General features: G+C 73.7%; 46 protein-coding genes, 1 pseudogene and 1 riboswitch. Of the genes and pseudogenes, 18 read left to right on the forward strand and 29 right to left on the reverse strand.

What is annotated here, in order from left to right:
- Both PV342_RS36300 and PV342_RS36305 read left to right on the forward strand, forming a co-directional pair.
- A pseudogene (locus tag PV342_RS36300) lies at window positions 1-117 on the forward strand (ABC transporter ATP-binding protein); the annotation flags it as partial.
- A gap of 203 nt (window positions 118-320) precedes the next feature.
- Window positions 321-848 (forward strand): hypothetical protein, encoded by a 528-nt coding sequence (locus PV342_RS36305; RefSeq protein WP_400806397.1) that lies wholly within the window; start codon window positions 321-323, stop codon window positions 846-848.
- Window positions 849-1,046: 198 nt separating this feature from the next.
- Here the strand turns inward: PV342_RS36305 and PV342_RS36310 are convergent, their stop codons facing one another.
- Both PV342_RS36310 and PV342_RS36315 read right to left on the reverse strand, forming a co-directional pair.
- Window positions 1,047-4,013: an FAD-binding and (Fe-S)-binding domain-containing protein gene (locus PV342_RS36310; protein ID WP_500320430.1), complete on the reverse strand. Its 2,967-nt coding sequence runs from the start codon at window positions 4,011-4,013 to the stop codon at window positions 1,047-1,049.
- 479 nt (window positions 4,014-4,492) lie between these two features.
- On the reverse strand, window positions 4,493-6,076 hold the full coding sequence (locus PV342_RS36315; RefSeq protein ID WP_500320432.1) for an alkaline phosphatase D family protein: 1,584 nt from the start codon (window positions 6,074-6,076) through the stop codon (window positions 4,493-4,495).
- A gap of 307 nt (window positions 6,077-6,383) precedes the next feature.
- Here PV342_RS36315 and PV342_RS36320 point away from each other — a divergent pair, with 307 nt between their 5' ends.
- The 3 genes from PV342_RS36320 (at window position 6,384) to PV342_RS36330 (ending at window position 13,121) form a co-directional block, all read left to right on the forward strand.
- The gene (locus tag PV342_RS36320) at window positions 6,384-8,222 is read left to right on the forward strand and encodes an HSP90 family protein (RefSeq protein ID WP_500320433.1); all 1,839 of its coding nucleotides are present in this window, start codon (window positions 6,384-6,386) and stop codon (window positions 8,220-8,222) included.
- Window positions 8,219-11,182, forward strand: a complete 2,964-nt coding sequence (locus tag PV342_RS36325) for a tetratricopeptide repeat protein (protein ID WP_500320435.1) — start codon at window positions 8,219-8,221, stop codon at window positions 11,180-11,182. The genes PV342_RS36320 and PV342_RS36325 overlap by 4 nt, the downstream gene beginning before the upstream one ends.
- A gap of 97 nt (window positions 11,183-11,279) precedes the next feature.
- Entirely contained in the window at window positions 11,280-13,121 is a 1,842-nt protein-coding gene (locus PV342_RS36330; protein WP_400806407.1) for a glycoside hydrolase family 15 protein, read from the forward strand.
- Here the strand turns inward: PV342_RS36330 and PV342_RS36335 are convergent.
- The 3 genes from PV342_RS36335 to PV342_RS36345 all read right to left on the reverse strand — a co-directional run bounded on the left by PV342_RS36335 (window position 13,118) and on the right by PV342_RS36345 (window position 15,813).
- Window positions 13,118-13,879 carry an N-acetyltransferase gene (locus PV342_RS36335; RefSeq protein ID WP_400806409.1) on the reverse strand — a complete coding sequence of 254 codons (762 nt, stop codon included), beginning with the start codon at window positions 13,877-13,879 and terminating at the stop codon, window positions 13,118-13,120. The two genes, PV342_RS36330 and PV342_RS36335, sit on opposite strands and share 4 nt — an antisense overlap.
- A gap of 50 nt (window positions 13,880-13,929) precedes the next feature.
- Window positions 13,930-14,181, reverse strand: coding sequence for a hypothetical protein (locus PV342_RS36340; protein ID WP_500320436.1), 252 nt, complete (start codon window positions 14,179-14,181; stop codon window positions 13,930-13,932).
- A gap of 180 nt (window positions 14,182-14,361) precedes the next feature.
- The gene (locus tag PV342_RS36345) at window positions 14,362-15,813 is read right to left on the reverse strand and encodes an NCS2 family permease (RefSeq protein ID WP_500320438.1); all 1,452 of its coding nucleotides are present in this window, start codon (window positions 15,811-15,813) and stop codon (window positions 14,362-14,364) included.
- Window positions 15,814-16,341: 528 nt separating this feature from the next.
- Here PV342_RS36345 and PV342_RS36350 point away from each other — a divergent pair.
- On the forward strand, window positions 16,342-18,165 hold the full coding sequence (locus PV342_RS36350; RefSeq protein WP_500320440.1) for a tetratricopeptide repeat protein: 1,824 nt from the start codon (window positions 16,342-16,344) through the stop codon (window positions 18,163-18,165).
- 210 nt (window positions 18,166-18,375) lie between these two features.
- On the opposite strand, the gene PV342_RS36355 is transcribed toward PV342_RS36350, so the two are convergent.
- A complete protein-coding gene (locus tag PV342_RS36355; protein WP_500320442.1) occupies window positions 18,376-19,122 on the reverse strand; it encodes an SDR family oxidoreductase in 747 nt (248 codons plus the stop codon).
- Between the two features lie 250 nt (window positions 19,123-19,372).
- On the opposite strand from PV342_RS36355, the gene PV342_RS36360 reads away from it, so the two are divergent.
- Window positions 19,373-20,137 (forward strand): GntR family transcriptional regulator, encoded by a 765-nt coding sequence (locus PV342_RS36360; RefSeq protein ID WP_018561657.1) that lies wholly within the window; start codon window positions 19,373-19,375, stop codon window positions 20,135-20,137.
- 28 nt (window positions 20,138-20,165) lie between these two features.
- Here PV342_RS36360 and PV342_RS36365 read toward each other — a convergent pair whose 3' ends face one another.
- Complete coding sequence (locus PV342_RS36365; RefSeq protein ID WP_400806417.1) at window positions 20,166-21,788, reverse strand: alpha/beta hydrolase; 1,623 nt, start codon at window positions 21,786-21,788, stop codon at window positions 20,166-20,168.
- A 196-nt stretch (window positions 21,789-21,984) separates the two neighbouring features.
- On the reverse strand, window positions 21,985-23,142 hold the full coding sequence (locus tag PV342_RS36370) for an ROK family transcriptional regulator (RefSeq protein ID WP_400806419.1): 1,158 nt from the start codon (window positions 23,140-23,142) through the stop codon (window positions 21,985-21,987).
- A gap of 128 nt (window positions 23,143-23,270) precedes the next feature.
- Here PV342_RS36370 and PV342_RS36375 point away from each other — a divergent pair, with 128 nt between their 5' ends.
- Window positions 23,271-23,717, forward strand: coding sequence for a hypothetical protein (locus PV342_RS36375; RefSeq protein WP_400806420.1), 447 nt, complete (start codon window positions 23,271-23,273; stop codon window positions 23,715-23,717).
- 146 nt (window positions 23,718-23,863) lie between these two features.
- On the opposite strand, the gene mug is transcribed toward PV342_RS36375, so the two are convergent.
- From mug to PV342_RS36420, 9 genes are all read right to left on the reverse strand, one after another.
- Entirely contained in the window at window positions 23,864-24,352 is a 489-nt protein-coding gene (gene mug / locus PV342_RS36380; RefSeq protein WP_400806423.1) for a G/U mismatch-specific DNA glycosylase, read from the reverse strand.
- 68 nt (window positions 24,353-24,420) lie between these two features.
- The gene (gene purB, locus PV342_RS36385; protein WP_386991927.1) at window positions 24,421-25,854 is read right to left on the reverse strand and encodes an adenylosuccinate lyase; all 1,434 of its coding nucleotides are present in this window, start codon (window positions 25,852-25,854) and stop codon (window positions 24,421-24,423) included.
- A gap of 209 nt (window positions 25,855-26,063) precedes the next feature.
- Window positions 26,064-26,834 carry an SGNH/GDSL hydrolase family protein gene (locus PV342_RS36390; RefSeq protein ID WP_361007504.1) on the reverse strand — a complete coding sequence of 257 codons (771 nt, stop codon included), beginning with the start codon at window positions 26,832-26,834 and terminating at the stop codon, window positions 26,064-26,066.
- Between the two features lie 37 nt (window positions 26,835-26,871).
- The gene (locus tag PV342_RS36395) at window positions 26,872-27,897 is read right to left on the reverse strand and encodes a hemolysin family protein (protein ID WP_400806427.1); all 1,026 of its coding nucleotides are present in this window, start codon (window positions 27,895-27,897) and stop codon (window positions 26,872-26,874) included.
- Entirely contained in the window at window positions 27,894-29,261 is a 1,368-nt protein-coding gene (locus tag PV342_RS36400) for a hemolysin family protein (RefSeq protein ID WP_400806429.1), read from the reverse strand. The genes PV342_RS36395 and PV342_RS36400 overlap by 4 nt, the downstream gene beginning before the upstream one ends.
- Before the next feature lie 179 nt (window positions 29,262-29,440).
- The gene (locus tag PV342_RS36405) at window positions 29,441-29,872 is read right to left on the reverse strand and encodes a GNAT family N-acetyltransferase (protein WP_386991932.1); all 432 of its coding nucleotides are present in this window, start codon (window positions 29,870-29,872) and stop codon (window positions 29,441-29,443) included.
- Between the two features lie 42 nt (window positions 29,873-29,914).
- Window positions 29,915-30,865 (reverse strand): TIGR03621 family F420-dependent LLM class oxidoreductase, encoded by a 951-nt coding sequence (locus PV342_RS36410; protein WP_500320446.1) that lies wholly within the window; start codon window positions 30,863-30,865, stop codon window positions 29,915-29,917.
- Window positions 30,866-30,923: 58 nt separating this feature from the next.
- Window positions 30,924-33,491 carry an ABC transporter permease gene (locus tag PV342_RS36415; RefSeq protein WP_500320448.1) on the reverse strand — a complete coding sequence of 856 codons (2,568 nt, stop codon included), beginning with the start codon at window positions 33,489-33,491 and terminating at the stop codon, window positions 30,924-30,926.
- Between the two features lie 9 nt (window positions 33,492-33,500).
- On the reverse strand, window positions 33,501-34,286 hold the full coding sequence (locus tag PV342_RS36420) for an ABC transporter ATP-binding protein (protein ID WP_386991937.1): 786 nt from the start codon (window positions 34,284-34,286) through the stop codon (window positions 33,501-33,503).
- A gap of 241 nt (window positions 34,287-34,527) precedes the next feature.
- Here PV342_RS36420 and PV342_RS36425 point away from each other — a divergent pair, with 241 nt between their 5' ends.
- The 3 genes from PV342_RS36425 (at window position 34,528) to PV342_RS36435 (ending at window position 35,873) form a co-directional block, all read left to right on the forward strand.
- A complete protein-coding gene (locus tag PV342_RS36425) occupies window positions 34,528-35,139 on the forward strand; it encodes a hypothetical protein (protein WP_500320449.1) in 612 nt (203 codons plus the stop codon).
- 138 nt (window positions 35,140-35,277) lie between these two features.
- On the forward strand, window positions 35,278-35,505 hold the full coding sequence (locus PV342_RS36430) for a toxin-antitoxin system HicB family antitoxin (RefSeq protein ID WP_089224654.1): 228 nt from the start codon (window positions 35,278-35,280) through the stop codon (window positions 35,503-35,505).
- Window positions 35,502-35,873, forward strand: coding sequence for a fic family toxin-antitoxin system, toxin component (locus tag PV342_RS36435; RefSeq protein ID WP_400806442.1), 372 nt, complete (start codon window positions 35,502-35,504; stop codon window positions 35,871-35,873). Before PV342_RS36430 ends, PV342_RS36435 begins: the two co-directional genes overlap by 4 nt.
- 3 nt (window positions 35,874-35,876) lie before the next feature.
- On the opposite strand, the gene PV342_RS36440 is transcribed toward PV342_RS36435, so the two are convergent.
- The 6 genes from PV342_RS36440 to bioB form a co-directional block, all read right to left on the reverse strand.
- Complete coding sequence (locus PV342_RS36440) at window positions 35,877-36,473, reverse strand: DUF4865 family protein (RefSeq protein WP_400806445.1); 597 nt, start codon at window positions 36,471-36,473, stop codon at window positions 35,877-35,879.
- 40 nt (window positions 36,474-36,513) lie between these two features.
- The gene (locus PV342_RS36445) at window positions 36,514-37,077 is read right to left on the reverse strand and encodes a TetR/AcrR family transcriptional regulator (protein ID WP_500320450.1); all 564 of its coding nucleotides are present in this window, start codon (window positions 37,075-37,077) and stop codon (window positions 36,514-36,516) included.
- A 61-nt stretch (window positions 37,078-37,138) separates the two neighbouring features.
- A complete protein-coding gene (locus PV342_RS36450) occupies window positions 37,139-37,816 on the reverse strand; it encodes a class I SAM-dependent methyltransferase (protein ID WP_500320451.1) in 678 nt (225 codons plus the stop codon).
- A 210-nt stretch (window positions 37,817-38,026) separates the two neighbouring features.
- Entirely contained in the window at window positions 38,027-38,758 is a 732-nt protein-coding gene (gene bioD / locus PV342_RS36455; protein WP_329189361.1) for a dethiobiotin synthase, read from the reverse strand.
- Entirely contained in the window at window positions 38,755-40,047 is a 1,293-nt protein-coding gene (locus tag PV342_RS36460; protein WP_500320454.1) for an adenosylmethionine--8-amino-7-oxononanoate transaminase, read from the reverse strand. The genes bioD and PV342_RS36460 overlap by 4 nt, the downstream gene beginning before the upstream one ends.
- Window positions 40,040-41,293 (reverse strand): biotin synthase BioB, encoded by a 1,254-nt coding sequence (gene bioB / locus PV342_RS36465; RefSeq protein WP_500320455.1) that lies wholly within the window; start codon window positions 41,291-41,293, stop codon window positions 40,040-40,042. The genes PV342_RS36460 and bioB overlap by 8 nt, the downstream gene beginning before the upstream one ends.
- 149 nt (window positions 41,294-41,442) lie before the next feature.
- Here bioB and PV342_RS36470 point away from each other — a divergent pair, with 149 nt between their 5' ends.
- On the forward strand, window positions 41,443-42,591 hold the full coding sequence (locus PV342_RS36470; protein WP_500320457.1) for an 8-amino-7-oxononanoate synthase: 1,149 nt from the start codon (window positions 41,443-41,445) through the stop codon (window positions 42,589-42,591).
- A 2-nt stretch (window positions 42,592-42,593) separates the two neighbouring features.
- On the opposite strand, the gene PV342_RS36475 is transcribed toward PV342_RS36470, so the two are convergent.
- The gene (locus tag PV342_RS36475) at window positions 42,594-42,845 is read right to left on the reverse strand and encodes a DUF397 domain-containing protein (protein ID WP_375816636.1); all 252 of its coding nucleotides are present in this window, start codon (window positions 42,843-42,845) and stop codon (window positions 42,594-42,596) included.
- Between the two features lie 14 nt (window positions 42,846-42,859).
- Complete coding sequence (locus PV342_RS36480; protein WP_400806460.1) at window positions 42,860-43,711, reverse strand: helix-turn-helix domain-containing protein; 852 nt, start codon at window positions 43,709-43,711, stop codon at window positions 42,860-42,862.
- Between the two features lie 287 nt (window positions 43,712-43,998).
- Between PV342_RS36480 and PV342_RS36485 the strand changes: the two genes are divergently transcribed.
- Window positions 43,999-44,433: an ATP-binding protein gene (locus tag PV342_RS36485; RefSeq protein ID WP_329189366.1), complete on the forward strand. Its 435-nt coding sequence runs from the start codon at window positions 43,999-44,001 to the stop codon at window positions 44,431-44,433.
- Window positions 44,434-44,445: 12 nt separating this feature from the next.
- Here PV342_RS36485 and PV342_RS36490 read toward each other — a convergent pair whose 3' ends face one another.
- The 4 genes from PV342_RS36490 to PV342_RS36505 form a co-directional block, all read right to left on the reverse strand.
- Entirely contained in the window at window positions 44,446-45,090 is a 645-nt protein-coding gene (locus PV342_RS36490; RefSeq protein ID WP_400806463.1) for a GNAT family N-acetyltransferase, read from the reverse strand.
- Between the two features lie 77 nt (window positions 45,091-45,167).
- Window positions 45,168-45,641, reverse strand: a complete 474-nt coding sequence (locus tag PV342_RS36495) for a C40 family peptidase (RefSeq protein ID WP_386991958.1) — start codon at window positions 45,639-45,641, stop codon at window positions 45,168-45,170.
- A 3-nt stretch (window positions 45,642-45,644) separates the two neighbouring features.
- Window positions 45,645-45,801: riboswitch (cyclic di-AMP (ydaO/yuaA leader) on the reverse strand.
- A 351-nt stretch (window positions 45,802-46,152) separates the two neighbouring features.
- Window positions 46,153-46,458 (reverse strand): hypothetical protein, encoded by a 306-nt coding sequence (locus PV342_RS36500; protein ID WP_386991959.1) that lies wholly within the window; start codon window positions 46,456-46,458, stop codon window positions 46,153-46,155.
- A gap of 6 nt (window positions 46,459-46,464) precedes the next feature.
- Window positions 46,465-47,106 (reverse strand): ATP-dependent Clp protease proteolytic subunit, encoded by a 642-nt coding sequence (locus PV342_RS36505; protein ID WP_018561629.1) that lies wholly within the window; start codon window positions 47,104-47,106, stop codon window positions 46,465-46,467.
- Window positions 47,107-47,191: 85 nt separating this feature from the next.
- Here PV342_RS36505 and PV342_RS36510 point away from each other — a divergent pair, with 85 nt between their 5' ends.
- The 5 genes from PV342_RS36510 to PV342_RS36530 all read left to right on the forward strand — a co-directional run.
- A complete protein-coding gene (locus tag PV342_RS36510) occupies window positions 47,192-47,485 on the forward strand; it encodes a type II toxin-antitoxin system Phd/YefM family antitoxin (RefSeq protein WP_329189373.1) in 294 nt (97 codons plus the stop codon).
- Window positions 47,486-48,041: 556 nt separating this feature from the next.
- A complete protein-coding gene (locus PV342_RS36515) occupies window positions 48,042-48,344 on the forward strand; it encodes an urease subunit gamma (protein ID WP_354799516.1) in 303 nt (100 codons plus the stop codon).
- A 10-nt stretch (window positions 48,345-48,354) separates the two neighbouring features.
- Window positions 48,355-48,666 (forward strand): urease subunit beta, encoded by a 312-nt coding sequence (locus tag PV342_RS36520; protein ID WP_018561626.1) that lies wholly within the window; start codon window positions 48,355-48,357, stop codon window positions 48,664-48,666.
- A complete protein-coding gene (locus PV342_RS36525) occupies window positions 48,659-50,380 on the forward strand; it encodes an urease subunit alpha (RefSeq protein WP_400806472.1) in 1,722 nt (573 codons plus the stop codon). The genes PV342_RS36520 and PV342_RS36525 overlap by 8 nt, the downstream gene beginning before the upstream one ends.
- Before the next feature lie 16 nt (window positions 50,381-50,396).
- On the forward strand, window positions 50,397-50,691 hold a 295-nt coding region (locus tag PV342_RS36530; RefSeq protein ID WP_500320461.1), incomplete at its 3' end, for an urease accessory UreF family protein.

A 50,691-nucleotide genomic window follows, 5' to 3' on the forward strand; every position in this document is an offset into this window, starting at 1 on the left:
GGCCGCCTCCAACTCCCCCGCGACTACACCCACGCCCTCGACATCCGCAACCGCGTCATGCTCGAACTCGAACCCGACCACATCGCCATCCGCCCCGACCAACCCGAACAGGACTGACCGGAGAACGAGTGACCCGAAGGGCACGCCAACTCCTCGGGCCGGGGGCCGCATCGCGAGGGCGACCGGACATCCGGGGGAGTTGGCGTCTCACACCCGGTTCACACGGGGTTTGGTCGGATGGGATCAAGCGGGAAGGGCGTCTGCCGCTACCGGGTCGGCTCCCGGCCCGTCCGGATCCCATGGAAAGAGAGACGTATTTGATGCGTACCTTGGTCAAGCGCACGCTCGGCACCTCCGCGGTGCTGGCCGCCGCCGCGGCGGCGGCCCTGGTCGGGAGCGTCGAGATCGGCAACGCCGCCGAAGCGGCGGAACACGAGTACACCTCCGTGTACAGCGGACCCTTCGACGTGGCCGGGTGGACGGACTACGCGCGGTGTCTGCGCGAGCACGGCGTCGACGCGAAGGACCCTGACCCGAAGCCGGAAGCGAACACCATGTTCGCCCGCATGGCCGACGGCAGCACACTGCCGGTGACCGACCCCGCTTTCAAGACGTGCGAGCCGCGTGCGGGCAAGGGGAACACCGTGTCGTTGTACGTGAGCCCGCAGGACATGAAGAAGCACAGGGAGTTCTCGGCCTGCGTGCGTGAGAACGGACTGTCCGGCTACCCCGATCCCGACCCGCGGACCGCCCAGCTGCCGGACGGCACGTCCTTCACGAAGCAGCGGTTCTACGCGGCGGCGGAGGCCTGCCGGGGCCTCGCACCGCAAGGCCCGGTCGGAGGGTGAGACTCCCCTCGCCACCGAGCGCAGGTGTCGCGCTCCGGTCGGTGCGCCCGCCGGAGCTCGTCACGCGCCTGCGCACAGGTGACGCGTAGCCGCCCACGGCAGGCGAGCCGAGGACCGTCGACGACCGTGTCCCGCTGCCGGACGGCAGCGGGACGCGGAGGCGCCGGAAGCCGCGGCACTGTCCTCGATACGCAGCTCCTACACCTCCGGAGTGAGGAACCCGGTGCCCGGCGTGACGGACAGGGGGCGGGTCAGCTCTTCCAGAAGGAAAACGAAGGACTCGTACGGGCGACCGGTGGCCTGGCGCAGTCCCATCTCGCATGTGCGGTTCGCCGACAGATAGGCGTCGGCGGGGGTCTGGTCCAAGGCGGCCTTCTCGTCCCGAGTCGCGGACCGGACGAGCTCCGGGTGGAGGAGTCCCCGGTCGCCGGCCGTGCCGCAGCAGGTGGTGCCGACCGGCACGAGTACCTCGTCGGCCAGCTGTCCGGCGATGGCCTCCAGGGTCCTGCTCAGGCCCAGATGCGCGGTCGAGCAGGTGGGGTGCACCGCCACGCGGCCCACCTGCCTGGTGACGGTCAGGTACGGGAGCAGGTCCGCGCACCAGGTGATCGCATCGAGAAGGGTGATCTGCTCCAGTCGGGCCCGGTGTTCGTCGTCGAGGTGGTTCCTGACATCGTCGAGCAGGCCGTTGGTGCACGAAGCGGCGTCGATGACCACGGGGAGCGAGCCGTGCTCGCTCCAGGACCACAAGGCGTCGCACGTGGTCGCGGCCATCCATGCGTGGCCGCGGGTGTAGCCCTTGCTGCTCCAGGGCGTGGAGCAGCACTTGCCGGCCACGTCGCCGGGGATCCACAGCGGTTTGGCGGCCCGGGCCGATACCTCGACCAGCGCGGTCTGCAGGGATGGGTGCCGCGGCATTCCGGGGTCGCGGCCGAAGATGCGGTTGACGCAGGCCGGGAAGTAGACGGCCGCCGCTCCGTGACGGGATGTCCGAGGTGGCCTGCTCGACGCGCCGTGTGGCATCGCTCCCGGGATCGCCGGCATGAGGTCGTTGCTGATCACGAGCCGTGCGCCGGCCGCCAGTCGCGTGAGCGCCTTCGAGCCGACGGCTCGCTGGACGATGTCGGCGGCGCTTATGGCGGTCCGGGCGAGTTCCTCCACGGTCGCCCACCGCTGGGCGATCTTCAGCGCGACCCTCTCCCGCTGCTCTGTGGATTCGTCCCGCCGGAATCCCTTGACCAGCGCGCCGGTGTCGATGTGCACGGGGCAGGGGATGGCACAGGTCCCGTCCGCAGCGCAGGTCTCGATGCCGTCGTACTCGTACTCCGCCTGCAACTGCGCCAGCAGCGGAGACCCTTCTTCCTGCCGCGCCATCTCCCGGCGCAGCACGATGCGCTGGCGGGGGGTCGTCGTGACGTTGCGGCTGGGGCAGACAGCCTCGCAGTACCCGCACTCGATGCAGTGGGTCGCGACGTCCTCGATGTCGGGTGTCGACTTGAAGGACTTCAGATGGATGTCGTTGTCGCGGGTGAGCACGACGTCCGGGGCGAGGACGCCGTGCGGGTCGGCGAGCTCCTTGATGCGCCACATCATCTCGGTGGCTTTGTCACCCCATTCGTGTCGGACGAAAGGCGCCATGTTGATCCCGGTGCCGTGCTCCGCCTTGAGCGACCCGTCGTACTTGTCGACGACGAGCGCCACCAGGTCGGACATGAATGCGGCGTACCTCTCGCGGTCGGCGGGGTCGGCCAGCTTGGGCGTCAGTGTGAAGTGCAGATTGCCGTACGCGGCGTGGCCCGCGACACCGGGCAGGAAGCCGTGTTCGGTCAGGAGGGCGTGCAGGTCGGCCGCACCCTCGGCGATCCGGGCGGGAGGGAAGCAGACGTCCTCGTTGACCACGGCGGCACCTGGCGGGCGTAGTCGGCCGACGATGCCGAGCAGGCCCTCGCGGATGCGCCAGTCCAGTTCGATGAGCTCCTGGTCACGGGTGAAGTCGAGCCGGTGCAGCAGGTCGGCATCCGCGACCAGCTCCGCGACACGGGCCTCGGCCTGGTCAAGATCGGCCGGGTCGGCGGCGCCGAACTCGACGAGAAGCGCTGCCGCGCCCGGATCGAGGGTCTTCCAGTACTCGGGGGTGTTCGGGAACGCCTGTGCGGCGGCCGTGAGAGCGGGCGCGACCATGAGTTCGACGGCTTCGGCCCCCAGGCTGACCAGACCTGGCACGAGAGCGACCGCCTCTGCGGCCGACGGGAGAGCGATCCAGGTGACCGTGGTTACCGAGGGGGCCGGCAGGGTGTCGATCACGGCCTCGGCGATGAAGGCGAGCGTGCCTTCGGAACCGACGATGAGGCGCCGGAAGATCTCGAGCGGGGTGTCGGCGTCGAGCAGCGCCGCAAGGGTGTATCCCGTGGTGTTGCGGATCGAGAACTTGTGACGCACACGCGCGGTGAGCTCGCTGTCGGCGAGCAGCTGCTCCCTCAACTCGGCAAGTCCGGACGCCAACTCGGGTTCCGCTGCGACAAATTGTGCCTCGGCGTCCGACGCGGCAGTGTCGATCACCGTGCCGGACGGCAGCACGAAGGTCATCGACGCCACGGTGTGGTAGGCGTCGCGCTCCAAGGTGCAGCGCATTCCGCCCGCGTTGTTGGCGAGGACTCCGCCGATCGTGGCGACGTCCGAGGAGGCCGGATCCGGTCCGAGGCGCCGACCGTGCCGGCGCAGCAGCGCCGCGGCGTGGCCGAGGATGCTACCCGGTCGCGCCCGCAGGCGTGCGCCGTCGTCCTCGACGCTCATCCCGCTCCAGTGCCGGCGTACGTCGATGAGGATGCCATCGGACTGCGACTGGCCGTTGAGGCTGGTTCCGGCGGCACGAAATGTGGCGTGCCGGCCGCTGCGACGGCAGTACCCGAGCAGTTCCTGGACGTCGTGCACATCACGGGGCAGGACGACGACCTGCGGCAGGTAGCGGTAGGGGCTGGCGTCGGAGGCGTACCGTACGAGGTCCGAGACGCGATGCAGCACGTGGTCCTCACCGAGCAGCGCGACGAGGTCGTCCTTGAGGCCGCGAGGCGTCCCGCCCGTGTGAGCGCTGTCGATCGCATCCGCCTGAGGGAGACCCGGCGGGCGGCCGATGGCGGGAACGCTCGGGCTGAGCAGCTTCTTCACGTTGACAGCCTCTCCGCCACCGCACCGCTCTCAGGGGTACTCGGCTTCCTGCCGCACGGTGTGGTCGGCCAGGTGGACGCCGTATGGGGACCCGACGGGCCGGGCCACCGGCATGGCCGACACGGCGTGGGGCGGTTCACCCGACCCGCGCTCGCGGGCACCCTTCCGACCGGAAGCGACGTAACCGCACCCGATGCGGTGTCGTGGTCGACGCGACTACGGCATCGAGTCTAGCGGGGCCGACCGGTACGCGCCCGGCGGCCGTTGCCCTGCGTCCCTTGCGGACGCCGCCAGGTCGGTGCGAGCGGTGATGTCTCGCCGGCGACATGTCTCGCCGGCGACATGTCTTTCCGCACGGTCTCCCGGCTGCGGGCCGTGGTGGAGGGGATCGCGGTCGCGGCCCGCTGGACCACCGGACCGCCCGGCGGCGCGAGCGCGCCGCCGGGCGCCACGGCCCGTGGAACCCGCGCCGGCCGGCGCTACTGCCCGACCAGCCCCGCCCGCAGCACCTTCGTGAACAGCACCGTGCCGTCCTGCTCGCGCAGCCGCACCGTCATGTCGCCGGAGTGGCCGTCGATGTCGACCTGCCCGAAGAACTGGTAGCCCTCGGCGGGCGAGACGTTCGATGCCGTCGGCGCCTTCACGAAGACCCGCTCCGGACCGAAGGTCCCGTCCAGTGCGCTCGCCGGGAAGGCACCCGCGTTCAGCGGGCCCGACACGAACTCCCAGAACGGCGCGAAGTCCGTGAACGCCGCGCGCGAGGGCTGGTAGTGCTGCGCCGAGGTGTGGTGGACGTCGGCGGTCAGCCACACCGTGCCCGTGATGCCGCGGTGCTTGACGAACCGCAGCAGCTCGGCGATCTGCAGCTCTCGGCCGAGCGGGGCGCCCGGGTCGCCCTGCGCGACGGCCTCGATGTTCGGCTCCCCCTCCGTGGTGTCGGGAACCACCAGCCCGAGCGGCATGTCCGCGGCGATCACCTTCCACACCGCGCGCGAGCGCGACAGCTCCCGCTTCAGCCATTCCAGCTGCTCCCGGCCGAGGATGCCCTGCGCGTCGTGGGCCTGGTCGTCGGGGGAGTTGGCGTTGCGGTACGTGCGCATGTCGAGGACGAACACGTCCAGCAGCGGGCCCTGCCGCAGCACCCGGTAGACCCGGCCGGCGCCGTCCGGGCGAAGCGAGGAGATGGGGAAGTACTCGGCGAACGCCCGCCGCGCCCGGGTCGCGAGGACGTCCACGCTCTTCTCGGTGTAGCGCGGGTCCGAGGCGGCGATCACCTCGCCCGGGTACCAGTTGTTGCGGACCTCGTGGTCGTCCCACTGGATGACCGACGGCACCCGGGCGTTGAAGCGCCTCAGGTTCTCGTCGAGCAGGTTGTAGCGGAAGTTGCCGCGGAACTCGGCCAGGGTCTCGGCGACCTTGGACTTCTCCGCCGTGGTGATGTTGCGGTAGGTGCTGCCGTCGGGGAGCGCCTGGGTCGCCGCGATCGGGCCGTCGGCGTAGATGTTGTCGCCGCTGCACAGGAAGAAGTCCGGGTCCACCGCGCCCATGGCGTCGAAGATGCGGTAGCCGCCGATGTCGGGGTTGATGCCCCAGCCCTGCCCGGCCAGGTCGCCCGACCACACGAAGCGCACCCCGCCGCGCCGCGCGTCGGGCGCCGTACGGAAGGTGCCCGTGACCGGCTCGCCGGTGCGGCGCGGGTCGTCGGGGTCGGCCAGCAGCACCCGGTAGTGGACCTGCTCGCCCGCCGGCAGGCCGTGCAGCCGGGTGACCCCGGTGAAGTCGGTGCCGGGGCCGACCGCCGGGCCGTGGAAGCGCCGGGTGTGGCGGAACGACTCGGTGGCCGAGGTCTCCACCACCATCCGCGCCGGCCGGTCCGCGCGCACCCACACCAGACCGCCCGACGCCGTCACGTCGCCGGTCTGCACACCCGACGTCGCCGCGGGCCTGCCCGACAGGGCGAGCGCGGGCGCGGCGACCGCCGGCACCAGCAGCGCCCCGGAGGCCGCGAGCCCGCCCCTCAGCACCGAGCGCCGCCCGACCGCGCTCCCGGATCCGTCCGTCATCCTGACCTCCCAAGTACCGTGCCGGTACGCCGATATGCGTCCGCCGAAATGCGTCCGCCAATGCGTCCGCCCCCGTTCCTACTCGCGCCGTGTGCCGTCGATCCGAACGCCCAGTGAACAACCGCACCGCGCCGCACGGCGGCGCCCACCCGCCCCGCACTCCCCAACGGCCGCCCCGCACGACGAAACCCCCTGGTCACCGCGGGCTCCGCCGCCATACGATGTTCCGCAATCAGGCGGCCGCGATCACCCGATCGCCCTACCCGCGCCCCGTTCGCCCTCCCCGGAACGCACCGGCGCCCCCACGATGACTGCAGATCAGACACCGCACGCCTTCCAGGTCGACCTGCGTGGCCTGGTGGACCTCCTGTCCCACCACCTCTACTCCAGCCCCAAGGTCTACCTGCGGGAGCTGCTGCAGAACGGCGTCGACGCGATCACCGCCCGCCGGGCCGAACAGCCCGACGCCCCCGCCCGCGTGCGGCTGCACGCCGAGGGCGGAGGGCTGCGCGTCGAGGACACCGGCGTCGGCCTCACCGAGTCCGACGTGCACGACCTGCTGGCCACCATCGGCCGCAGCTCCAAGCGCGACAGCCTGGAGAGCGCCCGCTCGGAGTTCCTCGGCCAGTTCGGCATCGGGCTGCTCGCCTGCTTCGTCGTCGCCGCGGAGATCCGCGTCGTCAGCCGCTCCGCCCGCACCCCGGACGCCCCGCCCGTCGAGTGGACCGCCCGGGACGACGGCTCGTACACCGTCCGCACGCTGCCCGCGCGGGACCACCCCGAGCCCGGTACGACCGTGCACCTGACCGCCCGGCCGGGCGCCGCGGAGTGGCTCGCCGAGGAGCGCGTGCTCGCCCTCGCCAAGGACTTCGGCTCCCTGCTGCCGTACGACGTGCGGGTCGGCGACACGCCCGTCACCGAACGCCCGCCGGTCTGGGAGCGCCCGCACCCCGGGCAGGCCGCCCGCCGGGTCGCGCTCGCCCGGGACTGCCACGAGCAGTTCGGCTTCACCCCGCTCGACGTCATCGACCTCGACGTCCCCCTCGCGGGCGTGCGCGGCGTCGGCTACGTCCTGCCGGCCGCGGTCAGCCCCGCCCAGCGCGCCGGGCACCGCGTCCATCTCAAGGGCATGCTGCTGACCGAACGGGCCGACGAACTCCTCCCGGAATGGGCCTTCTTCGTCCGCTGTGTGATCGACACCGACAGCCTGCGCCCCACCGCGTCCCGGGAGAGCCTGTACGCCGACGAGACGCTCGCCGCCGTCCGCGAGGCGCTCGGCGAACGCATCCGCGGCTGGCTGACCGAACTCGCCGCGGGCGACCGGGAACGGCTCGCCCAGTTCCTCGCCGTCCACCACCTCGGCGTCAAGTCGCTCGCCCGGCACGACGCCGGGATGCTCCGGACGATGCTGCCGTGGCTGCCGTTCGAGACCACCGACGGGCAGCTCTCGCTCGAGGAGTTCGCCCGCCGCCACCCCGTCGTCCACTTCACCCGCACCGTCGAGGAGTACCGCCAGGTCGCGGCCATCGCCTCCGCGCAGGGCATCGGGGTCGTCAACGGCGGCTACACCTACGACGCCGACCTGGTCGAGCTGCTGCCCACCGTGCGCCCGGGCACCGCCGTCGCCGAACTCGACGCGGACACCGTCACCGCGCACCTCGACGCCGTCGACCCCGCCGAGGAACTCGCCCTGTCCGGCTTCCTCGCCGCGGCCCGCGCCCGGCTCGACCCGCTCGGCTGCGACGTGTCGCTGCGCACCTTCCACCCGGTCACCGTCCCCGCGCTCCACCTGGACGACCGGGCCGCCCGCCACGAGCGCGCCCGCGCCGAGGAGGAGGAGCAGGCCGACGAGCTGTGGGCGGGCATCCTCGGCTCACTGCGCGGCGGCACCCCGCGCGCCCGGCTCGTGCTGAACCACCTCAACCCGCTGGTCCGGCGGATCAGCGGCTTCACCGACCCCGAACTCGTCGGCACCGCCGCCGAGGCGCTGTACGGCCAGGCCCTGCTGATGGCCCAGCGCCCGCTGCGCCCGGCCGACTCCGCGCTCCTCAACCGCGCCTTCCTCGGTCTGCTGCAGTGGGCGGCGCAGACCCCGGACGGCCCCGCGGGCAGGCCTGGCGACGCCGATCAGGAGGACGGTCGATGAGCACCCGGGATCCGGCGGTCGAGACCGTACGCCGCGCCCTCCACCACAACCGCGAGGAGCCCGAGGGCCGCGCCCGCAACGCCGGCGCGGAGCGGCTCGTCGCCGAGGCCGAGGCCACCGGGGACACCCCGCTGCTCGTCGACGCCCTGTTCAACCTCGCCGGCGCCTACGCGTACAGCAGCGAGAGGGACAAGTTCTTCGTGCCCTTCGCCCGGCTGCTGCGCATGTGGGACGAGCGGCCCGGGGAGTTCGACGGCGCGAACACCCACCACCTGCACTGGATCTTCAAGTGGGTGGCCAGCGGCATGCTCGACCAGCCCGACGTGCCGCTCGCCTCCATCGAGAAGTGGCAGCGTGAGATGGAGCATCGCTACCGCCTCGCCGGCCACTCCGAACGCGCCGTTCACCAGGGCGAGTTCCGTATCGCCCGGCACCTCGGCGACACCGCCCGCGCCGAGGCCGCCCACGCCGCGTGGCTGGCCGCCGACCGCGACGCCATGGCCGACTGCCACGCCTGCGAGCTCCACGGCCAGGGCAGCTGGCAGGTCGACCGCGGCCGCGACGAGGAGGCGCTGCGCACCTGGGAGCCCGTCCTCGCCGGGCAGTACACCTGCGCCCACGAACCGCACAATGTGCTGGCGTCCTCGCTGCTGCCGCTGGTCCGGCTCGGCCGGCTCGACGAGGCACGCGCCCACCACCTGCGCGGCTACCGCCTGGTGCGGCCGATGGAGAGCATGCGCGGCGCCGTCTCCCGCCACGTCGAGTTCTGCGCCCTGACCGGCAACGAGGCACGCGCCCTGGAGATCCTCGCCGAACACCCCGCGTACTTCACCGACACCGGCGACCCCGACACGCTCATGGACCACCTCGCCGTCAGCGGTCTGCTGATGCGCCGCCTCGTCGCCCTCGGCCATGGCGACCGGAGCGTTCCCGGACCCGCCGGCACCGACTGGACCGCCGGCGCACTGCTCGCCCACGCCGAACGCGAGGCCGCGGCCGTCTCCGCGCGCTTCGACGCCCGCAACGGCAACGACGCCGTCAGCCGCCGCCTGCGCGAGCGCCTCGCCGCCGGGCCCCTCGTGGAGCGGCTCCCGCTGGGCGTCCGGGCCCGGCAGCGCCTGATCGCGCCCGCCGCCGCGCAGCCCGCGCCCGCGGCAGCCGCCGTGCCCCCGGACCGCGAGGACGTCGGCGCGCTGCTGGCCGAGGCCCGCGCGCTGAGCGACGCCCAGCACCCCGACGCGGGCGCCGCCTGGGCCGCCGCGGGCCGGGCCGCGGAACGCACCGGGACCGCCCTGGGCGACCTGGACCGCGCCGAGATCGCCGACCACGCCGGCATCGCCGCCTTCACCGACCCCGGCACCGCCGTACCGCTCTTCGACACCGCCGCGGGACTGTACGAGACGGCCGGGAAGCCGGGCGAGGCCGCCGCCTGCCGCGTCCGCGCCGCCTACGCGGAGGCCCTCGCGGAGCGGACCGGCCGGGCCTCCGCCGCGCTCGACGCCGCCGTCGACGCACTGCGGGAACTGCACGACGCGGGCCGGGCCACCGCCCGCCAGCTGACCGGCGCCTGGCTGGCCAGGCTCGAGGTCAGCCCGCCCGGCGCCGGGGACGAGGCGGAGCTGCTGCGGATCATCGCCTTCGCCGAGGAGCACCGCGACGAGGAGAGGATGGCGGGCCGGCTCGCCGACGCGATCACTCTGCACGCCCGCCACACCGCCGCCCGCGGCGACGTCGCGGCCTCCGCCGGGCTCTTCGCACGGGCCGCCCGCCTCCACCACGAGGCCGGGACCCCCTGGTACGCCGCCGAACCCGAGGCGCTGCTCGCCGACCTTTCCCTCCAGCGGGACGACCACGCGACCGCGGAGGAGTCCGCCCGGGCCGCGCTGGGGCACGGCGCCACCGCCCTGGGCCCGGTGCACCGCGGCCACCTGCACACCGTGCTGGCCGCCGCACTCGCCGCCCGCGGCGCCGACGCCGAGGCCGCCGACCACGCCCTGGAGGGCGCCCACTGGGCCGACGAGGGCGACATGTCGCAGGAGCTCGGCGCCTGGGCGCGACTCGTCCTCGGCGGGGCGCTGCTGCGCGAGGGCAGGGCCGCGGAGTCCGCCACCGTCCTGGAGACGGCCCTGCCCGACCTGGTGCGCGCCCACCACGACGGGCGGGTCGTCCAGGCCCGCTGGTGGCTGGGCGAGGCACTGCGCGACCTGGACGAGCCGCGCGCCGCGGCCGAGCAGTTCCTGCTCGCCGCCGAGATCGCACAGGACTGGGAGGAGCAGCAGGACCACGCCGTCCTGGCGAACCTCGCCGCCGACTCCCTGGAACGGGCCGGCCTGGCCGGTGAGGCCGCACAGGCGTACAGCCGCGCCGGTGAGCTCTGGCGCGCCATGGAGCGTCCCGTCCCGCTCGTGCGCACCCTGCGCGCCCGGGCCTGGCTCACCCTCCACGACGGCCAGGGCGGCCTCGCCGAGGGCCGTGCCGCGATGGCCGAGGCCGCCGCGGTCGCCGAGGAGGCACTGGCCGCGGCGACGGCGGCCGGAGACGGGGCGGCAGCCGCCCATCTGCGCGCCGAACTGGCGGGAACCCACCGGCAGACCGGTGAACTGATCGTCCGCTCGTGCCCGGGCGAGCCCGGCGAGGACGACACGGACGGCTCGGCCCGCGCCGCGTACGAGGAGGGCCTGGCCTGCGCCGAACGCGCGATCACAATCTTCGGCCCGGGTCCCGCGCGCAGTGCGGCCCAGCTCATGGCCGCCTGGCTCGAGGCCGACCTGGGACGGCACGCCGCGGCCGTGGAGCGGGCCCGGGCGGTGATCGCCCAGTACCAAGGACAGGACGAGGGCGGCGACGAGGGCGGGGACGCCGGGGTCGCCGCGCAGCGGCTTGCCGAGGCCCGTTCCGTCCTCGAATACGCCGGTGAGCGGCCCGCCGGACCGGAGAGGGCAGAGGCCGGGGAGGCGTAGGCCCGGCGGGCGGCACGGTCCCGACCGAAGGAGCAGGCCGCGGAGGGTTAGTCTGAATGGTGGCTTTTGCCGTTTCCCGGCACGTGAGGAGGCCACCGTGACAGCCGAAGCCCCCCGGTCCGACTTCCCGCCGAGCGACGGCCGGTACCTGCCGATCGCCGCCCACGGGCTCATCGGCGACCTGCGCAGCGCCGCGCTCGTCGGCACGAACGGCACCATCGACTGGTACTGCTCCGGGCGCTTCGACGCCCCCAGCATCTTCGCCTCCATCCTCGACGCCGACCGGGGAGGCAGCTTCGAGCTGGCCGCGGACGTGCCCGCGCGCACCAAGCAGTTCTACTTCCCCGACACCAATGTGCTGATCACCCGGTTCTTCGCCGAGGACGGCATGGGCGAGGTGCAGGACTTCATGCCGGTCGTCGACGACGGCCACGAGGCCGACCGCCACCGGCTGATCCGCCGCGTGATCTGCGTGCGGGGCGTGCTGCCGTTCCGGGTGCGGGTGGCACCGCGCTTCGACTACGGCACCGTGCCGCACACCGTGCACATGAACGGCATGCAGGCGCTGTTCGCCACCCCCGCCCAGACCCTCGCCCTGACCTGCTCGGTGCCGCTGGAGAACGACGGCCGGGACGTGTGGGCCGAGTTCAAGCTCTCCGAGGGCGAGACCGCCGTGTTCGCTCTGGACAACGTCGGTGACGGTGTCGGCCCCCGCGGCTGCCCGCTGACCGAGGCGGAGGACCAGTTCGAGAAGACCGTGCGCTACTGGCGGCACTGGCTCTCCCAGTCGAAGTACAGGGGCCGCTGGCGCGAGATGGTGCACCGGTCCGCGCTGACCCTGAAACTGCTCACCTACGCGCCCACCGGCGCCATCATCGCCGCCCCCACCACCAGCCTCCCCGAGAGCATCGGCGGCGAACGCAACTGGGACTACCGCTACGTCTGGATCCGCGACGCCGCCTTCTGCGTCTACGCGCTGCTCCGGCTGGGTTTCACCGACGAGGCCGAGGCCTTCATGAACTTCCTGTCGGACCGGGTCTGCACGGGCGGAACCAACTGCACCACCGGCCCCCTGCAGATCATGTACGGCATCGACGGCCGCTCCGAACTGCCGGAACGGGAGCTGGCCCACCTCGAGGGCTACGCGGGATCCGCGCCGGTCCGGGTGGGCAACAACGCTGTCCACCAGCTCCAGCTGGACATCTACGGGGAGCTCATCGACTCGCTCTACCTGTACGACAAGTGGGGCAAGCCGGTCTCCAGCGCGCACTGGGACACCGTCTGCGAACTCGTGGACTGGGTCTGCGACAACTGGGACCAGCCCGACGAGGGCATCTGGGAGACCCGCGGCGGCCGCAAGAACTTCCTGTACTCCCGCGTGATGTGCTGGGTGGCGATCGAGCGCGGCATCCGCATGGCGAACCACCGCGGCCTGCCCGCCAACCGCGAGCGCTGGTACGGGGCCCGCGACGACCTCTACCGGCGGATCATGCGGAACGGCTGGTCGCAGGAACGGGGCGCGTTCACCCAGAGCGAGGGGGAGGACGTGCTGGACGCGTCGGTGCTGATGATGCCGCTGTCCAAGTTCATCTCGCCGACCGACCCCCGGTGGCTGTCGACGCTCGACGCCCTCGGCAAGGACCTGGTCTCCGACTCCCTGGTGTACCGCTACGACCCCGCGGCGAGCCCCGACGGCGTCCCCGGCGACGAGGGCACCTTCTCCATCTGCTCCTTCTGGTACGTCGAGGCCCTCACCCGCGCCGGGCGCGAGGACGAGGCACGCCTGGCCTTCGAGAAGATGCTCACCTACGGCAACCACCTCGGCCTGTACGCCGAGGAGATCGACCGCGCCGGGGAGCAGCGCGGCAACTTCCCGCAGGCCTTCACGCACCTGGCCCTGATCAGCGCCGCCTTCAACCTGGACCGGGCGCTCGGCTAACGGCCGCCCGTGGCGTGGCGGATCCAGACGTTGGGCTCGACGTACACGGCGTGGTCGTGCGCGGTGTCGCAGTGCACCGGAACCAGCGCCCCGGGTACCTCGACGGCGCCGTCCCGGTCGAAGGGGAGCCCCGTCCAGCGCCGCCACTGGGCCAGCGTCCCGCTGACCGTCATCGAGGCCGGCGCCACCTTCACGACGACACCGCCCGCTCTGACGTGCACGCGCAACCACGGGTCCTCGGGAAACCCGTCCTCGCGCAGCAGTCCGGCGTAGTCCGTCATGGGGAGCCGCGGCCTCAGGTGCTTGGCCGTGGGACGGACCGGGGCGAGCAGCGCCTCGTGGCCCAGGTCCCGCGCTGCGTCGCGCAGCGCGGCCACCATGCGGTGCGACAGGCCCCGCCCCAGGTACCCGGTGTCGATGGTGATCTCCAGTGCGCTGGCGGCCGTCGCCGGACGCCCGTCGCGCAGGTCGGTGTACGCCCACACCAGCACGCGGTCCCAGCCCTGGTCCGGAGTCTCCTCGCGCCCCTCGGCGGTGGCGTCGAACGGGACGGCGAAGCCGCGCGCCACGACCCGGTCGCCGTCGGTCGCGACGACGCAGTACCGCGGGAAGTCCTCGGCCACCCGGTGCAACAGGGCGCCGGCGACCGGGTCCTGGGGGACGAAGGCCGGCCAGTTCTCGGATATCTCCCAGAGCCGCGGGATGAGCGCGGGGCGCTCGGCGAGCGGGGTGATGAGGATGGTCCCGGTGTCGTTCACGAGGTGGCACCCTGCCAGACGCGCCCCCGCCGCCGCATCCGGAATTCCGCTCAGGCCGCCCGGCCGACGTCCGCGCGGGCCACGACCGCGGCGGCGGCGCGGCGGCCGACCGCCACGGCGCCCCGGCCCCAGCCGCCGGAACCCGCGCCGCGGGCCACCGCGGTGAGCGGTACGGCGGCGAGCAGGAGCAGGCAGGCCAGGACCGCGCCCATCGCCGGGAAGCCCAGCCGCGCGCAGAACAGCGCGCCGGTCAGCGGTCCGCACGCCCCGCCGGGGCGCCGCCCGGCGTGGCCGTGCGCCACATCACACCGGGGGGTCCGGAACGGGCGGGAACTCCCTCCCCGCGCCGGTAGTTCGACAGGTACGGGCCGGGGGCGGAACGCCGGCTCGGCCAGCGGCCCCGACCGGGGGCCCCCGTCCCGGTCGGGGTCTTCATCGTGAGGCCGCGGGAGGCCGTAGCGGCCCCCGCGGCCCGCCGATGCCTATTTGACCCCGAGCAGCTGCTCGATCGGGTCGATCGCGAAATAGACGACGAAGAGCGCCGACACCGCCCACAGCAGCCAGTGCACCTGGCGGGCCTTGCCCAGTACGGCCTTGAGCAGCACGAAAGCGATGAAGCCGGCGCCGATGCCGTTGGTGATCGAGTACGTGAAGGGCATCACGGCGATCGTCAGGAACGCGGGGACGGCGATCTCGAAGTCGTCCCAGCCGATGTTCTTGACCTGGGTCATCATCAGGAAGCCGACCGCGACCAGTGCCGGGGCCGCCGCCTGCAGCGGCACGATCGTCAGCAGCGGGCTCAGGAAGAGGGCCACCGCGAACAGGCCGCCGGTGACCAGGTTGGCGAAGCCCGTACGGGCACCTTCGCCGACGCCGGCCGCCGACTCGATGTAGGCGGTGTTCGACGACGAGGAGGCGGCGCCGCCCGCGACCGCCGCGGCACCGTCGATGAGCAGCACCCTGCCCAGGTTCGGGACCTTGCCCTCCTCGTCCAGCAGACCCGCCTCGGCCGTGATGCCGACGACCGTGCCCATGGTGTCGAAGAAGTCCGACAGGATCAGGGTGAAGACCAGCATCACGACCGTGATGAAGCTGACCTCGGCGAAGGCGCCGAAGAGGCTGAAGTGCCCCAGCAGCCCGAAGTCCGGTGCGGCGAAAACGTCGGCGGGCACCTTGGGCGTGGTCAGGCCCCAGCTCTTCACGTCCGCGACGGCGTCGACCACGATCGCCAGCACCGTCATGGCGACGATGCTGATCAGGATCGCGCCCTTCACCTTCCGGGCCAGCAGGGCGATGGTGAGCAGCACGCCCAGGCAGAAGACCAGCACCGGCCAGCCCGACAATGCCCCGCTCCCGCCCAGTTGCACGGGGACCGTGGTGTTCGCGGCGTCCGGGATGCGGCTGACGAAGCCGGCGTCCACGAAGCCGATGAAGGCGATGAACAGGCCGATGCCCACGCTGATCGCCTGTTTCAGCGGCTGCGGTATCGCGTGCATCACCGCTTCGCGGAGCCCGGTGACCACCAGGACGCAGATGACCAGGCCCTCGATGACGATCAGGCCCATCGCGTCGTCCCAGCTCATCATGGGCGCGATCTGGAAGGCGACGACCGCGTTGAGGCCCAGGCCCGCGGCGATGGCCAGCGGCAGGTTGCCGCCGACGCCCATGATGACGGTCATGACGGCCGCCACCAGCGCGGTGGCGGTGACCAGTTGACCGGTCGACAGGGCGTGTCCGAACTTGTCCTTCGCGCTTCCCAGGATGATCGGGTTCAGCACGAGGATGTACGCCATCGTAAAGAAGGTGGCGAAGCCGCCGCGGACTTCGCGGGCGAAGGTCGACCCGCGCTCCCCGATGCGGAAGTAGCGGTCCAGTGCGTTCTGCGGTGGTGGTGGCGGAGAGCCCTTCGCCACGTCGGTGGCCTGAGCGGACATGGTGCTCCTCGGGGTTGGTGCAGCAACCGGCAACCTGCTGAAGGCTGGAGGGATTGTGTACGCCGGAGAGCCCGCTCGGGTTTTGAATCCGTTTCCTTGTGTTAACGAATCGGCAGCGCACGGGGCGGGCCGGCGGTGGTGCCGGTGCGAGGTCCGGCTGTCCCGCCGTCTCGCGCCCCTTCGGGCGCAAGGATGCGGGCTGCGGACAGGAGGGTGGGCGCGGCCCTCGTCGGCGGTGTGCGGGCTGCTTCAGGGCCGGGCTTCAGGCTCCGGAGCGGTGTTCGCCCTTTCGGTGGTGCCGGTCTCGTCGCCGTCCGCGCGTACAGCCGGCCGATGACCACGCCCACCCTCCGTGGGTGGGGCGCTCGCCGTAACCGGCGTCTGCGGGTGAGGGGTGCAAAAGTAATGCGAGGGTCGAGATGTCCGGCTGGCCGGACACCGCCCCGCGCGCGGCCTCGGGTTCAGCGGCGTCGGTTAGGGTGCCCCGGGGGCGGGAGCGCCGGGAGCGGTTCGAGGTGGGGAGCGGCTGTGCACGATCATCCGGAGGGTCACGAGAGCGGGGCGCGGCTGGAGGCGGAGGGCGAAGTGGCCACCGCGCGCATCGCGCTGGCCGGGGGCGACCTCGGGCACGCCGCCCGGCACCTGGAGGACGCGCTGGCGCGCGACCCGGGACTCCCCGAGATCCACGAGGCACTGGCCGAGTTCGCCGCCCGCGTCGGGGGAGCGGAAGCGGCGCTGGCGTACTTCGCCCCCGAGGAGCGGGCGTTCATCGGCACCGTGGCGGCGCGCGGCCACCTCTGCGCCGTCGCGGGCCACTGGGACGAGGCCGTCGGCCTGCTCGCCCAGTGCGCCGGGTACGAACCGCAGCGGCCCTGGCTGGACGTGGCGTGGTTGTGCCGCCCCGACATCGCGGAGCTCGTCGCGCCGGACACCGTGGCCCGCGCGGCGGCGCGCGTCGCGCCGCAACTGCCCGACCCCGTCGACGAGGAGCGGCGCGGCCCGCTGCTGCCGCTGCTCGACCTGGTCCGCGCGAGCGTCGCCCGCCATCCCGACCACACGATGCTGCTGTGGTGCGGTTCCACCCTCGCCCGCCGCATGGGCGGCACCGAGGAGGCGGTGGGCTGGGCGCGGCGCTCGTACGAACTCGAACCCTCCCACCCCGCCGCGGTGATGCTCGGCTACGCGCTGCGCAGCGCCGGCCGTTCCGAGGAGGCGCTGGAGGTCTGGCGGCGCGAGGTCGCCCGCGACCCCTCCGACCTCGATCTGTACGTCGACATCGCCGAGCTGCTGGACGGCCTCGGCCGTCCCGCCGAGGGCGTGGCGTGGGCCGAGCGGGCGCTGGCGGCCGACCCCTCGCACCCGAAGGCGGCCCCCGCGGTGCACGCGCTGCGCCACGCCACCGAGCCGGACCTGCGGCATCTGGTCGCCCTCGCCGACCACCTGCGGGCCGAGCCCGGGCACGGCTACGCCGCGGACCTGCTGGCCCGGCTGAGTCAGGGCACGCCGTGGCTCAACTGGATACCCGGCGGCAACGAGGCCGTCGTCAGCCTGCTGCACCAGGCGCTCGGGCAGTCCGTGCCGGGCGACGCCGGGCTGACGCTGACGATCTCCGCGCTGGAGCCGCCGAGCGCGCTGCTCGCGCTCCGCTCCGCCTACCCGAACGCGGTGACCGAGATCCAGTCCGTGCCCGAGCCGGACCTGCGGATCCCGCCGCGCCCCGTGGAGGTCGCGCTGTGGGCCTACGAGGGCACGACCGCGCGGCCCGCCGTGCGACCGCCGTCCCCGGAGGCGGCCGAAGCGGTGCGCCGGCTGGCGTGGCACGGCTGGCCGCACCTGGTCGCCGCCTACGACGACGCGGTGGCGCTCTCCGCGCTGGACCCCGAGGACCTGCTGGGTGTGCTCGTCCATCCGCCGGCCGCGCGCGAGGACGAGATGGGCCGCGCGCTCGCCGCCCAGGCCCCCGACCTGTGGATCCGCTGCGTGCAGGTGTGGGCGTGCCTGGGTCTGGCCCACCACCGCACGGACGAGCCCTGGGCCGTCTCCCGGCGCCGCGCGCTCCTCGTGGACGTGCTGAACAACGCCGAGGACTGGGTGTGCGAGGCGGCCGCGCTCGCCATCGTCGCGACCGCCTGGACCGACCCCGCCGTGCGCAAGGACGCGGCCGAACTCGTCGGGCGCCGCCTGCTGGACGCCCTGGAGGCGAGGCGGACCCGGGTCGTCACCCTGACCTGGTCGCTGTGCCATCTGGCCCTGGCCACACCAGAGCTGATCCCGCAGGTCGCCGCGCTCGCCACCGACATACTGCGCATGATCGACACGGAGGACGACGAGGAGGCCGCCGCCTCGCGGTAGCCGTAGCCCGCCGCGGGGCCAGGCCTTGTCGTCGGATGAGCTCCCCCAGCTACCGCTGGGAGGGGCCCCCAGGTGCGGTGCATCGCAAGGCGGAGGATCGTCCTCGTCGGGGCTACTCGGACGATGCGACAACGCAGCGTGGGGGCACCTCCCGGCGTCAGCTGGGGGAGTATCGTGCCAGGCGTCGCTGAGCAGGTTTGACGACGCGGCCTAGAGGCCGCCGGAGACGCGCAGCACCGCGCCCGTGGTGTACGACGCGTCCGGCGACATCAGCCACGCCACCGCGCCGGCGACCTCGTCGGGCTCTCCGGGCCGCCGCATGGGCACGCGGTCCGGGTTGCGCCAGGGCCGTTCGGGGTCGCCCATGGCGGCGTGGATGTCGGTCACGATCATGCCGGGCTGCACGGAGTTGACGCGTACGCCGTCCGGCGCCAGCTCCTTGGCGAGGCCCACGGTCAGGGCGTCGACCGCGGCCTTGCTGGCGGCGTAGTGCACGTACTCCCCGGGGCCGCCGAGGGTCGCGGCGCCGGAGGAGATGTTGACGATGGCGCCGCCCCGGCCGCCGTGCCGGGTGGACATCTCCAGCGCCGCGCGCCGGGCGCACAGGATCGCGCCCATCACGTTGACGTCGATCACCCGGCGCATGACCTCGACCGGGGTCTCGGTGAACCGCCCCAGCGGCCCGGTGACGCCGGCGTTGTTGACCAGGCCCGTGACCGAGCCGAGCCGCTCGGCCACCGTGTCGAAGAGCGCGTCCACCTGCGCGGCGTCGCTGGTGTCGACACGCACCACGACGCAGCGGGCGCCGGTGTCCCGCACCTTGCGGGCGGTGTCCTCGGCGGCGTCGGCGTCCTTCTCGTAGCCGATGCCGACGGCGTGCCCCTCCCGGGCCAGCCGCAGGGCGACCGCCGCGCCGATGCCGCGGCCGCCTCCGGTGACCACCGTGACCGGACCCATGGCAGCTCCCCTCGCTCGACGTGATCACCAACGCTACCAGCGGACGAACGGCGCACGACGGGCGCGAACACCTCGTGAACGGTGCGCGGTCCTGCCGTCCGTACACGGCCGGGCCCCTGAGCATTGGTCTTGACCAACTCGGAGGGCGGCTCTATCGTCGCCTGGTAGTGCAAGAACCTTTAATAAAGAGCCGTTCGGAAACAAGGCTGAACAAACCCCGGACGGCGTCAGCCGGATTGCGGAGGACAGGGTGGGGACCACGCAGCTCGAGAACGTGCCGGAGCCCAAGTACTGGCACCTCAAGACCGTCCTCATCGACGCGCTCGACTCCGAGTTCGAGGTCGGTGAGATCCTCCCCAACGAGCGTGATCTCGCCGCCCGTTTCGGTGTCGCCCGGGCGACGCTGCGCCAGGCGCTGGAGCAGCTGGAGCTCGAGGGCCGCCTGCAGCGCCGCCGCGGCGTCGGCACCACGGTCGCCCCGCCGCGCGTGGGCGTCTCCGTCGGCCCGTCGAGGGGCAGCTGGCCCGGCGCGACCGGTGACGCCTGGCGCACCGTGGGCTGCGTCGAGGCCGCCGCCCCGGCCGCCGTCGCGGACGTGCTCGGCACCGACACCGACGAGGCGGTGCACACCGTCCGCCGGGTCCGCTCGATGGGCGGCCAGTCCGTCGCCACCGAGCTGCTCTACGTCCCCCGGTCCTCCGTTCCCGGCCTTCCCCGCGACCTGACTCCGGCCGGCCACGCCCCCGCCGTCCTGCGGGAGTTGCACGCCGTCGAACTCGACGGCGACGACCGGGCCGTGGAGCTGGGCTCGGCCCGCGCCGAGGACGCCAAGCAGCTCGACCGGCTGCCCGGCGCCCCCGTGCTGGTCGTCACCACCCGCTACTTCAGTGGCGGACGCGTCGCGGCCGTGGCCGTCGCCACCTACCGCGCCGACACCTGCCGGCTGACCTTCGGCGACAGCGGCGCGATGGAGATCACCCACCACGGCCAGGAGCGGCACGCGGCCGCGTCGTGACCCCCGCGCCCTCGCCCGTTCCGTCCGGTCAGTAGAAGCGGCCCGTGTTGGCGTCCTTGGCGCCGCCGCTGCCGGACGGCACGGGCAGCGGGTGCCCGGAGCAGCTGACGTCCCGGTCACCGGCGGCGCCGGACACCAGGTAGCGGTCGACGCGTGCGGTGACGCACTCGTTCCAGAAGCTGATCAGGCCGTGCGAGCCCCGTCCCGCCTCGGTGATCATCCGTGAACCCGGCAGCCTGCGGTGCAGCTCGACCGCTCCTTCGTACGGGGTGGCCGCGTCCCGTTCCGACTGGACGATCAGCACGGGCGGCAGCCCCGATCCGGGGCGGGCCCCGACGTCCACCGCCCGCCCGCCCTCGACCGGCCACGAGGCGCAGGGCAGGTTGAGCCAGGCGTTCGCCCAGGTCTCGAAGGGGTGCTGCCGCGCGACCCGTGAGTTGTCGCGGTCCCACACGTTCCAGTCGCGCGGCCACGCCGCGTCCGAGCACTCCACCGCCAGGTAGACCGCCTCGCTGTTCTCCTCGTCCTTCGCCGCCCCGGGGTCGGGGGCGGCCGCGGCGGTCAGCGGGTCGTCGTCCCCGCGCAGGTAGCGCGAGAGCAGATGGGCGAAGGAGACCCAGCGCTGGTCGTAGTACGCGGCCTGCACCGCCGCCGAGTGCAGTTCCCCGGCCCCCGCCTTGCCGGCGGGGCGCTTGCCGAGCATCCGCATCGCCCGGTCGAAGCTCGCCTGCACACGGCCGGGCGTGCTGCCGAGGCCGTACACGGCGTCGTGCCCGGCGACCCAGGCGCGCCAGTCCGCCCAGCGGCGCTCGAAGGCCACGTCCTGGGCGAGGTTGGCGCCGTACCAGACGCCGCTCGGGTCGGGGTTGACGACGCTGTCCACGACCATGCGGCGCACGTGCGAGGGGAAGAGGGTGGCGTACACCGCGCCCAGGTAGGTGCCGTAGGAGACGCCGTAGTAGTTGAGACGCGGCTCGCCGAGGGCGGCGCGGATGACGTCGAGGTCCCGCGCCAGGTCCGCGGTGCGCATGTTCCGCAGCAGCGCGCCGCCCCGCGCTCCGCAGCTCTCCGCCTTGCGCCGGGCTTCCGCGCGCTTGGCGGCCTTCACCGCGGCGGTGGCCGGGCGCGGATCGGCGGTGGGGGCGTGCCGGGTGGCCGCCGGGTCCGGGCAGGACAGCGGCGCGGAGTGGCCCACCCCGCGCGGGTCGAAGCCGACCAGGTCGTACGTCCTGGCCGCGGTCTCCCAGACCTTGCGGGTGACCGCCCCCGCCCCGGACCGGCCCACCGAGGGGAACCAGAGCCCCGACGCACCGGGACCGCCCGGGTTGAACACCAGGGAGCCCTGCCGGACGGAGGCGGGCCCGGCGGCGCGCAGGCGGCTCACGAGCAGGCCGATCTTCGCGCCGCCCGGTTCCGCGTAGTCCACGGGGACCTGGACCGTGCCGCACTGCACGGGCGCCTTGAGCCCGCTGTCCGAGGGGCACGCCCCGAAGCCGATCCCGGCGGCCCCGGCCGCCCGGGCCGCCACCGAGGCACCCGCCATCCGCACCTGCTCGGCGACCACGGGCTCCGGGAAGTGCGCGGCGGCCGGGGCGGTCGCCGCGCCGGCCGTCAGCACCACGGACACTGCCAGGACCACTGCTCGCCGCACGCGGACGCCCTTTCGCCGGCCGCGCCCGCCGGCGCGGCACGCTCGCCGATGCGACGGATCGTCGGCTGGTCGGACAACCCGGCAAAGCAGGCAGGCCGACGGGCCGTGGAATTTCGCCCGTATTGCCCTGGCCGGGTCCGGTGGTTCCGCCGTCCCGGGCTCCGCCGCTTCCGTCCGCGCTCGCGCCGCGCGCGGCTCAGCGGCCGAGCAGCGAGGTCCGGGCCACCGCGAACAGCTGCTCCTCGACGTGGTCGAGCGCGAGCCGCAGCGCCCCCGTGGCGACCGCCTCGTGCCCCAGCGCCGAGAGCGCCACCTCCGGGGGCCGCAGGCAGTAGCGCGCCAACTCGGTGCGCAGCGGCTCCAGTACGCCGTCCAGTCCGGCCGCCCAGCCGCCGATCACCACCAGCTCCGGGTCGATCGCCAGCACCAGCGCCGCCACGTCGTGCACCAGGCGCTGCAGGAACCGGTCGAAGGCCTCCCGCGCCTGGACGTCCCCCGACCTGGCGAGCGCGAAGACCTCGGCCACCGCGGACTCGTCCAGCGGGTGCAGCGGCGTGCCCGTCGTGGACAGCAGCCGCTCCGGCCGCGCCTCACGGCCCAGCAGGTGCAGCGCCCCGATCTCGCCCGCGGCCCCGCCGAAGCCGCGGTGCAGCCGGCCCCCGATCAGCGACCCGGCCCCGGGGCTGAGGCCCGCCAGGACGAACACCACGTCGTCGGTGCCGACGGCCGCGCCCTTCCAGTGCTCGGCGACGGCGGCGGCGTTCGCGTCGTTCTCCACCAGCACGGGGCAGCGGAACGACCGGCGCAACCGCTCGCCCAGCGGCAGCCCCGTCCAGCCTGGCAGTGCCGTGCTCAGCCGCACCGCGCCGTCGGTCTCCACGATCCCCGGGCTGCCCACACCGACCGCCCACAGGGTGCTGCGGGCCACGCCGGCCTTGCGCAGCAACTCGGCGACGGTGCCGCGGACCCGTTCCAGGCGCTCGTCGGCGGGCAGCGCGTCGGCGACGTCGTGCGCCAGCGACCCGAGGACCCGGCCGCTCAGGTCCGAGAGCAGCGCCCGGATCTGCCGGGCCCCGATCTCGACGCCCAGCAGGTGCCCCGCCTCCGCGTGGAAGCGGAACCTGCGCGCCGGACGGCCCTGTCTGCGGGCGTCACCGGGCTCCTGCGGCACCTCCACCACCAGGCCCGACTCCGCCAGGCCCTCGATCACGCCCTCGACGGTCGGCCGCGAAAGCCCCGTCGTCTGCACCAGTTCGGTCAGGCTCACGGCGGACTCGCCGCGCAGCGCATGGAGCACCACCGCGGAGTTGATCCGCCGGAGCAGGGACGGGTCCCCGCCGGTGAGCCGCCCCAACGTACGTCCTCCCTGCTCGCGCGCGTGTTGGCCGGATCGTACCCGTCCCGGCGGCCCGCGGCGAGTGGCACCGGCACAGGGTTACTGACTCGATGTCAAGTGTCACAGGCGCGGGGTTTACTGGAGTCATGGACCTGCCCGGCCATGTGGCCACCGTCGACGCGCTGCGCGCCCGCCCCTTCCCGGCGCGCGAAGAGCGCTCCGGCGCGGTCGAAAGCGGCCCCGGCTACCACATAGCGGACCTCCGGATCAGCGAGGACTTCGGGGACGCCGACCGTGACCCGGCGGACAGACGGCAGGCCGAGGACGACACGGAAGCCGAGTGCCAGGCGCTGGTCGAGGTGTTCACCGAACGCTGGGGCGCCCCGGAGACGGTGGACCTCGCCGCCCACCTCGAACGTCTCGTCGAGGGGGAGCCGGTGCCGCGCCCGCTCAGCACCCTGTGCACCTACGCCCACGAGGCGTGGGCCTGGCGCGTCGACGGCCGCTGGGTCGGTGTGTGCGTCGGGCAGTGGGACCGGGAACTGCCCCTCCAGCTCGTCGCCGCCGTCGGCGACGCCGCGGCCGTGCCCTGACCACGTCGCACCCCTCGACGCCCCCCGCGCGCCCAAGCCGCGGCCTCGAACAGTAGTCACGGCGACCGAGCGGCCTCACCGAACGCGTCGGCGCCGAGGGCCGTCGGAGGTTCGCAGGTCATCCGGGACCGAGCGCCCTCGCCGCGTCAATCCTGCGACGCGTCGCGCAGGCGACCGAATTCCTCCGTCATGGCCTGGGTCGACCAACCGGCGTTCAGGCCGCTGGGGTTGGGCAGGACCCAGATCCGGGTGCCGCCGATCGTGCGTTCCTGGGGGCCGATGCGGGCGCGGGGCTCGGCGAAGGCGACGCGGTAGGCGGTGACGCCCACGACGGCCAGCCAGCGCGGCTCGTACCGGAGCACCCGCTCCGTCAGCAGCCGCCCGCCCTCGAGGAGTTCGTCGCGGGTGAGTTCGTCGGCGCGGGCCGAAGCGCGGGCGACGACGTTGGTGATCCCGAGCCCGGAGGCGAGGAGTTCGCCCTGTTCGGCCGGGTCGAGCCGGCGCGGGGTGAACCCGCTGGCGTGCAGCACGGGCCAGAAGCGGTTGCCCGGGCGGGCGAAGTGGTGACCGGTAGCGGCCGACATCAGCCCGGGGTTGATGCCGCAGAACAGCACCCGCAGGCCGTCCGCGATCACGTCGGGGATGACGCGGTCGCGGGCGGCCTCCAGCTCGTCCTGGGTGGGGCGGGTCCGCCTGACCGTGGTCAGAGGATGGCCCCGGGGGTGTAGGCGGCCGCCTGCGGGTACCGGCCGGCGACCTCGGCGATGCGGCGTACGACCTCGGCGACCTGGTCCGCGGCCGCGCCGGTGAAGGAGAGGCGGTCGGCCATGAGCGCGTCCAGCCCGCCGCGGTCGAGGGGGATGCGCTCGTCCTCGGCGAGCCGGTCCAGCAGCTCGTTGCGCTCGGCGCCCTTCTCGCGCATCGCGAGCGCGGAGGCGACCGCGTGCTCCTTGATGACCTCGTGCGCGAGCTCGCGGCCGACGCCGGCCCGCACGGCGCCCATGAGGACCTTCGTCGTGGCGAGGAACGGCAGGTAGCGGTCGAGCTCGCGGGCGATGACGGCCGGGAAGGCGCCGAACTCGTCGAGCACCGTCAGGAAGGTCTCCAGCAGGCCGTCGAAGGCGAAGAACGCGTCCGGCAGGGCCACCCGGCGCACCACGGAGCAGGAGACGTCGCCCTCGTTCCACTGGTCGCCGGCCAGCTCGCCCACCATGGAGGCGTAGCCGCGCAGGATGACCGCCAGGCCGTTGACGCGCTCGCAGGAGCGGGTGTTCATCTTGTGCGGCATGGCGGAGGAGCCGACCTGGCCGGGCTTGAAGCCCTCGGTGACCAGCTCGTGCCCGGCCATCAGGCGGATCGTCTTGGCGAGCGACGACGGCGCGGCGGCCAGCTGCACCAGCGCGGTGACGGCGTCGTAGTCCAGCGAGCGCGGGTAGACCTGGCCGACGGAGGTGAAGACCTCGGAGAAGCCGAGGTGCGCCGCGATCCGGCGCTCCAGCTCGGCGAGCTTGCCGGCGTCGCCGCCGAGCAGGTCGAGCATGTCCTGCGCGGTGCCGACCGGGCCCTTGATGCCGCGCAGCGGGTAGCGGCCGAGGAGGTCCTCGACGCGGGCGAAGGCGACGAGCAGTTCGTCGGCGGTGGTCGCGAACCGCTTGCCGAGGGTCGTGGTCTGGGCGGCCACGTTGTGCGAACGGCCGGCCATGACCAGCTCGGCGTACTCGGCGGCGAGCGTGCCGAGCCGGGACAGGACGGCGACGGTGCGGTCGCGCACATGCTCCAGGGAGAGCCGGATCTGCAGCTGCTCGACGTTCTCGGTGAGGTCGCGCGAGGTCATGCCCTTGTGGACGTGCTCGTGCCCGGCGAGGGCGTTGAACTCCTCGATGCGCGCCTTGACGTCGTGCCGGGTGACCTTCTCCCGCTCGGCGATCGACGCGAGGTCGACCTGCTCCAGCACGCGCTCGTAGTCCGCGAGGGCCTGGTCCGGCACCTCGATCCCGAGGTCCTTCTGGGCCCGCAGCACGGCCAGCCACAGACGGCGCTCCAGCACCACCTTCTGCTCGGGGGACCACAGGGTGGCGAGTTCCGCGGAGGCGTAGCGGCCGGCCAGTACGTTGGGGATGCGGGGCTTGGAAGTCACGTAGCGAAAGTTTACCCGCCGTCCATGGCGGTCGCCGCCGTCCTATACGTCCGAGAATGCCCAGGTCAGAGGCTCCGGGACGCTGATCTGCTGCGGTACGCCCGGGCGCCGGTCACGGCCTGAGCCGTTCACGTGGGCGGGTGGGTGCGGGTTCGCCTCGCACCCACCCAGGCGGGCGCGAGACGGCGGGACAGCCAGACGGCCCGCGCTCAGAGCTCGTACGGCACGAGCTCCGCGCGCTTGGGCGGCAGGCCGTCGCCGGAGGAGCGGCCGGTGAGGCGGCGGCCGATCCACGGGACGAGGTGCTGGCGGGTGAAGCGCAGGTCGGCCGCGCGGCGGGCCGGCCATGACAGGGGGAGGGAGTCGGGCAGGGCCTCGGTCCAGTCGAACTGCGCGGTGTGCCCGAGGGTCTGCCAGACCGCCTCGGTGACCCGGCGGTGGCCCTCGCCGTCGAGGTGCAGCCGGTCCTCGGCCCACAGGCGCGGGTCGCCCAGTACATGGGCGCCGTACAGGTCCACCACGAGCGCGCCGTGCCGGGCGGCCAGGTCGTCGACGAAGCCGTACAGCTCCTCCATGCGGGGCAGGAACCGCGTCGCCACCGGGCCCCGGCGGGCCGGGCTGCGCATCAGCACCAGCTGCCTGCACGACGGCGCCAGCCGTTCCACGGCCTCCTCCAGCAGCGCGCACACCCTGGGCACGTCGCACTTGGGCCGCAGTACGTCGTTGAGCCCGCCCACCAGGGTGATCAGGTCGGCGTCCATGGAGGCCGCGGTCTCGACCTGTTCGTCGACGATCTGCTGGATGAGCTTGCCGCGTACCGCCAGGTTGGCGTAGCGGAAGCCCGGCGCGTGGGCGGCGAGCCGTCCGGCGAGGAGGTCGGCCCAGCCCCGGTAGGAGCCGTCGGGGAGCGCGTCGGACATGCCTTCGGTGAAGGAGTCGCCGAGCGCGACGAAGCTGGTGTGGGTGGCGTTCATCTGCATGGCGGGCGAGATCCTACCGGCCCCGCGGAGCGCCGTTTCAGGCGGCCGGTGCGTGGCCCACGAGCTCCTTCAGCACGTCCTCCATGGTCACCAGACCGAGCCCGCGGCCCTGGTCGTCGACGACCGCCGCCAGGTGCGCGCCGCTGGCCCGCATCGCCGCCAGGACGTCGTCCAGCGGAGTGGCCGCGCCGACCCGGGTGATCCGGCGCAGCGCGCCGCGCGGGAAGGGCTGGTCGTGGCGGCTGGGGCCGAGCGCGAGGGCGTCCTTCACATGGAGGTAGCCGAGGATGCGGCAGGTGTCGTCGGTGACGGGGAATCGCGAGAAGCCTGACCGGGCGGCCAGGCGCTCCAGCCCCGCCGGGGTCGTCCCGAAGCGCGCGGAGACCACGCGCTCCCAGGGGACGACGACCGCGCGGACCGGACGGCGGCCCAGTTCCAGGGCGTCCTGCAGGCGGATCGCGGCCCGCTCGTCCAGCAGCCCGGCCTGACCGGCGTCGGTCACCATCCGGGCCAGCTCGTCGTCCGAGAACACCGCCGCGACCTCGTCCTTCGGCTCGACCCTCAGCAGCTTCAGCAGCCCGTTCGCGAAGGCGTTCACCGTGAAGATGACCGGGCGCAGCGCCCGCGCCAGGGTGACCAGCGGGGGGCCGAGGACCAGCGCCGTGCGCTCCGGCGCGGCGAGCGCGATGTTCTTCGGGACCATCTCGCCGAACAGCATGTGCGCGTACGTGGCCAGGGTCAGCGCGATCGCGAAGGACAGGGCGTGGATCGCGCCCTGCGGCACGTGCAGCAGGTGGAAGAGCGGCGTCAGCAGGTGCTCGATGGCCGGTTCCGCCACGATGCCCAGCACCAGCGTGCACAGCGTGATGCCCAGCTGGGCGGCGGCCATCAGCGGCGACAGGTGCTGCAGCCCCCACAGGACGTGGCGCGCGCCGCGCTCCCCGGCCTCCGCGCGGGGCTCGATCTGGCTGCGCCGGACGGAGATCATCGCGAACTCGGCGCCGACGAAGAAGGCGTTCGCGACCAGGGTCAGCGCGCCGATGAACAACTGCAGGAAGATCATCGCGCGCCCGCCGTCCCGTCGTCCGCGCCCTGCGTCCGCGCGAGCCCGTTCTGCCCGCGGGGCGCCGGGGAGATCAGCCGTACGTGCGCCGCGCGGTGGTGCGAGTCGTCGGTGACCTCGACCATCCAGCCGTTGACCTCGACGGTGTCGCCGGTCGCGGGGATACGCCCGAGCCGCTCGGCGACCAGGCCGGCGAGCGTCTCGTAGGGGCCGTCCCCGATCCGCAGGCCGATGTGCGCGAGCTGGTCCGTCCGTATGGCCCCGTCGGCGTCGTAGACGCGGCGGCCGGTGCGGTCCTGGTGGCTGAAGGCCAGGTCGGGGGTCTCCATCGGGTCGTGCTCGTCACGGACCTCGCCGACGACCTCCTCCACGATGTCCTCCAGGGTGACGACCCCCGCCGTGCCGCCGTACTCGTCGATGACGACGGCCATGCTCATCGAGCCGGACAGCCGGTCCAGCAGCCGGTCCACGGTGAGCGACTCGGGGACCGGCACCGGCTCCCGCAGCAGCGGGGTGATCGGGTGGCCCTCCCGGCGCTCGTACGGCACGGCCAGGACGTCCTTGATGTGGATGATGCCGATGACGTTGTCCAGGCCGCCGCGGTGGACGGGGAAGCGGGACAGCCCCGTGGCGCGGGTGATGTCGGCGACGTCCCGGCAGGTGGCGCCCTCCTCCAGGGCGACGACCTGGACGCGGGGGGTCATCACGTTCTCGGCGGTCAGCCGGGCCAGGCTCAGTGTCCGTACGAACAGCTCGGCGGTGTCGGCCTCCAGCGCGCCCGCGCGGGCGGAGTGCCGGGCGAGGGCGACCAGCTCCTCGGGGCTGCGCGCCGAGGCCAGCTCCTCGGCGGGTTCCATGCCCAGGCGGCGCAGGACACGGTTGGCGGTGTTGTTCAGGTGGCGGATCAGCGGGCCGAAGGCGGCGGTGAAGACCGTCTGCGGCGGGGCGACGGCCTTGGCCACCGGCAGCGGGCGGGAGATCGCCCAGTTCTTGGGGACGAGCTCGCCCACCACCATGAGCACCACCGTCGAGATGCCGGTGCCCAGCACCAGGCCCAGTGACGCGGCCCCGGCGGCCGACATCCCCAGCGCGCGCAGCGGTCCCGCCAGCAGTTCGGCGATGGAGGCCTGCGCCAGCATGCCGATGACCAGTCCGGTGACGGTGATGCCGAGCTGGGCGCCGGACAGCTGCACCGTCAGGCTGCGCACGGCCCGCAGCGCCGCCGGGGCGCCGCGCTCGCCCGCCTGCTCGGCCCGTTCCAGGTCGGTGCGCTCGACCGTGGTCAGGGAGAACTCCGCGGCGACGAAGACGGCGCAGGCCAGGGTCAGCAGCAGGGCGACGGCCAGGAGCAGCACTTCGGTCATCGGGACACCTCGGTCCCATGATCGGTCAGGCCGGGGCGGAGCGCGCGCCGCGGGCGTGGGGACCCGGGACGCGGCGGACTCGCGGGGTCGTCCATACGCCCATCGTAGGAAGCGCGGGCACAACGGACAGCCCGGGGACACCGCGGCCGGGGGGTCGCGCCCCGGGCCCGGACGGCGCGCTACGAGCTCTGCTCGAACGGCTTGGTCCAGCGGCGCCAGTGGTGCTCGGGCGCGTAGCCCGCCGAGCGCCAGGCGTGGTGGGCACGCTCGTTGCGCTCCAGCACCATGGCGTCGCCGCGCCGGCCGCCCAGCGCGGTGAAGCGCTCCTCGGCCGCCGCCAGCAGGGCCCGGGCGACGCCCTGCCGCCGTCGCTCGGGGTGGACCGCCAGCCGGTACAGGTGGCAGCGCCAGCCGTCGAAGCCCGCGATGACCGTGCCGACCAGCACACCGCCGGCCTCCGCGAGCAGCAGGGCGCCGGGGTCGCGTGCGATCAGCCGTGCGACGCCGTCCGGGTCGTCGCTGATGCTGGTGCCCTCGGCGGCCGTCCGCCAGAAATCCAGCACCCGTCCGGCGTCGGCCGGTACCGCGCTGCGAATCCCGAGATGGTCCATGCGGGTCAGCCAAGCAGCCCGCGGGCCCGGGCGGCGAGCGATTTACGAGGCGCCGTGCGCTTCCCCCGGTTCGCCGCGCCGCAGCTCCGCGATCACGGGGGCGAAGGCCTCCATCGCGGGTTCCAGCACGGTGACGTAGCCGAAGCCGAAGCGCTCCCGGCCCCGCCGCAGCTGCTCCGCGATCTCGGTGACCGTGCCGACGAGGAGCGTCGGCAGGTCGAGCAGTTCCTCCTCGTCGAGGTGCGGCGCGTGCGGGGCGAGCTCCCGGACCGCCGCCGCGCGGTCCCCGGTGACCACGACCCGCTGGACGAGGACGTTGAAGTCGGGGTCGGTGCCGTACTCCGTGGCGAAGCCGCGCGCGGCCGCCACCCGCTCCTCCACGGCCGCGGCGGACAGCAGCCGCAGCTCGCCGTCGTCCGTTAAGGGGTCGGCCTCCGCGCCGGTGAAGGCGACGACGGCGGCGTGCCGTGCCGCCAGGCGCAGCATGCGGGGGCCGTTCCCGCCCATGAGTAGTGGGGGCAGCGGGGGCAACGGCACGCCCGTGCCGTCCCGGCCGTCCTCGCCGTCCTCGCCGTCCTCGCCGTCCGGTCCCGGGAACAGCCCGGTCAGTGCCTCGACGGTGCGTTCCAGGTGGTCGACCCGGTCGCGGGCGGTGCCGTAGGGCAGGCCCGCGCGTTCGAACTCCGCGCGTACGTAGCCCGCGCCGAGACCCAGCTCCAGCCGGCCGCCGGTGAGCCGGACGGTGGTGGCGACCTCGCGGGCCAGCAGGACGGGGTTCCAGAACGCCGCGTTGAGGACGAAGGTCCCCAGCACCGGCCGCCGCGTGGCGTGCGCCGCCGCGACCAGCGACGGGAAGGGAGCGGGCCAGTCCAGGTGGTCCGGCACCTGCAGCACGTCGTAGCCGAGTTCCTCCACCCGCCGGCACTTGTGCTGCCACGCCTCGCCCCGCGCGGGCTCCAGAAGGTTCACCCCGAACCGGAACCGCCGTGCCATGACCGCCTCCTCGTCGCGACCCGCCTCCGGTCGACGGCCTTCCCCGCCCCCGGGAGGCTCACTCGTGGGCGATCGCGGCCAGGACGTTCATCCGCGAGGCGCGCAGGGCCGGCAGCAGCGCGGCGACCAGGCCCACCACCACGGAACCGGCCATGACCGCGCCCACCGTGGTCCAGGGAACGGCGAACGCCCGCATGCCCTCGAGGGCGAGCACCTCGTGTGTCACCACACCCCAGACCAGCCCCAGGGCGAGTCCCAGCACCGCGCCGAAGAGCGCGATCACCACGGACTCCAGCCTGATCATCCGGCGCAGTTGCAGCCGCGACAGGCCGATCGCCCGCAGCAGCCCGATCTCCCGGGTGCGCTCGATGACCGACAGGGCGAGGGTGTTGACGACGCCCAGCACGGCGATGATGATCGCCAGCCCGAGCAGCGCGTACACCAGGTTCAGCAGCACGGAGATCTGGGTGCGCACCAGCTCCTTGTAGTCGGCCTGGTCGCGGACCTCGATCTGCGGATAGGGCGTGAGTGCCCGCTCCAGGTTCGCCCGCAGCGTCGGCTTGTCCGTGCCGGGCGCGGCGTTCACGTACAGCGCGGCGTGCTGGCCGCCGGGGAGGAACCGCTCGGCGGTGGCGAGCCCCATGGTCAGGGTCGCGTCGTCGCCCAGCAGAGTGCTCTGGCTGGTGGTCAGCGCGCGCAGGGTGAACGTCGCCGAGCGGCCGTCGACGAAGCGCACGGGGACGCGGCTGCCGACGCGCAGACCGTGGTGGGCGGCGTACGTCGCGGAGAGCGAGAGGCTGTCGCGGGCCAGGGCGCGCGCCGTGTCGCCCGCGGCGTAGTCGAGGTTGAGGGCCCGGTCCGCCCCGGGGCCGATGGCCGTCCCGGTCAGCTTGGCCGCACGGCCGCCGGGCAGCGTCATCAGGACGGAGACGTACCGCACCGGCGTCACCTCCCCGGCGCCGCGCACCTTGCGCACCCGCTCGGTGATCTCCGGGGTGAACGGCGCGAAGTGGGTGCCCTGCACGACGTAGTCCGCGCCCAGCGCCCGGTCGATCTCCTGGTCGAAGGAGCTCGCCATGGACGAGCCGGCGATGGACATGCCGGTGACCAGGGCCAGCCCGATCATCAGCGCGCCGGCCGTCGCGCCCGTACGGCGCGGGTTGCGCAGCGCGTTGCGCTGGCTCATCCGGCCCACCGGCCCGAAGACGCGGGGGAACGCCCCGCCCAGCACCCGGATCACCGGGCGCACCAGCAGCGGCCCCACGACCACCGCCGCGATCAGCGACAGCCCGATGCCGGCCCCCAGGAACGTCGCGGCGTCACCGGTGCTCCCGGCCACCGCCGCCCCGGTGAGCGCCCCCGCGGCCACCAGCGTGGCGACCGCGCCGCCCACCGCACGCGACCGCAGGTTCCGCCCGGCACCGGCGACCTCGGTGTCGGACAGCGCGGCCATGGGGGAGACCCGCGACGCCCGCCGCGCCGGCAGGTAGGCCGCGACCAGCGTCACGAGCAGGCCGACGGCGAACGCCGCCACCGGCACGCGCGCGCGGATGACCATCTCGGCTGCGTCGAAGTTCATCCCGAACACTCCGAGCAGCTGGAACAGGCCCGTCGCGAGCCCGACTCCGCAGACCAGACCCGTGGCAGAGCCCACCACCCCGAGCAGCAGCGCCTCCACCAGCACCGACCGCCGCACCTGCCCGCGGTCCGCCCCGAGCGCCCGCAGCAGGCCGAGCTCCCGGGTGCGCTGGGCGATCAGCATCGAGTAGGTGTTGACGATCAGGAAGACCCCGACCAGGACAGCGACCCCGGCGAAGCCCAGCATCACGTACTTGATCACGTCCAGGAAGGTGGCCAGGCTCTCCACCGCCGACTTCGCCTGCTCCGCCTGGGTCGTGTACGTGTAGCCCGGACCGAGCGCGGCGGAGATCCGCTTCTTCAGCACGTCGTCCGGGACTCCGGGAGCGGCGTCGGCCTGCACCGACGTCGCGACACCGGTCCGCCCCAGCAGCCGCGTCTGCGAGGTGGGGGTGTCGACGAACAGCAGGGCGGCGCCCGGATTGGTGGTGGTGAAGGTGGCGATGCCGACGAGGCGGACCGGGAACGCGCCCGGCTGCGCCAGCACCCGCAGCCGGTCGCCGATCCCGAGGTCACGCTTCGCGGCGGTGTCGGCGTCGATCAGCGCCTCGTCGGGGCCGTGCGGCGCGTGACCGCTGGTGAGCCGGACGGGACTGCGCGGATTGCCCGACCAGTCGGTGGCCACCGTGAGGGCCCCGGTGGTCGGTTCCACCGGCCGGCCCTCCGCGTCGACGACGGTGGTGTTGTGCACGGTGACGTCGATCCGCGCGTCCGCGACGCCCGGTACCGCCTTCACCCGGTCCAGCAGGGACGCCGGCAGGGTGCGCACCTGTCCTGAGGCGAACTGCTGGTCGTCGGCGAAGGCCTCCGGGGGACCCACCGTCACATCGGCGGACGTGGAGGCGAACAGGCGGTCGAAGGTGCGGTTGACGGTGTCGGAGAAGATCATGCTGCCGGTGACGAACGCGACCGACAGCAGGACGGCGAGCGCGCTGAGCAGCAGCCGGCCCTTGTGGGCCAGGAAGCTGCGCAGCGTCGCCCGGAGCATCGCCGGTGCCTAGCCCGGCTTCCGCAGCGGGTCGAACCGCTTGAGCCGTTCCAGGACGCCGTCCGCGGTCGGTTCGTGCATCTCGTCGACGATCCGTCCGTCGCCCAGGAAGAGCACCAGGTCCGACCAGGCCGCCGCGCCGGGGTCGTGGGTCACCATCACCACGGTCTGGCCGAGCGCGTCCACGGCCTCGCGCAGGAAACCCAGCACCTCCGCGCCCGCCTGCGAGTCGAGGTTGCCGGTCGGCTCGTCCGCGAAGATCAGCTGCGGGCGGGAGGCGAGGGCGCGGGCGCACGCCACGCGCTGCTGCTGCCCGCCCGACAACTGCGACGGACGGTGCCCCAGCCGGTCGCGCAGACCCAGCGTGTCGATCACCCGGTCCACCCACTCCCCGTCGGGCCTGCGGCCGGCGATGTCCATCGGCAGCGTGATGTTCTCGGCGGCCGTGAGCGTCGGCAGCAGGTTGAACGCCTGGAAGACGAAGCCGACCTGGTCACGGCGGAGCCGGGTCAGTTCGCGTTCCGCCAGACGGGTGATCTCGGTCTCGCCGATCCAGACCTGCCCCGAGGTGACCGAGTCCAGCCCCGCCAGGCAGTGCATCAGGGTGGACTTCCCCGACCCCGAGGGCCCCATCACGGCCGTGAAGCGGCCGCGGGCGATCTCCACGTCCACCGCGTCCAGCGCCACCACCCGGGTCTCGCCCGTCCCGTACGACTTCGTCAGCGCCGTCGCCCGCGCGGCGGGTTCCGCTCCCGCCTCGATGCCCTCTGTGTCCGCTGCCGTCCATGTCGACACGTCTGCCCCCCAGGATGAGGAAGTGCGCACTTGTCCGTATGCGACCCGAGCGTAGGTCGTCGGGTGCGGCGCCGCATCGTCCCCGAGGGTGAGCGCCGGGGCGCGCGGGCGGCCGCCGCGCGACCGCGCGTTCGTCCGGCCGAAACCGTCCGGCCGTCCCGGTACGTCTGTAGATGCACCCGCGCGGGCGCCGTGCGGCCGGGACGGGGACGAGGACAGGTACCGAGGGGGGACCGAATCGATGGTGCACACACGCGGCCGGACCGGGTCCGGCGACCGCAGGCGCAGGCGGGCCCTGGCGGGGGTGCCCGTGGCGGCGCTGCTGCTCCTGGCGGCGCTCCAGGGGTGCCAGGAACCGGCGGCCGGCGACGCCGGCGGCAAGCCGTCCGCGACCGCGCCGGGAGGCGCGGGCGCGGAGGGGCCGCCCGCGGCGTCCCCGGGCCGGCCGTCCGCGTCACCGACGGGCGGGGCGGGCGGGGCGGGCGGAACGGCCGGCGACCCATGTGCCCTGGTGACGCGGGCCGAGGCGGAGCGCCTCGCGGGTACGGCCCTGGGGCCCGGTCGGGACCTGGAGGGGACCTGCACCTACGTCGCGCCGGCGTCCGGCCCGACGGCCCAGGTCGAGGTCTTCGCGGGGGAGCCGGGAAAGAACTACTACGACGCCGAGCGCGGGCTCGGCCACGAACTGAAGCCGCTCGAAGGCATCGGCGACGAGGCCTGGCTGGAGGACGGGTCGGTGTTCCTCAGGGCGTCCGGGCAGTGGGTCGCGATCCGGCTGGTCCGCAACGAGGAACCGTCCCGGTTCGACAGGCCGCTCGAGGAACTGGCGCGCACGGTGGCGGGCCGCCTCTGAGCAGGCGCTCCCCGTGCGCCTGGCGCACCCCCTACGCCCCGGAGCCCGCTCCGGCTCCGGGGCGCACGGGGCGCCGGGGGCGGATGCGCCCCCGGCGGCCGCTTGTCACTGCTAGTGCGTCGGCGCTAGCTTGACGGTATGGCCAAGACGCAGTTGAACGTGCGGGTGGACGAGACCACCGCCGCGGCAGCCCGGGAGCGGGCCGCGCAGCGGGGCGTCAGCGTCAACCGGTACATCGAGGAGCTCGTCCGGAAGGACGCCGGTGAGCGGGGCCGCAGCTTCGTCGAGGCCGCCGCCGACTTCATGGAGCGCTACGAGTCCGTCTTCGCCGAGGAGTTCGGAGCAGAGCGCGAAGGCCGCCGTTGACCCTGCGGATCGACCTCGCGTGGCTGCTCATGGTCGCCGAGCACAACACCCCCGGTGACCCGCAGGTGACCGACTGGGGCGCCCTCGTCGCCGCGGTCAGCCGCCACCAGGCGGAGATATTCGGCACGGCCGTCTACGCCGACCCCCACGAGCGGGCCGCGTGCCTGCTGCAGCTGCTGGTCCACGTTCCGGCCCTGGAACGCTCCAACGCGCTCTTCGCCTCCGCGGTCGCCTACGCCTACCTGGTGGCCGGCGGCCTGAAGGTCGCCACCTCCCCCGAGCGGGTGCGCGACCTGGCCCGGCTGGTCAAGAGCGGCACCGCCGACGTGCACGAGATCGCCGACGAACTGCGCTCCTGGTGCGTCTGAGCGCTACGGCCACTGGCGGCCGACCGGCACCTCGTGCAGGTGCGGGGCCGACAGGTGCAGCACCTCGTAGCGGTCCGGATCGGTGACGCCGGCCGGCGGTGTCCGCTCCCAGAGCGTGAAGAGGACGGTCTCCCAGTGGCGCGGGTCCACGCCCAGCACGGCCGTGTGGACGCCCGCCGTGGCGGCGCGCTCCTCCCAGGCCTCCAGTGCCCCGGCCACCGGCCCGCGCGGGTCCGCCCCGGCGGGCATCCGCTGCCGCAGCCGGCTCGCCGCGGCCGGAGCGGCGCCGAAGGCGGGCCCCGGACGGTGGGCGACGCCCGTCCAGTGGCTGACGTCCGGGCGCCCGAAGTCCGCGACGATGCCGCCGAAGCCGCCCCCGCCCCACAGGAAGCGGTTCATGCCGCCGGTGTCGTCCCAGAGGTAGAACGGCGCGTACTCGTTGACCGGGGAGTCGTCCGTACCGCGCTCACGGATCAGATAGGCCTTGAAACCCAGGCCCTCGTAGGCGTCCGTGAGCCGGCCCCGGCCGGCGACCCGGTCCCGGATGACCTTCATGTCGTAGTCGGCGGGCAGCGTGATCCCGTACTGCATCGCGTACATGCGTCCCCCTGGGGTGTGGTGGCCCTGGGCCGGGGCCCGTTCAGGCCCGCTGCGTCAGCAGCGCCAGCGCGCCGCTGACGGCATGGTCGAAGGGCGCGGCGCTGCCGGCCGCCCGGGCGAGCACGTAGCCGCCCTGGAGCACGGCCACGAGCGCGGCCGCGATGTCGCCGGTGTCGAGGCCGGGCGCGATCTCGTCGCGCGCCTGGCCCTCGGCGAGCACGTCCGCCAGCCGCCCGCGCAGCCACTCGAAGGTCTCGTCGAGCGGCGCCCGCAGCTGCGGGCTCGTCACGACCTCCGGGTCCTGGGTGAGCCGTCCGATCGGGCAGCCCCGCAGCACGTCGCGTTCGCGGCGCAGATAGCGGGAGACCCGCTCGACCGCCGTGCCCGGAAGGGCGAGTTCGCGCTCGGCGGTCTCCCGCATCTGCTCGGCGGTACGGCGGACGGCGGCGAGCGCGAGTTCCGGCTTGCCGGAGAAGTGGTGGTACATGCTGCCCTGGCCGACGCCCGAGCGCTGCTGGATGGCCTTCGGGCTGGTGCCGACGTAGCCGCGCTCCCAGAGCAGTTCGCGGGTGCTCTCGATCAGGCGGTTGGGCGTCGTCTCCATGGCAGCAGTGTACATACCGGTAGGTACAGAGAGTTCCAGGCCGTGGTGCTCGACCGGGTGCTCAGCCGGGGCGCCGCACGGTGGCCAGGATGTGCGGGGAGCTCGGCAGGGGCAGCGTGAGGCCCTTGCCGCGCTCCGGGACGTGGAAGCGGCGCAGTTCCAGCACGTCGAAACCGGCCGCCTCGGCCGCGGCGAGCGTGTCCCGCCCCGTCCGGCAGCCGCCGAACAGCAGCGGCCACAGGGTGCGGTCCGCCACCCACTGCAGCGCCGCGTGCCCGCGGCCCTCGGCCCGGCAGTGCTCCAGCAGCCGCAGCTCCCCGCCCGGGCGCAGCACCCGGTGCAGCTCGGCCAGGGCGCGCTTCTGGTCGCGTACGGAGCACAGCACCAGCGACGCGACCGCCGCGTCGAAGGCCTCGCTCTTGACCGGCAGCGCCTCGGCGACACCGGGCACGACGTCCACCGGCACCTCGGCGTGCTGCGCGGCGTCCACGGCCAGCCGGCGCAGATGCCGCTCCGGCTCGATCGCCACCACCTCGGCGACGGTGCGCGGATAGTGGCAGAAGTTCAGCCCTGAGCCCGCGCCGATCTCGATGACCCGGCCGGTGAGTCCGGCGAGCGCGGTCTCCCGGTGCGCGGCGAAGCCCGCGCGGGCGTCCATCACCGGACCGCAGCGGGCGTAGAAGCGGGCGAACAGCGGGTGATGGACCGGTTCACGCGTCACGCCGGTACGGCTCCTCATGGCCGGACCTCCTTCGCCTCGGCACCCCTCCCTCCGATTCTGCCGCTCCGGAGCCCGGCCCAAGCCTCCTCGTACCGGGGCGAATTCGGCGTGTCGCGCGCCGTCCGCGCGCCGTACGCGCGCCGCCGCCCCCGGGCGCGTCCGTACGGGGACGCCCGGGGGCGGTCGAGGCGGGGTCGGAGCGGGGTCGGGCGCGGGCGCCGACGAGGCTCAGGCCAGGGCGGCGGGTGCCCAGTAGGAGGTGAAGGCGGCCGCGTCCCACACGCCGCCGATGCGCGGCGAGAGCCAGCCGGGTGCCGCCTCACGGAAGGCGGCGGGGTCGAGGGCGGCCGCGCCGGCGGGCAGGGCGCCCAGGAGCGGGGCGACGGTGACCTCGGGAAGGTCGGCGAGGTTGCAGCGGGCGGCCAGGTCCGCGTCCTCCGGCCAGCTGCCGATGACGAAGCCCGCGCACTTCAGGTCCCGCGCCTTGAGGGCCTCCGCGGTCAGCGCGGCGCTGTTCAGCGCGCCGAGTCCCGCCGGGGTGACCACGAGCACAGGCGCCGAGAGCATCCGCGCCGCGTCCGCCAGCGTCGAGCCCACCTCGTCGAGGCGGACGAGCAGCCCGCCCGCGCCTTCGACGAGGACGATGTCGTGCACCGCCGCCAGCTTCGCCGCCGCCTCCGCGATGTCGGCCGGGCCCACCGGGGCGGCACCGGAGCGCCGCGCGGCCGTGGCGGGCGCCAGCGGCTCGGGGTACCGGGCCAGTTCGACGCTGGTGACCTCGGGCCCGGCGAGCCGGGTGACCTCGGCGGCGTCGCCCGGCTCGCCGGGGCCCACCCCGGTCTGCGCGGGCTTGAGGTACGCGACGCTGTACTGGCTGAACAGCGCGGTCGCCGCGATCGCCGCCGTGGTCACCGTCTTGCCGATCTCCGTGCCCGTGCCGGTCACGAACAACACCGTCATGCCGCCTCCGCCGCCGCGCGCACCGCCGCGCAGATGCGCGCGATGTCCTCGTCCCCCGTGACGTACGGGGGCATCGTGTAGATCAAGTCCCGGAACGGGCGCAACCATACCCCGCTGCGGACGGCGGCCCGCGTCGCGGTGGCGAGGTCGACCTGGTGGTCGAGCTGGACGACGCCGATCGCGCCCAGCACCCGCACGTCCCGCACCCCCGGGATGCCTGCGGCGGGCGCGAGCCCCTCGCGCAGACCGGCCTCGATCCGCTTGACCTCCTGCGCCCAGTCCTGGCCGAGCAGCAGGTCGAGGGAGGCGCAGGCGACGGCCGCGGCCAGCGGGTTGCCCATGAAGGTCGGCCCGTGGGCGAGCACCGGCACCTCGCCCCGGGAGATCCCGTCGGCGACGCGCGGGGTGCACAAGGTGGCGGCCATCGTCAGGTAGCCGCCCGTCAGGGCCTTGCCGAGGCACATCACGTCCGGACAGACCTCGGCCTGCTCGGCGGCGAACAGCGTCCCGGTGCGCCCGAAGCCGGTGGCGATCTCGTCGAACACCAGCAGCACGTCGTGCTCGTCGCACGCCTCGCGGAGCACCCGCAGGTAGTCGGGGGAGTGGAAGGCCATGCCGCCCGCGCCCTGCACGACGGGCTCCACCACGACCGCGGCGAGCTCGTGCGCGTGAGCGGCGATCGTCTCCCGCAGGTGGTCCGCGTACGCCTCCTCGTAGGCGGCCGGCGGCGCGTCCGCGAAGACCTGCCGGGGCAGGACGCCGGACCACAGCCCGTGCATGCCGCCCTCGGGGTCGCAGACGGACATCGGCTGCCAGGTGTCGCCGTGGTAGCCGCCGCGCCAGGTCATCAGCCGCTGCTTCTCCGGCCGCCCGAGCGAACGCCAGTACTGCAGGCACATCTTGACCGCGACCTCGACCGAGACCGAGCCGGAGTCGGCGAGGAAGACGTGCCGCAGCGGCTCGGGGGTGATCTCCACCAGGCGGGCGGCGAGCCGCACGGCCGGCTCGTGGGTGAGCCCGCCGAACATCACGTGGCTCATCCGGTCGAGCTGGCCGCGGGCCGCCTCGTTGAGCACCGGGTGGTTGTAGCCGTGGATCGCCGACCACCACGACGACATGCCGTCGACGAGGTCGGTCATCCCCTCGACGGGCTCGGCGAGCCGCAGCCGGACCCCGGCCGCGGACTCGACGACGAGCGGTTCCTGACGGCCCGGCATGGGCCCGTACGGATGCCAGACGTGCTCCCGGTCCAGTGCCAGCAGTTCGCCCGGGGTGAGCGGCTCAGGCATTGGGGGGCAGGTCCGTGCCGGCGCCGCGGCGGCGTACGGCCACCAGGTCGGTGCGGGCGGCACCCGCGGCCGAAGGCTGCGCGGCGTCACCGTGACCGGCGCCGTGACCGGCGCCGTGACCGGCGCCGTGACCCGTGCCTTGGGCGTGGCCGCCGCAGGGGCCGCAGCTGCCGCCCTCGCCGTGCGAGGCGCAGCCCGCGGAGCCCTGGGCACCGCAGCCCCCGGCCGCGGCCGCCGCGTCCACGCGGTGCACGGGCAGGGTCACCTCTCCGGCGCCCTCCACCTCGAAACCGGCGTCCGCGATCATGTCGAGGTCGGCCCTGCCGGCCTGGCCCTCACTGGTGAGGTAGTCGCCCAGGAAGATGGAGTTCGCCAGGTGCAGCGCGAGCGGCTGCATGGTCCGCAGGTGCACCTCCCGGCCGCCCGCGATGCGGACCTCCACATCGGGGCAGACGAACCGCACCATAGCCAGGATCCGCAGGCACTGCTGCGGGGTGAGGTTCCACTCCTTCGCCAGCGGGGTGCCCTCGAAGGGGATCAGGAAGTTCACCGGGACGGAGTCGGGGTCCAGCTCGCGGAGCGAGAAGACCACGTCGACCAGGTCCTCGTCGCTCTCGCCCATGCCCGCGATCAGTCCGGAGCAGGCCGACAGGCCCGCCGCCTGGGCCTGTTGCACCGTTTCGACCCGGTCTGCGTAGGTGTGGGTGGTGGTGATGTCCCCGTAGGTGGCCTCGGAGGTGTTGAGGTTGTGGTTGTACGCGTCGGCGCCCGCTCCGCGCAGCCGCTCGGCCTGTCCGTCGGAGAGGAGGCCCAGGCAGGCGCAGACCTCGACGTCCTCGTTCCGCTCCTTGATGGCCTCGATGGTCCTGGAGACCCGGTCCACGTCGCGGTCGGTGGGGCCGCGCCCGCTCGCCACCAGGCAGACCCGCTTGGCGCCGCCGGCGACCCCCGCCGCCGCGGCGGCCGCCGCCTCGTCGGGCTTCAGCCAGGTGTACTTGAGGATCCCGGCCTCCGAGCCGAGCCGCTGCGAACAGTACGAGCAGTCCTCGGGGCACAGTCCCGACTTCAGGTTGACCAGGTAGTTCAGCTTCACCCGGCGGCCGAACCACGCGCGGCGCACCTTGCCGGCCGCGGCCACCACGTCGAGGAGTTCGTCGTCGGAGGTCGCCAGCACGGCGAGCGCCTCCTCGCGGGTGGGCAGCTCGCGGCGCAGGCCCTTCTCCACCAAAGCATTGAGCAGTTCCATGCCGCGATCCTGACGCACGGCACGGGCCGCGGCCAATGTGACATCCCACAAGACCGCTCGCTCAGGGTGTGTGCATCACCACACCGTGCGAGGCGGTCCGGCACACTACGGTGCTGCCGAACCCTCCGAGCCGACCCCAGGGAACGACCATGACCCGCGACCCGTTCGACTGGATCGACGCGCACGCCGAACGGCGCCGCGCCGCCGGACTGGTGCGCACCCTGCGGCCCCGGCCCGCGCACTCGCCGCTGCTCGACCTCGCCTCCAACGACTACCTGGGGCTCGCCCACCACCCCGAGGTGACCCGCGCCGGTGCGGACGCCTGCCTGCGCTGGGGCGCCGGATCGACCGGTTCGCGGCTGGTCACCGGCAGCACCGAGCTGCACGCCGAACTGGAGGCCGAACTCGCCGCCTTCTGCGGCTTCGAGGCGGCGCTGGTCCTCGCCTCCGGCTACGCCGCCAACCTCGCCGCCGTCACCGCGCTCACCACCGAGCCGGGCACGCTCATCGTCTCCGACAGCGGCAACCACGCCTCGCTCATCGACGGCTGCCGGCTCTCCCGTGCCGGCACCGAGGTCGTGCCGCACGCCGATCCGGACGCCCTGCACAAGGCGCTCATCGGCCACGACGGGCCCGCCGTGGCCGTCACCGACTCGGTCTTCTCGGTGGACGGCGACGCCGCCCCGCTCCGCGCGCTGGCCGCCGTCTGCGGTGAGCACGGGGCCGCGCTGCTGGTGGACGACGCCCACGGACTCGGGGTGCTCGGCCCCGGGGGCCGGGGGGCGGCCGCCGAAGCGGGTCTGGCGGGCGCGCCCGGACTGGTGTGCACCGCCACCCTCTCCAAGTCCCTGGGCAGCCAGGGCGGCGTGGTGCTCGGCCCGGCCCGGGTCATCGAGCACCTGGTCAACGCCGCGCGGACGTTCATCTTCGACACGGGCCTCGCCCCGGCGGCGACGGGCGCGGCACTCGCCGCGCTGCGCCTGCTGGGGCGGGAGCCGGAGCGTGCCGTACGGGCCCGGGCGGTCGCCCGCGAGCTGTACGAGCGGCTGGCGGGGGCGGGGCTGGACGCCACCGCGCCGGACGCGTGCGTGGTGTCGGTGCGGGCGCCGTCGCCCGAGGCGGCGGTCGAATGGGCCGCGGCGTGCCGTGCGGCGGGTCTCGCGGTGGGGTGCTTCAGGCCACCGTCCGTGCCCGACGGGATCTCGCGGCTGCGGCTCACCGCGCGGGCGGATCTGACGGACCGGGAGATCGGCGACGCCGTGGGGACGATCGTCCGTACGGCGCCGCCGCGCCCCTGAGGTCAGGGGCGTTCGGTCAGGCTCCCCGTCGCCACGGCGGCGAGGAACTCCGCCCAGGCCGCCGGGGGGAAGAGCAGGGCGGGGCCGCGCACATCCTTGGAGTCGCGTACGGCGAGCTGTCCCGAGAGCGGCCCGTCCCCGATGAGGGCCGTCTCGACGCAGTTGTTCGCCGCCGTGCTGTAGCTGCTGCGTCGCCAATTCACACCGAAGAGGGACGCACTGGAGGTGACGTACTGAGGCAGAGCGTCGGACATGGGGGTGTGCCTCCTTACGCGCCTTTGCGGATAGCGGAGATGAAGGACAGCGACTGCTCACTCGACAGGGCGTGGGAGCGCAGCCGATTGAAGGCAGCACCGTACGCCCTGACGTCCTCGTGCTGATCCAGATAGAGACTACTCGTCAAATGGTCGAGAACAACCACGTCCAGATCAGCAATGCGCGGAAATGAGAAGATTACGAAAGGGCCGGTGACGCCTATATGCCCACCGGCCGAGAAAGGCAGCACCTGCAGATGCACATGAGGCAGTGAACCGAGATCCACAAGATGGCTCAATTGCGCCGCCATCACTCCGGGACCCCCCACGCTGCGGCGCAGCACCGCCTCGTCCAGCACCGCCCACAGCTCCAGCGGCGGTTCGGCGCGCAGCACCGCCTGGCGGGCCATCCGCACCTGCACCAGGGTCGCGATCTGCCGCGGACCGAGTTGCGGGAGGACGGAACGGGTGAGCTCGCGGGCGTAGTCCGGGGTCTGCAGCAGCCCGGGCACCACCGTCGTCTCCAGCGTCCGCGCACGGCAGGCGTCGGTCTCCAGGGAGATGAAGTCCCGGTAGGCGGAGGGGAGTTCCTCTCGGAACTCATGCCACCAGCCGCGCCGGTCGCCCTCGCCGGCGAGGGCGGCGAGCATCTCCCGCAGTCGCTGGTCGCGCACTCCGTACACGTCCAGCAGCGCCGTGACGTCCTCGGGGCGCACCCCGCTGCGGCCGGTCTCGATCCGGCTCACCTTGGACTGGTGCCATCCCAGGCGCTGGGCGGCCTCACCGCTCGTGAGCCCCGCCGTGTCGCGCAGACGGCGCAACTCCGAGCCGATCTTTCGGCGGCGTACCGCCGGCACCTGCTGCATGGTGTGTGCACCTCCCGGTTCCCGGCACCCTCGCCGGTCCCCGAGCGAAGTCTGCCGCGCAAATACGTTCTCTCGTAGCAGAGTTCACCGCTTTGGGCGACAGATATATGCATATAGCTGTGGTGACACCGGATTAAGGGCACGATGGGTGACACTCTGGCGCGTGAGTGCCGTACGGGGACGTGCCGCGCGGAAGGCGGGGCACGGCGCCTTCGGCCGTCGCGCGCGCGGCCACGGGCGCGGCGCGGCTGGCGTCCTGGTCACGGCGGGAAAGGGACAGCGTCGCCATGGCAGACCACCAGGAAGCATCCGTCACCCTGCCGAGCGACCCTGCCTCGGTCCCCGCGGTACGCCGCTACGTGAGCGAGCTGCTGGTGGAGTGGGGCATGCCCGAGGACTCGGACCCGGCCGACTCCGTGCGGCTCATCGTCTCCGAGCTCGCGACCAACGCGGTGCTGCACACGTTCGGCCAGTCGCCCACCTTCACCCTCGACGTGCAGCTGGACCGGGACGAACAACTTCGCATCGGGGTCACGGACAGTCACCCCCGGTGGCCCCAGCGGCTGCCCGCCGCCGTGCAGCAGGACAACGGCCGGGGCATGGTGATCATCCGTCATCTCACGGCGGAGGCGGGCGGCACGCTCCTGGTCACTCCGACCGCGGAGGGCGGCAAGACGGTGTGGATCCACCTGCCCTGGGCCACCGCCGCCGCCGTCGAGTGACCCCGGCGGTCCTCAGCCCTCCCGGGTGAGCAGCAGGGCCTCGGCACCCATCGGCACGAAGCCCGCCGCCGTGAACGCCCGCACGCCGGCCGCGTTGCCCGGGGCGACTTGCGCCCATACCGCCCCGCCCTCCGGGACGAGATGACGTGCCGCCAGCGCGAGCCGGCGGCCGAGGCCCGCGCCGCGCGCCTCCGGATCGACCTCCACCGCCGCCTCCCAGCGGCCCGCCACACCCCGGCCCGTCAGCACGGTGCCCCCCGGCACCGTCCACGCCCGTACCTGGTCACGGTGGCGCAGGGCCCGGGCGATCCGCGGGTGATCCCGGTCGGCGGTCTCCCGAAGGGGCAGGCCCAGGGCGACCGGCGGTGGTCCCGGCAGGGCCGGGGCGGCGGTCAGCAGGTCGGTGTTGTCCACCGTGCGGTCCAGCAGCCCGCACAGGGCGGTGAGGAACGGCGGACCGAGCGGCGCCGAGAGATCGCCGGGCGGCAGCAGCCCGCGGATCCGCTCCGGATCGGCATCCGCGAAGACCACGGCATGGGCGGTGAAGGCGATCACCCCGGCGTCGCGCGGCGCGGGCTGCGGCAGGACCGTCACCGAGCCGTCGGCGGGCGGGAAGACGCCCGCGGCGGCGTCGGCGAGGATCCGTATCAGGGACACACCGGCACGTTACCGGCCCGTCCGCGGTGCCGGTCGCGTCGCCCGGGAGCCCCGTCTCCCGGGCGACGCGACCGGGGTCACTTCACCCGGCCGTACCAGACACTGCGGCTCCAGATCCTCTCCAGCCGGACCCGGCCGCCGGGCCTGGGGGAGTGCCAGATCTTCCCGTGCCCCGCGTACATCCCCACGTGGTAGACGTTGCTCCCGTAGTGGAAGAAGACCAGGTCACCACGGGTCCGTGCGGACTTCCGGATGTGCCGGACGCTGTTGTACTGCGCCCCCGCCGTGCGGGGGAGCTTCTTGCCCGCCTTCTTGAAGGAGTAGAAGGTGAGCCCGGAGCAGTCGAACCTGCCGGGACCCGCGGCCCCGTACTGGTACGGCGCGCCCTTCTTGGACGCCGCGATCTTCAGCGCCTTGGCGGAGACCGTCGCCGCCTCGGCCTGCTGGGCGAGTTCGGGCAGTACCGCGGGACCGGCCACGGCGGCCGCCGTGAGGGCGGATACCGCCCCCAGCCGGCACAGGACCCCGGACATGGCTGTCGGCGCACTCATGCGCAACCCTTCGTCGTCCGCCTGCGAAGGATGACCTGTCGGGTTCGGGCAGGCGAAGATGCCCGGCCGCGGATGCGGCTTCACCCCAAGGGTCCGGCGACCGGCGCCGGACCCGCCGTGCTCGGGTCCTCCGCTCCTGCCGATGCGTCGTTGTCGACCTGGCATCCGCGCGGCGGCAGGATTCGGCGTCCGCGCGGACCGCCCCGCCGGGATGACGGGGGCTTGTCGTCGAAGGGATGATCACCCACCGAAGCGGCCGATTCCCAGCGCAACCGGTCGAATGTGAGTCTGTTCACGACTCACCTATCCGGGTGGACTCCACGACACACGGCCCCGACTGACGACTCGAAAGGAGTCGAACACCAGGGACGGAGCGTCAGATTCCTGATGTGTGCGGCCATATCGCGCAACTCGGGGCCACTCGGCCGTCCACGGCAGATACAACGATCGGGCGAGTCCATTCGGTTCGAGTTCGCGCCGCCCGAACGGACCAGTGTGTCGTGACTTTCCGTCAGCGCGGCCTTGACGGCGGCAAGGCGACCTGCCCCGCGCGCCGTTCGCCGTCGAGCACCCGCAGGGCCCGTTCCATCGTCGCCGTGTGCACCTCGTTCTCCCCGCGCATGTGCATCAGCGTCAGCGCGTCACGCAGCTCCGCGGCCCGTCCCACCAGGGCCTGCGCGGCGCGCAGCGCCCCGTAGGTGTCCCTGGAGCGGGACGGGTTGATCCGGCCCAGCAGGTCCACGACCCCCAGATAGGCGTCGACGAGCTCGCCCTCGGCCCTGGTCAGGGCCGGGAGCGGGGGCAGTTCGGGCACCATCGCCGGTCACCGCAGGGCGCGCGGTGCGCGGCCCGCGCCGTCCTTGCGGCTCATCGTCAGCCGGTCCACCAGGCCGTAGGCGAGTGCCGACGGAGCGTCAAAAATGGTGTCCCGCTCGATGTCGGCCCGGATCCGGTCCCGGTCCTGACCGGTGTGCCGTACGAGCAGCTCCTCCAATTGATCCCGCCGGCGGAGCAGTTCCCTGGCCTGGATCTCCAGGTCGGCCGTCGTGCCCTGGATGACCTCGGCGAACGAGGGCTGGTGGATCAGCACCCGCGAGCCGGGGGTCGCCAGCCGCTTGCCCGGCGTTCCGGCGGCGAGCAGGACGGCCGCCGCCGAGGCCGCCTGGCCGACGCACACCGTCGACACGTCGCAGCTGACGAACTGCATCGTGTCGTAGACCGCCGTCATCGCGGTGAAGGACCCGCCGGGGGAATTGATGTAGAGCGAGATGTCCTGCTCCGGGGCGGCGGCCTCCAGGTGGATCAGCTGCGCCATCACGTCGTTGGCCGAGGTGTCGTCGATGGGTGTCCCGAGCAGGACGATCCGCTCCTGGAGCAGCTTGGAGTACGGGTCCATGGAACGCACGCCCTCGCTGGTGCGCTCGGTGAACTCGGGCAGGACGTAGCGGGCGGTCGGTCGAAGCATCGCTGCACCTCCGTGGGCACCCGGGGCAGGGGCGCCCGTCGCTGTAAAAAATGTACAGGACGTACATCTCGTTATGATGGGGAGCATGGCCCACGAAGTACCGGTGACACAAGCGCGTGCGGAGCTGGCGGAGCTGATCAACCGCGTCGTCTACGGCGGTGAGCGGGTGGTCGTGACACGTCACGGCAAGCCGCTGGTCGCTCTGGTCTCCGCCGCTGACCTGCAACGACTCCAAGAACTGGACGCCGCCCCCGAGGAGGCGGTGGTCAGTACGGTCTCCTCGGTGCGTGGGACGGTGTCCGCCACGGGCGAACGCCGCCGCTTCGGCATCGCCGCGGAGCACCGCGGCACGACGAACGCCCGCCACGACGGGGCCTGAGCGGCACGTAGCGGCGGGCGGGGCCTCTGCCCGGCGGCGGGCAGGCGCGGGCGGGCGCAGCACGGCAGCGCCCAGGCGGTCGGCCCCGCCAGCGGGCCCGTGGCCGCCTGGCCGTCCAAGGAGGCGCTGCCGCGCATCGACGAGTGCCCGGCGCCGGCGCGGCCGCCGGGCCGCACGCCGGGCCGCACCGCTCCGGGGCGGGCGACGCGGGTCGCACCGCGTCGCCGTCAAGGTCGGCAGCGAGGCGCCGCGCGACCCCGTGCCCCGCCGGGTGGCCGCCGCACCCGTGTCGTGCGCCAAGGAGCGCGAGCGCCGTGGCATGCTGCCGGAGGTCGCCCGCACACCGATCGGCGGCGACCCGCCGCCGGCGCCGTGGCACCCCGCCGTTCCCGGGGGCGCCGGACCGCGCGCCCGCCGTCCCCACCCCGGAGGGCGGGAGTTAACGCGGACGAAACGCCGCCGAACTAGCCTGCGGCTTCCGGACAACGGCAGAGCGGATCCGCGGGCCGGGGACGCCCCGCGGGCCCTTCACCCGGGACGACTGCGAGGTGTGGCCATGCAATTGACCCCCCACGAGCAGGAACGCCTGCTCGTCCACGTCGCCGCCGACGTCGCGGAGAAGCGGCGGGCCAGGGGCCTGCGGCTGAACCACCCGGAGGCCGTCGCCCTGATCACCTCGCACCTCCTGGAGGGCGCCAGGGACGGCCGCACCGTCGCCGAACTCATGGCCTCCGGCCGCAAGGTGCTCACCCGGGACGACGTCATGGAGGGCGTGCCGGAGATGATCCGCGACGTCCAGGTCGAGGCCACCTTCCCGGACGGCACCAAGCTCGTCACCGTCCACGAGCCGATCGTCTAGGAGCCGCCGCGTGATCCCCGGGGAGATCCTGTACGCCGCCGAACCCGTCGTGCTCAACGAGGGCAAGCCGGTGACCCGCCTGACCGTGCTGAACTCCGCCGACCGGCCGGTCCAGGTCGGTTCCCACTACCACTTCGCCGAGGCCAACCCCGGCCTCGTCTTCGACCGCGCCGCGGCCCGCGGCAAGCGCCTGGCCGTCGCCGCCGGCACCGCCGTGCGCTTCGAGCCCGGCATCCCCGTCGAGGTCGATCTCGTGCCGCTCGGCGGCGCGCGGATCGTGGCCGGACTGCGCGGTGAGACCGGAGGTGCCCTCGATGGCTGAGCTCTCGCGTGCCGTATACGCCGACCTGTTCGGGCCGACCACCGGGGACCGTCTGCGGCTCGCCGACACCGACCTGCTGATCGAGGTCGAGCGGGACCTGTCGGGAGGCGCCGACGGCTCGGGCGACGAGGTCGTCTTCGGCGGCGGCAAGGTGATCCGCGAGTCCATGGGGCAGGCCCGCGCCACCCGGGCCGAGGGCACCCCCGACACGGTGATCACCGGCGCCGTCGTCCTGGACCACTGGGGCGTGGTCAAGGCGGACATCGGCATCCGCGACGGGCGGATCGCGGCGCTCGGCAAGGCGGGCAACCCCGACACCATGGACGGCGTCCACCCGGACCTCGTCATCGGGCCCGAGACCGAGGTCATCGCCGGCAACGGCAGGATCGTCACCGCCGGGGCGGTCGACGCGCACGTCCACTTCATCTCCCCGACGATCGTGGACGAGGCCCTGGCCTCCGGCATCACCACGCTCGTCGGCGGCGGCACCGGCCCGGCCGAGGGCACCAAGGCGACCACCATCACGCCGGGACCCTGGCACCTGGCCCGGATGTTCGCCGCGCTGGAGCACTACCCGGTCAACATCGGCCTGCTCGGCAAGGGCAACACCGTCTCCCACGAGGCGATGCTCTCCCAGCTGCGCGGCGGGGCCGTGGGCTTCAAGATCCACGAGGACTGGGGCGCCACCCCGGCCGCGATCGACGCCTGCCTGACGGTCTGCGAGGCGACCGGTGCGCAGCTCGCCGTCCACACCGACACCCTCAACGAGGCCGGTTTCGTCGAGGACACCCTCGCCGCCATCGCCGGGCGGGGCATCCACGCCTACCACACCGAGGGCGCGGGCGGCGGGCACGCACCGGACATCATGACGGTCGTCGCCCACCCCAACGTCCTGCCGTCCTCGACCAACCCGACCCGCCCGCACACCGTCAACACCGTCGAGGAGCACCTCGACATGCTGATGGTCTGCCACCACCTCAACCCCGCCGTGCCCGAGGACCTCGCCTTCGCCGAGTCGCGGATCAGGCCCGGCACGATCGCGGCCGAGGACGTCCTGCACGACCTGGGGGCGATCTCGATCATCTCCTCGGACTCCCAGGCCATGGGCCGGATCGGCGAGGTCGTGCTGCGCACCTGGCAGACCGCGCACGTGATGAAGCGGCGGCGCGGTGCCCTGCCCGGCGACGGGCGGGCCGACAACCTGCGCGCACGTCGCTATGTCGCCAAGTACACCATCAACCCCGCCGTCGCCCAGGGGCTCGACGGGGAGATCGGCTCCGTCGAGAGCGGCAAGCTCGCCGACCTGGTGCTGTGGGACCCGGCGTTCTTCGGCGTCAAGCCGCAACTCGTCCTCAAGGGCGGCCAGATCGCCTACGCGCAGATGGGCGACGCCAACGCCTCCATCCCGACCCCCCAGCCGGTCCTGCCGCGCCCGATGTTCGGTGCGATCGGCGGGGCCCCCGCCGCCAACTCCTTCACCTTCGTGACGCACACCGCCCTGGAGGACGGCCTCGCCGAACGCCTCGCCCTCGGGAAGCGCTTCCTCCCGATCCGCGACACCCGGCGCGTCACCAAGGCGGACATGCGCGAGAACGACGCCATGCCGCGCGTCGAGGTGGACCCCGACACCTTTACCGTCCGCATCGACGGAGACGTCGTCGAACCCGCCCCGGCCGTGGAACTCCCCATGGCCCAGCGGTACTTCCTGTTCTGACCGAAGCAGGAGGACGATGAACCGCGCCGCGCTGCTGCTGCTCGCCGACGGCCGTTTCCCCGCCGGCGGCCACGCCCACTCCGCAGGGGCCGAGGCCGCCGTCACGGCGGGCCGGATCACCGGCCCCGGCACGCTCGAGGACTTCTGCCGGGGCAGACTCCACACCGCGGGCCTGGTGGCCGCGGCGGTCGCCGCCGCGGCCGCGGCGGGCGCCGACCCGCTCGCCCTGGACGAGGCCGCGGACGCCCGCACCGCCTCGCCCGCACTGCGGCAGACCGCCCGGCGCCTCGGCCGCCAGATGATGCGCGCCG

The sequence above is a fragment of the Streptomyces sp. PA03-3a genome (assembly GCF_033792735.1).
In the GTDB taxonomy this organism is placed as follows: Bacteria; Actinomycetota; Actinomycetes; order Streptomycetales; family Streptomycetaceae; genus Actinacidiphila.

Excerpts from the sequence above, each read along its gene's own strand:
- PV342_RS36405 (WP_386991932.1), bottom strand. The coding sequence starts at position 29,872 with ATGGACCATCTCGGGATTCGCAGCGCGGTACCGGCCGACGCCGGACGG.
- PV342_RS36425 (WP_500320449.1), top strand. The coding sequence starts at position 34,528 with ATGGTGCACACACGCGGCCGGACCGGGTCCGGCGACCGCAGGCGCAGG.
- PV342_RS36320 (WP_500320433.1), top strand. The coding sequence starts at position 6,384 with ATGACTGCAGATCAGACACCGCACGCCTTCCAGGTCGACCTGCGTGGC.
- PV342_RS36440 (WP_400806445.1), bottom strand. The coding sequence starts at position 36,473 with ATGTACGCGATGCAGTACGGGATCACGCTGCCCGCCGACTACGACATG.
- PV342_RS36525 (WP_400806472.1), top strand. The coding sequence starts at position 48,659 with ATGGCTGAGCTCTCGCGTGCCGTATACGCCGACCTGTTCGGGCCGACC.
- PV342_RS36325 (WP_500320435.1), top strand. The coding sequence starts at position 8,219 with ATGAGCACCCGGGATCCGGCGGTCGAGACCGTACGCCGCGCCCTCCAC.
- PV342_RS36500 (WP_386991959.1), bottom strand. The coding sequence starts at position 46,458 with ATGGTGCCCGAACTGCCCCCGCTCCCGGCCCTGACCAGGGCCGAGGGC.
- bioB (WP_500320455.1), bottom strand. The coding sequence starts at position 41,293 with ATGGAACTGCTCAATGCTTTGGTGGAGAAGGGCCTGCGCCGCGAGCTG.
- PV342_RS36460 (WP_500320454.1), bottom strand. The coding sequence starts at position 40,047 with ATGCCTGAGCCGCTCACCCCGGGCGAACTGCTGGCACTGGACCGGGAG.
- PV342_RS36430 (WP_089224654.1), top strand. The coding sequence starts at position 35,278 with ATGGCCAAGACGCAGTTGAACGTGCGGGTGGACGAGACCACCGCCGCG.
- PV342_RS36485 (WP_329189366.1), top strand. The coding sequence starts at position 43,999 with ATGGCAGACCACCAGGAAGCATCCGTCACCCTGCCGAGCGACCCTGCC.
- PV342_RS36395 (WP_400806427.1), bottom strand. The coding sequence starts at position 27,897 with ATGATCTTCCTGCAGTTGTTCATCGGCGCGCTGACCCTGGTCGCGAAC.
- PV342_RS36410 (WP_500320446.1), bottom strand. The coding sequence starts at position 30,865 with ATGGCACGGCGGTTCCGGTTCGGGGTGAACCTTCTGGAGCCCGCGCGG.
- PV342_RS36470 (WP_500320457.1), top strand. The coding sequence starts at position 41,443 with ATGACCCGCGACCCGTTCGACTGGATCGACGCGCACGCCGAACGGCGC.
- PV342_RS36475 (WP_375816636.1), bottom strand. The coding sequence starts at position 42,845 with ATGTCCGACGCTCTGCCTCAGTACGTCACCTCCAGTGCGTCCCTCTTC.
- PV342_RS36480 (WP_400806460.1), bottom strand. The coding sequence starts at position 43,711 with ATGCAGCAGGTGCCGGCGGTACGCCGCCGAAAGATCGGCTCGGAGTTG.
- bioD (WP_329189361.1), bottom strand. The coding sequence starts at position 38,758 with ATGACGGTGTTGTTCGTGACCGGCACGGGCACGGAGATCGGCAAGACG.
- PV342_RS36345 (WP_500320438.1), bottom strand. The coding sequence starts at position 15,813 with ATGTCCGCTCAGGCCACCGACGTGGCGAAGGGCTCTCCGCCACCACCA.
- PV342_RS36450 (WP_500320451.1), bottom strand. The coding sequence starts at position 37,816 with ATGAGGAGCCGTACCGGCGTGACGCGTGAACCGGTCCATCACCCGCTG.
- PV342_RS36495 (WP_386991958.1), bottom strand. The coding sequence starts at position 45,641 with ATGAGTGCGCCGACAGCCATGTCCGGGGTCCTGTGCCGGCTGGGGGCG.
- PV342_RS36415 (WP_500320448.1), bottom strand. The coding sequence starts at position 33,491 with ATGCTCCGGGCGACGCTGCGCAGCTTCCTGGCCCACAAGGGCCGGCTG.
- PV342_RS36515 (WP_354799516.1), top strand. The coding sequence starts at position 48,042 with ATGCAATTGACCCCCCACGAGCAGGAACGCCTGCTCGTCCACGTCGCC.
- PV342_RS36375 (WP_400806420.1), top strand. The coding sequence starts at position 23,271 with ATGGACCTGCCCGGCCATGTGGCCACCGTCGACGCGCTGCGCGCCCGC.
- PV342_RS36390 (WP_361007504.1), bottom strand. The coding sequence starts at position 26,834 with ATGCAGATGAACGCCACCCACACCAGCTTCGTCGCGCTCGGCGACTCC.
- PV342_RS36510 (WP_329189373.1), top strand. The coding sequence starts at position 47,192 with ATGGCCCACGAAGTACCGGTGACACAAGCGCGTGCGGAGCTGGCGGAG.
- PV342_RS36445 (WP_500320450.1), bottom strand. The coding sequence starts at position 37,077 with ATGGAGACGACGCCCAACCGCCTGATCGAGAGCACCCGCGAACTGCTC.
- PV342_RS36355 (WP_500320442.1), bottom strand. The coding sequence starts at position 19,122 with ATGGGTCCGGTCACGGTGGTCACCGGAGGCGGCCGCGGCATCGGCGCG.
- PV342_RS36315 (WP_500320432.1), bottom strand. The coding sequence starts at position 6,076 with ATGACGGACGGATCCGGGAGCGCGGTCGGGCGGCGCTCGGTGCTGAGG.
- PV342_RS36400 (WP_400806429.1), bottom strand. The coding sequence starts at position 29,261 with ATGACCGAAGTGCTGCTCCTGGCCGTCGCCCTGCTGCTGACCCTGGCC.
- PV342_RS36305 (WP_400806397.1), top strand. The coding sequence starts at position 321 with ATGCGTACCTTGGTCAAGCGCACGCTCGGCACCTCCGCGGTGCTGGCC.
- PV342_RS36505 (WP_018561629.1), bottom strand. The coding sequence starts at position 47,106 with ATGCTTCGACCGACCGCCCGCTACGTCCTGCCCGAGTTCACCGAGCGC.